Source organism: Streptomyces sp. NPDC042100 (assembly GCF_055582325.1).
The window spans coordinates 391908-445647 of record NZ_JBVJDK010000004.1; the positions used below are offsets into that span (position 1 = coordinate 391908).

Annotated in this window: 54 protein-coding genes, 1 tRNA gene and 1 pseudogene (2 of these 56 only partly in view); 25 read left to right on the forward strand and 31 right to left on the reverse strand. The window is 75.0% G+C overall.

All coding sequences use genetic code 11. From position 1 onward, the window contains the following. The 7 genes and pseudogenes from ACZ6J5_RS11680 to ACZ6J5_RS11710 all read right to left on the reverse strand — a co-directional run. Nucleotides 1-320: the 5' end (the start) of an LLM class flavin-dependent oxidoreductase gene (locus ACZ6J5_RS11680; protein ID WP_469390255.1), read on the reverse strand. 808 nt of this gene lie to the left of the window's left edge; 320 of the gene's 1128 nt are visible here — the first part of the coding sequence; its start codon is at nucleotides 318-320; its stop codon lies beyond the left edge, outside the window. After that, a complete protein-coding gene (locus tag ACZ6J5_RS11685) occupies nucleotides 317-1189 on the reverse strand; it encodes an ABC transporter substrate-binding protein (RefSeq protein ID WP_469390257.1) in 873 nt (290 codons plus the stop codon). The genes ACZ6J5_RS11680 and ACZ6J5_RS11685 overlap by 4 nt, the downstream gene beginning before the upstream one ends. Continuing rightward, nucleotides 1186-1971, reverse strand: a complete 786-nt coding sequence (locus ACZ6J5_RS11690; RefSeq protein ID WP_469390259.1) for an ABC transporter ATP-binding protein — start codon at nucleotides 1969-1971, stop codon at nucleotides 1186-1188. Before ACZ6J5_RS11690 ends, ACZ6J5_RS11685 begins: the two co-directional genes overlap by 4 nt. Then, nucleotides 1968-2822, reverse strand: coding sequence for an ABC transporter permease (locus tag ACZ6J5_RS11695; RefSeq protein WP_469390261.1), 855 nt, complete (start codon nucleotides 2820-2822; stop codon nucleotides 1968-1970). The genes ACZ6J5_RS11690 and ACZ6J5_RS11695 overlap by 4 nt, the downstream gene beginning before the upstream one ends. Further along, nucleotides 2819-3820 (reverse strand): NrtA/SsuA/CpmA family ABC transporter substrate-binding protein, encoded by a 1002-nt coding sequence (locus ACZ6J5_RS11700; RefSeq protein WP_469390263.1) that lies wholly within the window; start codon nucleotides 3818-3820, stop codon nucleotides 2819-2821. Before ACZ6J5_RS11700 ends, ACZ6J5_RS11695 begins: the two co-directional genes overlap by 4 nt. 449 nt (nucleotides 3821-4269) lie before the next feature. Next, nucleotides 4270-5250: pseudogene (locus tag ACZ6J5_RS11705) on the reverse strand (ABC transporter substrate-binding protein); the annotation flags it as partial. A gap of 263 nt (nucleotides 5251-5513) precedes the next feature. After that, nucleotides 5514-5648 carry a hypothetical protein gene (locus tag ACZ6J5_RS11710; protein WP_469390265.1) on the reverse strand — a complete coding sequence of 45 codons (135 nt, stop codon included), beginning with the start codon at nucleotides 5646-5648 and terminating at the stop codon, nucleotides 5514-5516. A 240-nt stretch (nucleotides 5649-5888) separates the two neighbouring features. Between ACZ6J5_RS11710 and ACZ6J5_RS11715 the strand changes: the two genes are divergently transcribed. Continuing rightward, a complete protein-coding gene (locus ACZ6J5_RS11715; protein ID WP_469390267.1) occupies nucleotides 5889-6674 on the forward strand; it encodes an IclR family transcriptional regulator in 786 nt (261 codons plus the stop codon). A 64-nt stretch (nucleotides 6675-6738) separates the two neighbouring features. Further along, nucleotides 6739-7395, forward strand: a complete 657-nt coding sequence (locus tag ACZ6J5_RS11720; RefSeq protein ID WP_469390269.1) for a TetR/AcrR family transcriptional regulator — start codon at nucleotides 6739-6741, stop codon at nucleotides 7393-7395. Nucleotides 7396-7433: 38 nt separating this feature from the next. On the opposite strand, the gene ACZ6J5_RS11725 is transcribed toward ACZ6J5_RS11720, so the two are convergent. Both ACZ6J5_RS11725 and ligD read right to left on the reverse strand, forming a co-directional pair. After that, a complete protein-coding gene (locus ACZ6J5_RS11725) occupies nucleotides 7434-8399 on the reverse strand; it encodes an alpha/beta hydrolase (RefSeq protein ID WP_469390271.1) in 966 nt (321 codons plus the stop codon). A 129-nt stretch (nucleotides 8400-8528) separates the two neighbouring features. Beyond that, the gene (gene ligD, locus ACZ6J5_RS11730; RefSeq protein ID WP_469390273.1) at nucleotides 8529-9575 is read right to left on the reverse strand and encodes a non-homologous end-joining DNA ligase; all 1047 of its coding nucleotides are present in this window, start codon (nucleotides 9573-9575) and stop codon (nucleotides 8529-8531) included. A gap of 98 nt (nucleotides 9576-9673) precedes the next feature. Between ligD and ACZ6J5_RS11735 the strand changes: the two genes are divergently transcribed. The 3 genes from ACZ6J5_RS11735 to ACZ6J5_RS11745 all read left to right on the forward strand — a co-directional run bounded on the left by ACZ6J5_RS11735 (nucleotide 9674) and on the right by ACZ6J5_RS11745 (nucleotide 13514). Beyond that, nucleotides 9674-10732 (forward strand): ATP-dependent DNA ligase, encoded by a 1059-nt coding sequence (locus tag ACZ6J5_RS11735; protein WP_469390533.1) that lies wholly within the window; start codon nucleotides 9674-9676, stop codon nucleotides 10730-10732. 294 nt (nucleotides 10733-11026) lie between these two features. Continuing rightward, nucleotides 11027-11281 (forward strand): hypothetical protein, encoded by a 255-nt coding sequence (locus ACZ6J5_RS11740; RefSeq protein WP_469390534.1) that lies wholly within the window; start codon nucleotides 11027-11029, stop codon nucleotides 11279-11281. A 139-nt stretch (nucleotides 11282-11420) separates the two neighbouring features. Beyond that, a complete protein-coding gene (locus tag ACZ6J5_RS11745; RefSeq protein WP_469390276.1) occupies nucleotides 11421-13514 on the forward strand; it encodes an MDR family MFS transporter in 2094 nt (697 codons plus the stop codon). A 262-nt stretch (nucleotides 13515-13776) separates the two neighbouring features. On the opposite strand, the gene ACZ6J5_RS11750 is transcribed toward ACZ6J5_RS11745, so the two are convergent. Continuing rightward, nucleotides 13777-14208: a YchJ family protein gene (locus ACZ6J5_RS11750; protein ID WP_469390278.1), complete on the reverse strand. Its 432-nt coding sequence runs from the start codon at nucleotides 14206-14208 to the stop codon at nucleotides 13777-13779. A 142-nt stretch (nucleotides 14209-14350) separates the two neighbouring features. Between ACZ6J5_RS11750 and ACZ6J5_RS11755 the strand changes: the two genes are divergently transcribed. From ACZ6J5_RS11755 to ACZ6J5_RS11765, 3 genes are all read left to right on the forward strand, one after another. Beyond that, the gene (locus tag ACZ6J5_RS11755) at nucleotides 14351-16135 is read left to right on the forward strand and encodes a hydroxysqualene dehydroxylase (protein WP_469390280.1); all 1785 of its coding nucleotides are present in this window, start codon (nucleotides 14351-14353) and stop codon (nucleotides 16133-16135) included. Nucleotides 16136-16248: 113 nt separating this feature from the next. After that, nucleotides 16249-17592 (forward strand): 6-phospho-beta-glucosidase, encoded by a 1344-nt coding sequence (locus ACZ6J5_RS11760; RefSeq protein ID WP_469390282.1) that lies wholly within the window; start codon nucleotides 16249-16251, stop codon nucleotides 17590-17592. A gap of 114 nt (nucleotides 17593-17706) precedes the next feature. Continuing rightward, nucleotides 17707-19614 (forward strand): M64 family metallopeptidase, encoded by a 1908-nt coding sequence (locus ACZ6J5_RS11765; protein ID WP_469390284.1) that lies wholly within the window; start codon nucleotides 17707-17709, stop codon nucleotides 19612-19614. A gap of 68 nt (nucleotides 19615-19682) precedes the next feature. Here the strand turns inward: ACZ6J5_RS11765 and ACZ6J5_RS11770 are convergent, their stop codons facing one another. The 3 genes from ACZ6J5_RS11770 to ACZ6J5_RS11780 form a co-directional block, all read right to left on the reverse strand. After that, on the reverse strand, nucleotides 19683-20492 hold the full coding sequence (locus ACZ6J5_RS11770; protein ID WP_469390286.1) for an SAM-dependent methyltransferase: 810 nt from the start codon (nucleotides 20490-20492) through the stop codon (nucleotides 19683-19685). 76 nt (nucleotides 20493-20568) lie between these two features. Further along, on the reverse strand, nucleotides 20569-20805 hold the full coding sequence (locus ACZ6J5_RS11775; RefSeq protein ID WP_015037566.1) for a DUF397 domain-containing protein: 237 nt from the start codon (nucleotides 20803-20805) through the stop codon (nucleotides 20569-20571). Then, the gene (locus ACZ6J5_RS11780; RefSeq protein ID WP_362474864.1) at nucleotides 20806-21669 is read right to left on the reverse strand and encodes a helix-turn-helix domain-containing protein; all 864 of its coding nucleotides are present in this window, start codon (nucleotides 21667-21669) and stop codon (nucleotides 20806-20808) included. 255 nt (nucleotides 21670-21924) lie between these two features. Here ACZ6J5_RS11780 and ACZ6J5_RS11785 point away from each other — a divergent pair, with 255 nt between their 5' ends. Genes ACZ6J5_RS11785 through ACZ6J5_RS11795 form a run of 3 tightly spaced genes read left to right on the forward strand, consistent with a single transcriptional unit; the run spans nucleotide 21925 to nucleotide 23573 of the window. Next, a complete protein-coding gene (locus tag ACZ6J5_RS11785; protein WP_469390536.1) occupies nucleotides 21925-22353 on the forward strand; it encodes an ATP-binding protein in 429 nt (142 codons plus the stop codon). Between the two features lie 5 nt (nucleotides 22354-22358). Then, nucleotides 22359-22787, forward strand: a complete 429-nt coding sequence (locus ACZ6J5_RS11790; protein ID WP_469390538.1) for a hypothetical protein — start codon at nucleotides 22359-22361, stop codon at nucleotides 22785-22787. 42 nt (nucleotides 22788-22829) lie between these two features. Next, nucleotides 22830-23573, forward strand: a complete 744-nt coding sequence (locus ACZ6J5_RS11795; protein ID WP_469390289.1) for a class I SAM-dependent methyltransferase — start codon at nucleotides 22830-22832, stop codon at nucleotides 23571-23573. A 43-nt stretch (nucleotides 23574-23616) separates the two neighbouring features. Here the strand turns inward: ACZ6J5_RS11795 and ACZ6J5_RS11800 are convergent. After that, nucleotides 23617-23701: transfer RNA gene (locus ACZ6J5_RS11800), tRNA-Leu, on the reverse strand. Between the two features lie 87 nt (nucleotides 23702-23788). Next, nucleotides 23789-24253 carry a hypothetical protein gene (locus ACZ6J5_RS11805; protein WP_469390291.1) on the reverse strand — a complete coding sequence of 155 codons (465 nt, stop codon included), beginning with the start codon at nucleotides 24251-24253 and terminating at the stop codon, nucleotides 23789-23791. Between the two features lie 165 nt (nucleotides 24254-24418). Between ACZ6J5_RS11805 and ACZ6J5_RS11810 the strand changes: the two genes are divergently transcribed. Then, a complete protein-coding gene (locus tag ACZ6J5_RS11810) occupies nucleotides 24419-25696 on the forward strand; it encodes a DUF2254 domain-containing protein (protein ID WP_469390540.1) in 1278 nt (425 codons plus the stop codon). Between the two features lie 102 nt (nucleotides 25697-25798). Here the strand turns inward: ACZ6J5_RS11810 and ACZ6J5_RS11815 are convergent, their stop codons facing one another. The 3 genes from ACZ6J5_RS11815 to ACZ6J5_RS11825 form a co-directional block, all read right to left on the reverse strand. Continuing rightward, nucleotides 25799-26455 (reverse strand): class F sortase, encoded by a 657-nt coding sequence (locus tag ACZ6J5_RS11815; protein ID WP_469390293.1) that lies wholly within the window; start codon nucleotides 26453-26455, stop codon nucleotides 25799-25801. Nucleotides 26456-26568: 113 nt separating this feature from the next. Beyond that, nucleotides 26569-27150 carry a hypothetical protein gene (locus ACZ6J5_RS11820; protein ID WP_469390295.1) on the reverse strand — a complete coding sequence of 194 codons (582 nt, stop codon included), beginning with the start codon at nucleotides 27148-27150 and terminating at the stop codon, nucleotides 26569-26571. Between the two features lie 146 nt (nucleotides 27151-27296). Next, entirely contained in the window at nucleotides 27297-28241 is a 945-nt protein-coding gene (locus tag ACZ6J5_RS11825; RefSeq protein ID WP_469390297.1) for a beta-ketoacyl-ACP synthase III, read from the reverse strand. A 183-nt stretch (nucleotides 28242-28424) separates the two neighbouring features. Here ACZ6J5_RS11825 and fdhD point away from each other — a divergent pair, with 183 nt between their 5' ends. Then, on the forward strand, nucleotides 28425-29264 hold the full coding sequence (fdhD, locus tag ACZ6J5_RS11830; RefSeq protein WP_469390299.1) for a formate dehydrogenase accessory sulfurtransferase FdhD: 840 nt from the start codon (nucleotides 28425-28427) through the stop codon (nucleotides 29262-29264). Between the two features lie 98 nt (nucleotides 29265-29362). On the opposite strand, the gene ACZ6J5_RS11835 is transcribed toward fdhD, so the two are convergent. Genes ACZ6J5_RS11835 through ACZ6J5_RS11845 form a run of 3 tightly spaced genes read right to left on the reverse strand, consistent with a single transcriptional unit; the run spans nucleotide 29363 to nucleotide 31363 of the window. Continuing rightward, entirely contained in the window at nucleotides 29363-29746 is a 384-nt protein-coding gene (locus ACZ6J5_RS11835; protein WP_469390301.1) for a (2Fe-2S) ferredoxin domain-containing protein, read from the reverse strand. Next, nucleotides 29743-30264, reverse strand: a complete 522-nt coding sequence (locus ACZ6J5_RS11840) for an isochorismatase family protein (RefSeq protein ID WP_469390303.1) — start codon at nucleotides 30262-30264, stop codon at nucleotides 29743-29745. The genes ACZ6J5_RS11835 and ACZ6J5_RS11840 overlap by 4 nt, the downstream gene beginning before the upstream one ends. Before the next feature lie 25 nt (nucleotides 30265-30289). Further along, on the reverse strand, nucleotides 30290-31363 hold the full coding sequence (locus ACZ6J5_RS11845) for a bile acid:sodium symporter family protein (protein WP_469390304.1): 1074 nt from the start codon (nucleotides 31361-31363) through the stop codon (nucleotides 30290-30292). A 115-nt stretch (nucleotides 31364-31478) separates the two neighbouring features. Between ACZ6J5_RS11845 and ACZ6J5_RS11850 the strand changes: the two genes are divergently transcribed. The 7 genes from ACZ6J5_RS11850 (at nucleotide 31479) to ACZ6J5_RS11880 (ending at nucleotide 40738) form a co-directional block, all read left to right on the forward strand. Continuing rightward, on the forward strand, nucleotides 31479-32345 hold the full coding sequence (locus ACZ6J5_RS11850; protein ID WP_469390542.1) for a LysR substrate-binding domain-containing protein: 867 nt from the start codon (nucleotides 31479-31481) through the stop codon (nucleotides 32343-32345). Nucleotides 32346-32692: 347 nt separating this feature from the next. Beyond that, nucleotides 32693-34522 (forward strand): AMP-dependent synthetase/ligase, encoded by a 1830-nt coding sequence (locus tag ACZ6J5_RS11855; RefSeq protein ID WP_469390306.1) that lies wholly within the window; start codon nucleotides 32693-32695, stop codon nucleotides 34520-34522. Between the two features lie 90 nt (nucleotides 34523-34612). Beyond that, complete coding sequence (locus ACZ6J5_RS11860) at nucleotides 34613-35881, forward strand: ABC transporter substrate-binding protein (RefSeq protein WP_469390308.1); 1269 nt, start codon at nucleotides 34613-34615, stop codon at nucleotides 35879-35881. A 12-nt stretch (nucleotides 35882-35893) separates the two neighbouring features. Next, nucleotides 35894-38572 carry an ABC transporter permease subunit gene (locus ACZ6J5_RS11865; RefSeq protein ID WP_469390310.1) on the forward strand — a complete coding sequence of 893 codons (2679 nt, stop codon included), beginning with the start codon at nucleotides 35894-35896 and terminating at the stop codon, nucleotides 38570-38572. Further along, nucleotides 38569-39318 carry an ABC transporter ATP-binding protein gene (locus ACZ6J5_RS11870; RefSeq protein ID WP_469390312.1) on the forward strand — a complete coding sequence of 250 codons (750 nt, stop codon included), beginning with the start codon at nucleotides 38569-38571 and terminating at the stop codon, nucleotides 39316-39318. The genes ACZ6J5_RS11865 and ACZ6J5_RS11870 overlap by 4 nt, the downstream gene beginning before the upstream one ends. A gap of 171 nt (nucleotides 39319-39489) precedes the next feature. Next, complete coding sequence (locus tag ACZ6J5_RS11875) at nucleotides 39490-40284, forward strand: aldo/keto reductase (RefSeq protein ID WP_469390543.1); 795 nt, start codon at nucleotides 39490-39492, stop codon at nucleotides 40282-40284. A 4-nt stretch (nucleotides 40285-40288) separates the two neighbouring features. Next, nucleotides 40289-40738 (forward strand): RICIN domain-containing protein, encoded by a 450-nt coding sequence (locus ACZ6J5_RS11880; protein WP_469390314.1) that lies wholly within the window; start codon nucleotides 40289-40291, stop codon nucleotides 40736-40738. Between the two features lie 30 nt (nucleotides 40739-40768). On the opposite strand, the gene ACZ6J5_RS11885 is transcribed toward ACZ6J5_RS11880, so the two are convergent. Then, on the reverse strand, nucleotides 40769-41758 hold the full coding sequence (locus tag ACZ6J5_RS11885; protein ID WP_469390316.1) for a class I SAM-dependent methyltransferase: 990 nt from the start codon (nucleotides 41756-41758) through the stop codon (nucleotides 40769-40771). A 65-nt stretch (nucleotides 41759-41823) separates the two neighbouring features. Continuing rightward, entirely contained in the window at nucleotides 41824-42759 is a 936-nt protein-coding gene (locus tag ACZ6J5_RS11890; protein ID WP_469390318.1) for an AraC family transcriptional regulator, read from the reverse strand. A gap of 81 nt (nucleotides 42760-42840) precedes the next feature. On the opposite strand from ACZ6J5_RS11890, the gene ACZ6J5_RS11895 reads away from it, so the two are divergent. Next, complete coding sequence (locus tag ACZ6J5_RS11895) at nucleotides 42841-43710, forward strand: Rossmann-fold NAD(P)-binding domain-containing protein (RefSeq protein ID WP_469390320.1); 870 nt, start codon at nucleotides 42841-42843, stop codon at nucleotides 43708-43710. A gap of 26 nt (nucleotides 43711-43736) precedes the next feature. Here the strand turns inward: ACZ6J5_RS11895 and ACZ6J5_RS11900 are convergent, their stop codons facing one another. Continuing rightward, nucleotides 43737-44690, reverse strand: coding sequence for a helix-turn-helix transcriptional regulator (locus ACZ6J5_RS11900; protein ID WP_469390322.1), 954 nt, complete (start codon nucleotides 44688-44690; stop codon nucleotides 43737-43739). Between the two features lie 39 nt (nucleotides 44691-44729). Here ACZ6J5_RS11900 and ACZ6J5_RS11905 point away from each other — a divergent pair, with 39 nt between their 5' ends. Then, nucleotides 44730-45248 (forward strand): hypothetical protein, encoded by a 519-nt coding sequence (locus tag ACZ6J5_RS11905; RefSeq protein ID WP_469390323.1) that lies wholly within the window; start codon nucleotides 44730-44732, stop codon nucleotides 45246-45248. Here ACZ6J5_RS11905 and ACZ6J5_RS11910 read toward each other — a convergent pair. After that, on the reverse strand, nucleotides 45170-45964 hold the full coding sequence (locus ACZ6J5_RS11910) for a class I SAM-dependent methyltransferase (protein ID WP_469390325.1): 795 nt from the start codon (nucleotides 45962-45964) through the stop codon (nucleotides 45170-45172). The two genes, ACZ6J5_RS11905 and ACZ6J5_RS11910, sit on opposite strands and share 79 nt — an antisense overlap. Before the next feature lie 35 nt (nucleotides 45965-45999). After that, complete coding sequence (locus ACZ6J5_RS11915) at nucleotides 46000-46302, reverse strand: 4a-hydroxytetrahydrobiopterin dehydratase (protein WP_469390327.1); 303 nt, start codon at nucleotides 46300-46302, stop codon at nucleotides 46000-46002. An 87-nt stretch (nucleotides 46303-46389) separates the two neighbouring features. On the opposite strand from ACZ6J5_RS11915, the gene ACZ6J5_RS11920 reads away from it, so the two are divergent. After that, a complete protein-coding gene (locus tag ACZ6J5_RS11920) occupies nucleotides 46390-47199 on the forward strand; it encodes a helix-turn-helix domain-containing protein (protein WP_469390329.1) in 810 nt (269 codons plus the stop codon). Here ACZ6J5_RS11920 and ACZ6J5_RS11925 read toward each other — a convergent pair. Beyond that, nucleotides 47189-47608 carry a hypothetical protein gene (locus ACZ6J5_RS11925; RefSeq protein WP_469390330.1) on the reverse strand — a complete coding sequence of 140 codons (420 nt, stop codon included), beginning with the start codon at nucleotides 47606-47608 and terminating at the stop codon, nucleotides 47189-47191. The two genes, ACZ6J5_RS11920 and ACZ6J5_RS11925, sit on opposite strands and share 11 nt — an antisense overlap. Before the next feature lie 252 nt (nucleotides 47609-47860). On the opposite strand from ACZ6J5_RS11925, the gene ACZ6J5_RS11930 reads away from it, so the two are divergent. Then, nucleotides 47861-49051, forward strand: coding sequence for a low temperature requirement protein A (locus tag ACZ6J5_RS11930; RefSeq protein WP_469390332.1), 1191 nt, complete (start codon nucleotides 47861-47863; stop codon nucleotides 49049-49051). Nucleotides 49052-49168: 117 nt separating this feature from the next. Further along, entirely contained in the window at nucleotides 49169-49945 is a 777-nt protein-coding gene (locus tag ACZ6J5_RS11935; protein WP_469390334.1) for an IclR family transcriptional regulator, read from the forward strand. A gap of 1 nt (nucleotide 49946) precedes the next feature. Here the strand turns inward: ACZ6J5_RS11935 and ACZ6J5_RS11940 are convergent, their stop codons facing one another. From ACZ6J5_RS11940 to ACZ6J5_RS11955, 4 genes are all read right to left on the reverse strand, one after another. Beyond that, nucleotides 49947-51689 carry an alpha/beta hydrolase gene (locus tag ACZ6J5_RS11940; protein ID WP_469390336.1) on the reverse strand — a complete coding sequence of 581 codons (1743 nt, stop codon included), beginning with the start codon at nucleotides 51687-51689 and terminating at the stop codon, nucleotides 49947-49949. A gap of 198 nt (nucleotides 51690-51887) precedes the next feature. Further along, nucleotides 51888-52052: a hypothetical protein gene (locus tag ACZ6J5_RS11945; RefSeq protein WP_469390338.1), complete on the reverse strand. Its 165-nt coding sequence runs from the start codon at nucleotides 52050-52052 to the stop codon at nucleotides 51888-51890. A 48-nt stretch (nucleotides 52053-52100) separates the two neighbouring features. Further along, entirely contained in the window at nucleotides 52101-52439 is a 339-nt protein-coding gene (locus ACZ6J5_RS11950; RefSeq protein ID WP_469390340.1) for a hypothetical protein, read from the reverse strand. A gap of 131 nt (nucleotides 52440-52570) precedes the next feature. Continuing rightward, on the reverse strand, nucleotides 52571-53740 hold the 3' portion of the coding sequence (locus ACZ6J5_RS11955) for an amino acid permease (RefSeq protein ID WP_469390342.1). The gene runs 294 nt beyond the window's last position; 1170 of the gene's 1464 nt are visible here — the last part of the coding sequence; its start codon lies beyond the right edge, outside the window — the gene reads right to left on this strand; it ends in the stop codon at nucleotides 52571-52573.

Here is a 53740-nt window from a genome sequence, read left to right on the forward strand (position 1 = left end):
ATCTTGGCCAGCAGGGTCGGCGAGATCAGCCCGGGGTGGACCGCGAGCAGCGGCCGGAAGCCGGGCCCGGTGGCCGCGGCCAGCGCGCTGCCGAGCGGCCACACGTCGTGCAGGTCGGTGGCGAGCAGCGCGCCGCTGAAGCCGAGCCGCTCGACGGAGGCCGCCAGGTGCTGGAGGTAGCCGAGGTCGACCGGGCGGCGGCCCGCGGGCTCCCAGGGGTAGGCGCCCTCGCGCGGGATCACGTACCAGAGGACCTCGGGCGGGGCGTCGGGGCCGGTGAGGCCAGTGAGGGTGGAGGGGCTGGTGGTGGTGGTGCTCATGCGGGGCGGGCCTCTCGGGGCAGGGCGTCGGCGACGGTGACGGGGCGGCCGGTGAAGCCGGTGCGGTGGAAGATGTCGGCGGCGGTCTGCTGCTCGGCGAGGAACCCCGCCGACACCTCCTCGATCTCCCAGGGCAGGGCGCGCAGCGCGGTCTCCCAGTCCTCGGCCGAGCCGCCCAGCTCGGCGGCGGCGACCTCGGCGGCCTCGCGCGGGTGGGCGGCGGCCCAGGCGTCGGCGCGGCGCAGCGCCCTCGTGAGGGCCTCGACCAGTTCGGGGCGCCGCTCGGCCAGGTCGCGGCGGGTGAAGAAGACCGAGCGGTCGGAGATGACGTCGCCGGTGGGGATCAGCACCCGCAGTCCGCCGGTGCGGCGGGCCGCGGCGAGCCGGTCGCCCTGCGCGACCCAGGCGGTGATCGCGCCGGAGCGCAGCAGCTCCTCGCTGGTGTCGTCGGCGCGGACGGCGGTGATGTCGGTGGCGTAGGACAGGCCGGCGTCGTCCAAGGCCTTGGCCACCAGGTGGGTCTGCCAGGAGCCGACGGCGAGGTGGACGGTGCCGTCCTTCAGGTCGGCGACGGTCCGCACGGGCCCGTCCGCGGCGACGAGGAGGGCGCCGTGGCCGGGGCGGGGCGCGGAGACGGCGGTGTAGACGATGTCGTGGCCCTCGGCCTGGGCGGTGACCGGCGGGGTGGAGCCGGTGCCGCCGAAGTCGATGGTGCCGGCGGCGAGATGGGCGCCGGTGCGGACCCCGTCGGTGTACGGGTGCCAGGCCACGGTCTCGCCGAGGGCGGCCAGCTCCTCCTCGGCGTAGCCGAGCCGGGAGAGGTGGAAGAGGGTGGGGTTGCTGCTGTGGACGCCGATGGTGACGGTCATGCGGAGAGCTCCGTTTCGAGCGGGGGGAGGGCGGGGGCCGGGGCGGGGGTGCCGGCGGGGTCGGGGGCCGGGGCGGGGGTGCCGGCGGCCGGGACGCCGAGGTCGGCGAGGAGGCGGCGGCGCAGGGCGGTGAAGGCGGGGTCGCCGGGGTCGCGGGGCCGGGCGACGGTGACGGGCTCGTCGGTGACGAGCCGGCCCTCGCGCAGCACGGCCACCCGGTCGGCGAGCCGGACGGCCTCGTCGACGTCGTGGGTGACCAGCAGCACGGCGGGCCGGTGGACCCGGCACAACTCGCCGACCAGGTCCTGCATCCGCAGCCGGGTCAGCGCGTCGAGAGCGGCGAACGGCTCGTCGAGCAGGAGGAGTTCGGGTTCGCGGACCAGGGCGCGGGCGAGCGCGGCCCGCTGTGCCTCGCCGCCGGAGAGGGTGGCGGGCCAGGCGTCGGCGTGGCGGTCCAGGCCGACCTCGGCGAGCGCCCGCAGCCCGGTCTCCCGGGTCCGGGCGCCGCGCGGGAGGCCGATGGTGACGTTGGCGAGGACCCGCTTGGAGGGGATGAGCCGGGGCTCCTGGAAGACGATCGTGCGGGCGGCGGGGACGAGGGCCTCTCCCCCGTCGGCGCCGTCGAGGGCGCCGAGGATGCGCAGCAGGGTGGTCTTCCCGCTGCCGCTGGCACCGAGGAGGGCGACGAACTCGCCCCGGGCGATGTTCAGTTCGAGGCCGTCCAGGACGGCCCGGCCGCCGAAGACGCGGCGCAGGCCCCGGACGCGTACGGCGTCGCTCATCGGGGACCTCCGCCGCCCGGGCCGGCCGTGCGCCAGGGCATCAGCACCCGTTCCAGGCCGCGCACGAGGACGTCGGCGGTGAGGCCGAGGAGCCCGTAGACGAGGATGCAGACGGCGAGGATGTCGGTGCGGGCGTAGCTCTGCGCCTGGGACATCAGATAGCCGATCCCTTCGGTGGCGTTGATCTCCTCGGCGGCGATGAGCGCGATGACACTGAGGGTCATCGCGAGCCGCAGCCCGGCGAGCAGCGAGGGCAGGGCGCCGGGCAGCACGACCTGCCGGACGATGGCGAGCCGGCCGAGGCCGAAGGCGCGCATGGCCTCGACGAGCCGCTGGTCGGTGGCGCGGACGCCGCCGGCGGTGGAGACGTACATGGGGAAGGTGGTGGCGACCGCGATGAGCAGGATCTTCGCGGTCTCGTTGATCCCGAACCAGACCATGAAGAGCGGGACCAGGGAGAGGAAGGGGATGGTCCGCAGGGTCTGGAGGGAGGAGTCGAGGAGTTCGTCGCCGAGCCGGGTGAAGCCGGTGACCACGCCGAGGGCGAGTCCGGCCACGAGCCCGAGGGCGAGGCCGATGCCGGAGCGGGTGAGGGAGGTGGCCAGCGCGTCGGGCAGCTGCCCGTTGCCCCACAGCTCCCCCACCGCGTCCAGCACCTGGGCGGGCGAGGCCAGCACGTCCGGGGTGAGGGCGCCGCTCGCCGAGGCGGCCCACCACAGGGCGAGCAGGGCGACCGGGCCGAGGGCGCGGACGACGAGGGTGTACGTACGGGAGCGGGCGCGGCGCGCGGGGGGCCGGGGCCGGACCAGCGGGGGCGGGGCGGCGGGCGGCGACGCCGGGGCGGCGGTCACGAGAGCTTCTCGACGTCGAGGAGGTGGGCGGCGATGTCGACGGTGCCGGGGGTGACCTTCTGCTCGGCGTAGAAGCGGGCGACCTCCTGGAAGCGCCGGACGTCCTCGGGGCCGATGGGGTCGACGGTGCCGGCCTTGGCGGTGAAGCCGATCTGGACCTCGCGGGCGCGTCCGGTGACGGCGGTGGGGCCCGCGTCGGTGAAGACGTTGAGATAGGCGGCCGGGTCCCGGCGCTCGTCGGCGCTCCTCGTGTGCAGATAGGCGTAGAGCGCCTTCACGACCTCGGGGTGGGCGTCGGCGAAGCCCTTGCGGACGGCGTTGAGGCTGTAGTTGTCGGAGCCGATGGCGGCGCCGTCGGCGATGAAGCGGGCCTTGCCGGTGCCGATCTCGGCGACGGCGTAGGTGGACCAGACGGCCCAGGCGTCGACCTGGCCCGCGTTGAGGACGGCGGCGGTCTGATCGGGCCGGAGGTAGACGCGCTCGACCCGGTCGGCCGGGACCCCGGCCTTGGCGAGGGCCTTGAGCAGCAGGTATTCGCCGGTGCCGCCCTTGTTGACGGCGACCTTCCGCCCGGCGAGGTCGGCGACCGAGTCGATGCCGGAGCCCTCGCGGACCAGGATGCCCTCGCCGACGGGGTCGGGGTCGGTCGCGGTGAAGAAGGCGAAGCCGGGGCTCTGGGAGAGGGAGGTGATGCCGGAGGTGATGGAGCCGGTGGCGATGTCGAGCCGGTCGGCGTTCATGGCCTGCGCCGCCGGGGCGAAGGGCCCGGCGCTGCCGGTCCAGGCGACCTTGGCGTGCACCTTGGCGAGGGCCTTGTCGAGGCTGCCGTCCTTCTTGCCCCGGGCCAGGACGCCGGAGTTGCCGGGGTCCGGGATGCGGATGGTGATGGTCCCCTTCCCGGCGGCGTCGGCGGCGGGGTCACCGGAGCACGCGGCGAGCACCGGCAGGGCGACGAGGGCCGCGAGGGCGGCGAGGACACGGGGCGGGCGCGGGCGCATGGCGGGGGTCCTTCGGGGCGGGGACGGAGGGGCGGACGAGACGGACAAGGCGGACGAGGCGGACGAGGCGGGGGGAACGGGCCCGGCGGGCGCGGCGGGGGCTCCGGCGGCGGGCCGGAGGGACGCGGGGGTCACGGCCGGGGCGGGGAGGGTACGGGGGCGGGGGCGGGGTGTCCGTACGCCGGGACGGACTCGGAGGCCGGAGCGGGGACCGACCCGGGAGCCGGAGCGGGGACGGACCCGGGAGCCGGAGCGGGGACGGACCCGGAAGCCGGAGCGGGGACGGACCCGGAAGCCGGAGCGGGGACCGACCCGGAAGCCGGAGCGGGGACCGACCCGGAAGCCGGAGCGGGGACCGACCCGGGAGCCGGAGCGGGGACGGACCCGGGAGCCGTACGGGACGTCTGGGCCGTCCGGTCGGCCGGACCGGCGTGCTCGGCCCGCTCCGCCAGGAGGGCGGCGCGGCGCAGGGGTTCAGGGTCGGCCCAGCCCGTGACGTCCACGGGCTCGGGCAGGAAGCCGTGGCCGTGCAGGGCCTCGGCCTGCCGGGCGAGCAGGCCGAGCCGGGTCGCGGAGAGGTCGGGGTGCAGGGTGCGGTGGGTGCCCTCGCGGTAGGCCCCGGCGACCCCTTCGGGCCCGGCCCCGGTCTCGGCGCCGAGGATGCGGGCCACCTCCCCGGGCCGGTCCGCCGCCCAGTCGGCAGCGCGGAGCAGCACGGCGAGGAAGCGGTCCACCAGCTCCGGGGCGCGGTCCAGGAGGTCCTGGTGGACGGTGAGGGGGCGGGGGGTGCCGTTGTTGACGCGGTGCGCGGGGTCGGGCAGTTCGTCGAGCTCGACGGCGACCTCGGCTCCGGCGCGGCGGGCGGCCTCCACGGCCAGGGCGCCCTTCACGTACACGGCGTCCACTTCGCCCCGCCGCAGGGCGGCGAGTTCGGCGGCCCACTGGCCGTGATGGCCCTCGGCGTCCACGTCGACGAGGACGGCGTCCGCGAGGCCGAGCCCGGCGGAGGCGAGGGCGCCCTCGAAGCCGCGCAGGGCCATCGCCCGCCAGAAGTCGATGGCGATCGGGTGGCGGGGCAGCGCGAGCCGTCGCCCGCGCAGGCCGACGGCCGAGCGCACCGGCGAACCGGGGGCGACCAGCACCGCCTGGCGCTCCTCGATCCAGGTCAGCCCGATCAGCCGGGTGCGTTCGCCGCGCGAACGGGCCCACAGGGCGGGCACGTTGCCGCCCTCGCGGAAGAGGCCGGGGAGGGCGTGAGTGTAGTGGGCGGCGCGGTCGGCGCCGGGGTCGGCGTCCTGGAGGGAGCGCACCGCGATGCCGTCGGCGGCGAAGGCCTCGGCCAGCCAGCCTCGGTCGGCGGCGATGCCGGTGGCGGTGGGCACGGGGCAGCGGGTGAACCAGAGCGTGTCGGGCACGCGGGCAGCGGTCATGTGGGTCTTCCGTGGGACGCGGAGGGCAAGGGCGAAGGGGGCCGGGCAGGACGGGCGGTCGGAGGCGCGGGGCGCCCACGGCGTCCGGGAACGGCCGCGCCGACGGGCGCCGGACCTGACGGCACGGTGAGGTGAGGCGGGGTGCGGCGAAGGGCCGGGGCGGTCGCCGCCGGGCCTCCGGCACGGCCGGTCGGCGGTGCCGGGGCGGCGGCTTCAGGCCGAGGGCCCGGGGCCCGCGAGGCGGCCGGCCGCCCGTGCCGGGGTCAGCGACAGGCGGTGGCGGTGACGCGGGCCAGGTCTATGTGACGGCGCCGGGTGAGGGCCGCGGGAGCGGGCGGGACGACGCGACGGCGTACGGTCACGGCGGTCATGGCGCCCACGGCGGTGACGACGTTCATCGCGGTCCTGCTCCCTTCCGGCCGGTGCGCCACGGGTCCGTGGCGGTCGCCGCGGTGGATCGCGGCGGTGCTGGCCGGAACCTTGCCACGGACGCTCCGCCGCCTTCAACTCCGCTCCCACGATGTGGGATCGCACATGAACGGCATGTTTCCGACCTCGTCCGGCTGCTGCTTCGGCTCCCGCCATGTGGGAGCGTGGGAGCCCGTCCAGAGCATTCGGCGAGGGGGAGCGACCCACACATGACCACCGAGGCCGGCCCGGTCCGCGCACCGGCCGGGGCCCAGGCGGTGCGCCGGGCCCTGGACGTCCTGCACTGCTTCCACGACAACGGCCCCGATCTCAGCGCCTCGGACCTGGCACGCCGGCTCGGCCTGTCCACCTCGACCGCGCACCGGCTGGCCCGGACGCTGCTGGGGGCGGATTTCCTGGAGCAGGACGCCCGCACGGCCCGCTACCGGCTCGGCCCCGCCGTCACGGAGCTCGGCCGGCTCTCGTACCACCAGCGCGGGCTGCACCTGGCCGCGCCGGAGCTGGGCGATCTGGCGGCGCGGACCGGCGCCACGGCCGATCTGGCGCTGCGCAGCGGCGGGTACGCGGTGATCGTGGCGGGCGGTTCGGTGACGCCGAAGGTGGGGCTGCGCCGCCCGCTGCACTCGACGGCGCTCGGGAAGGTGCTGCTCGCCTGGCCCCGGGCGGGCGAGGGCGGGCCGCGGGCACTCCCTCCGCTGTACGCCTTCACCGAGCGGACCATCGTCGAACCGGGGCTGCTCGCGGGCGAGTTGGCGCGGGTGCGGGAGCAGGGGTACGCGCTCAACGACGGCGAGTCGGCGCTCGGGGTGCGCACGGTCGCGGTGCCGGTCCTGGAACGGGCCGGGCACGCGCGTTTCGCGCTCGCGGTGCGCGGGACGCCGTCGCTGATCACCGACGCGCGGCTGGATTGGTTCCTGGCGCAGGCGCGCTCGTGCGCCCGCGCGCTGGAGGTGCTGCTGCTGGCGCCAGGCGAGCGGCGCCTCCCGGAGGGATGACCGGGCGTCCGGCGACCCGCGCCGAGGAGTGTCCGCACGGTCGTGCGGACAGTACGATGGGGGCATGACCGGCACCACCAGGACCGACGGGCGCGTCGAGCGCGGCAACCAGACCCGGCGGCTCGTGCTGGGCCGCACGATGGACATCGCCTCGGTCGAGGGCCTGGAGGGCCTGTCGCTGGGGCGGATCGCGACCGAGCTCAAGCTGAGCAAGAGCGGCGTCTTCGCGCTGTTCGGCTCCAAGGAGGAGCTCCAGCTGGCGACCGTACGGGCCGCCGCCGCCGTCTTCGCCCACCGGGTGGTCGCCCCGCTCGCCGAACTGCCGCCCGGTCCCGGCCGGGTGTGGGCGCTGTGCCGCAACTGGCTCGCCTACTCCGCCGAGCGCGTCTTCGCGGGCGGCTGCTTCTTCTACGCGGTCTCCGCCGAGTTCGACGCCCGCACGGGACCGGTCCACGACGCGATCGCTCAGGCGCGCGCCGACTGGAACTCCTACGTGGAGGAGCAGATCGAGGAGGCCCGGCGGGCCGGCGGGCTGCTCGCGGACGTGGACGCCCCGCAGCTCGCGTTCGAGATCATCGCCCTGATGGAGTCGGCCAACGCCCAGTCCGTGCTGCTCGCCGACCCCTCGGCGTACGAGCGGGCCGAGCGCGGCATCGCCCGCCGCCTGCGGGCCGAGGCGACGGACGGGGCGCGGGACGAGGTGGCCGCCCCCGGGGCCTGAGGAGCCGCCGGACCGGCCGGACCCGCGGGGCGACGTGCTCAGCGCGAACCGGACGCGGCCTCGGCGACCTCGGCGGCGCCCCGGATCTCCCCGGTCTCGGCGGCCTCCCCGGCGTCCGTACCGACCGGCGCCGCCACGAACTCGGCGACCTGGGCGACGGTCTGAGGATCGGTCAGGATCTTCGTGTGGCCGAGTCCCCGGGTGACGACGAGCCGGACCCGGTCGCCGTGCGCGGCCCGGATGGCGTGCGCGTGGGCGAGCGGCACCAGCGTGTCCGCCTCGTCGTGGATCAGCAGCAGGGGCGCGCCCAGGTCCTCCGGGCGCCAGGAGGCGTCGAAGTGCGCCCAGACGCCCGGCTCCTCGGGCGCGAGCACCCGCTCCACGTGGCGGCGCATCACGCGGAGCGCACGCTCGCCGAAACCGGTCATGCCCCGGAAAGAGTCGGCGAGCAGGGCGAAGGAGCCGACGCCCGAGATGCCGACCAGCCGCTTCGCCCGGACGCCGTCGCGCAGCGCGAAGAGAGCGGCCGCGACACCGAAGGAGTGCGCGACGACGGCCTCGAAGTCGCCGTACCGGGCGTGCAGCCGTCGGATGATCTCGCGGTATTCGAGGATGTTGCTCGACCGGCCGGCCGCCTCGCCGCTCCCGGGGGTGTCGAAGGCGACGGGGCTGTAGCCGCGCGCGAGCAGCGCCTCGACAAGGGCGTGGAGCCGCGAGGCGCGCGAGGTCCAGCCGTGGATCAGCAGGACCGGCCGCTCGCCGTCGCCCCAGGCGTACACGACGGTCTCCTTGCCCCGCCCGGCCCCGGCCCCGGCCCCCGAGAGCGGGACGCGCTCCACCCGGGCGGTGGCCATCAGCGGCTCCTCGGCCGACTTGAGGCGGACCCGCGCGAGGGGGCGGACGAAGAAGTGGAAGACGGCCCGCCCGGTGGGGCCGGGGGCCACGTACGCGGTGGCGTTCAGGGTGGTGATTGTGACGCGGACCAGCAGAGCCTTGACTGACATGGCGAAATCCCGTCCCCATCGATCGTTCTCGCTCGCACTGCACTCGACCCGAAAAATGCTAGCACGATCGTTCGTACAGTTTTAGAAGCACACGAACCCGCCGCTCACCCCCCTCCCCTCTCACTCCTCTCACTCCTCCCCCTTCTCCCCCTCTTCCTTCTTCTCCTTCTTCGCCCGGCTCGGCTGGACCCGCTTCGGTTCGCCCGGCATCTTCGGGTACTCCGGCGGATAGGGCAGGTCGCCCAGCCCGTGCTCGGCCTCGTCGCGGCGGGCGAGCTCCAGCAGCGGCTCCAGGCTGAACCGCTCGTCGTCCATGTCCGCGTGCACGTCGCCCAGTTCCGCGTACCGCTCCGGCATGGTGCGGATGTCGAAGTCCCGGGGCACGGCGTCGTCGATCTCCTCCCAGCGCAGCGGCGCGGAGACCGGGGCGTGCGGGCGGGGGCGGACGGAGTAGGCGGAGGCGATGGTGCGGTCGCGGGCGGTCTGGTTGTAGTCCACGAAGATCCGCTCGCCGCGCTCCTCCTTCCACCACTTGATCGTGACCCGGTCCGGCATCCGCCGCTCCAGCTCCCTTCCGCAGGCGATGGCGGCCCGCCGGACCTGCGTGAACGTCCACTCGGGCAGGATCGGCACGAAGACGTGCAGCCCCCGCCCGCCGGAGGTCTTCGGCCAGCCGCGCAGACCGTGCTCGTCGAGGACGGCCCGCAGTTCGTGGGCGGCGCGGACCGCGTCGGCGTAGTCGGTGCCGGGCTGCGGGTCGAGGTCGATGCGCAGTTCGTCGGGGTGGTCGGTGTCCTCCCGGCGCACCGGCCAGGGGTGGAAGGTGACGGCCCCGAGGTTGGCCGCCCACAGCACGGCGGCCGGCTCGGTCGGGCACATCTCGTCGGCGGAACGCCCGCTGGGGAAGGTGATGTGGGCCGTCGGGATCCAGTCCGGGAGGTACTTGGGGGCGCGCTTCTGGAAGAACGACTCCCCGGTCACCCCGTCGGGGTAGCGCTCCAGGGTGGTGGGGCGGTCGCGCAGGGCGCGGGTGATGCCGTCGCCGACCGCGAGGTAGTAGCGGACCACGTCCAGCTTGGTGTAGCCGGGCTCGGGGAAGTACACCTTGTCCGGATGGGACACCCGTACGGTCCGGTCGCCGACCGCCAGCTCCACCGCGTCCGCCTTGCCTGCCATGGCGGTCAGCCTAGGCGGTGCGGATACAAGGCGCATATCGACCGATACCACCCCACATGCCCGCGCATCACCTCGTCACCCGGCCCATAATCGGCTCCATGGACCTGCCGGTGATGCCGCCCGTGAAGCCGATGCTGGCGAAGGCGGTGAAGAAGATCCCGCCGGGGATGCAGTACGAGGCCAAGTGGGACGGCTTCCGCGCCCTGGTACACCGGGACGGGCCCGAGCTGTTCATCGGCAGCCGCACCGGCAAGCCGCTGACCCGCTACTTCCCCGAGCTCGTCGAGGCGCTGCCCGCCCTGCTGCCCGAGCGCTGCGTGGTGGACGGGGAGATCGTCGTCGCACACGGCGGACGGCTCGACTTCGACCGGCTCAGCGAGCGGATCCACCCGGCCGCGTCGCGGGTGCGGATGCTCGCGGAGACGACGCCGGCCCTGTTCGTCGCCTTCGACCTGCTCGCCCTCGGCGACGACGCGCTCCTCGACACCCCGCTCACCGAGCGCCGGGCCCTGCTCGAACGGGCCCTCGCCGGGGCCGGCGCCCCGGTCCACCTCGCCCCGGCCACCCGGGACCCGGAGCTCGCGGCGCGCTGGTTCGAGCAATACGAGGGCGCCGGTCTGGACGGCGTGATCGCCAAACCCCTCGACCTGCCCTACCGGCCCGACGCCCGCCTGATGTACAAGATCAAGCACGAGCGGACCGCCGACGTGGTGGTGGCCGGCTACCGCCTCCACAAGAGCGGCCCGGTCGTCGGCTCCCTGCTGCTCGGCCTGTACGACGCCGGGGGCACCCTCCAGCACGTGGGGGTGTGCGCCGCGTTCACCGCGCAGCGCCGCGCGGAGCTGGTGGCGGAGCTGGAGCCGCTGCGCATGGACCCGCCGGACGGGCACCCCTGGGCGGCGTGGACCGAGGAGTCGGCGCACGAGGGGGCCAGGCTGCCGGGCGCGCCGAGCCGCTGGTCCGGCAAGAAGGACCTGTCGTGGGTGGCACTGCGCCCGGAGCGGGTCTGCGAGGTCGGTTACGACCACATGGAGGGCGACCGCTTCCGGCACACCGCCCAGTTCAAGCGCTGGCGCCCGGACCGGACCCCGGAGTCCTGCGGCTACGGGCAGCTGGAGGAACCGGTCTCGTACGACCTGGGCGCGATCCTGGGATAGCCCGCGGGCTGGGCACGCTCCGGCCCCGGGGTGAGATGCCCCACATCCCGGTGATCGACAACTCCCGCTCCCCGCAAGCCCGTTCGGTGAACCCGCGCGCGAGGGAGCCGGCACACCCGGGCGCACCTGCGAGGACGCCCGGAGGCCCGGCCGGGCGGGCCCGCGCGGCCGGGCGGAGGCGGCGCGGGGGTGTCGCCCGGCGGTGACGGACCCGTCGGCGAACCGCCACCTCGATCCGGTACGTATGGAGGGGAGAAGCACGCTCACCCGCCAGACCCCCAAGGACCGACCGTGATCGCCACGCCCTCGCCGCTCGTCCCCGTCCCGATCCCCGACCGCGTCGCCGCGCTGATCGGCTCCTGCATGCCGCTGCACGTGCTCCAGGCCGAGGTGGACGCCGACTGCGCGGCGCGCGAGGTGTACCGCTTCCGGGGGCCGCTGTGCGCGGAGGACCGGGCCGACCGCGAGCACGCGCTGGCCGCGCTCGCCCGCGCCAACAAGGTGCTGGCCAAGCACCACCCGCAGCTCCCGGTCCGCCCGGGGCACTGACGGCGCGCCGCCGCCGGCACCGCGGCTCCGGTCGGCCGGTGGGCCGGTGGGCTCGGCCGATCGGGTCGGGGCACCGGCGCCGCACCGGTTCGGACGTACTCCACATGCGGGACACCGGCGTCGGTGTGAGGCTGCGAGGGTGACCACCTCCAGCGAAGCCGCGACCGCGCCCCCGGCCGTCGAGCCGCCCGTGCTCGACCGACGTCGCCGCAACATCGTCTTCGGCACGATCATGCTCGGCGTGCTGCTGGCCGCCCTGGACCAGACGATCGTGGGCACCGCGCTGCCGACGATCGTCTCGGACCTCGGCGGCGCCGCGCACATGTCGTGGGTGGTCACCGCGTATCTGCTGGCGGAGACCGTCGCGACCGTGCTGGTCGGCAAGTTCGGCGACCTCTTCGGGCGCAAGGTGATCTTCCAGATCTCCGCGATCGTCTTCATCACGGGCTCGTTCCTGTGCGGTCTCGCCACCAACATGACGCTGCTGATCGTCTGGCGCGGCGTGCAGGGCATCGGCGCCGGCGGGCTGATGGTCACCTCCATGGCCCTGATCGCCGACGTGATCCCGCTGCGCGAGCGCGGCAAGTACCAGGGCGCCATCGGCGCCGTGTTCGGCGTCTCGACCGTCATCGGGCCGCTGCTCGGCGGGCTGTTCACCGACCATCTGAGCTGGCGCTGGGCGTTCTACGTCAACGTGCCGATCGCGATCCTCGTCGTGATCGCCGCCGCCCGCACCATCCCCTCCGTACGCTCCGCGAGCCGGCCGGTCATCGACTACGCGGGCATCGCGTTCGTCGCCGCCGGATCCAGCGCCCTGATCCTGGCCACCAGTTGGGGCGGCAACGAGTACGCGTGGAGCTCCGGTGTCATCATCGGGCTGTTCGCCGGCGGGCTGCTCGCGCTCGCCCTGTTCTGCTGGGTGGAGACCCGGGCGGCCGAACCGATGCTGCCGATGCGGCTCTTCCGCAATCCGGTCTTCACCGTCTGCTCCGTGCTCAGCTTCATCGTCGGCTTCGCCATGCTCGGCGCGATGACCTTCCTGCCGACGTACCTGCAGTACGTGGACGGGGACTCGGCGACGGTCTCCGGCTTCCGCACCCTGCCCATGGTGGTCGGCCTGCTGATCGCCTCCGTCTTCAGCGGCAACGTCGTCAGCAAGACCGGGCACTACCGGACCTTCCCGATCGTCGGCTCGCTGGTGATGGGCGTGGGCCTCTACCTGCTCTCGCTGATGGGGCCGGAGAGCAGCACCTGGCTGGAGTCGCTATACATGTTCGTGCTCGGCGTCGGCATCGGCCTGTGCATGCAGGTGCTGACCATCGCCGTGCAGAACACCGTCGACTACGCGGACCTCGGCACGGCCACCTCCGGCGTCACCTTCTTCCGTACGCTCGGCAGCTCCTTCGGCACCGCCGTCTTCGGCACCATCTACGCCAACTCCCTCAGGCCCAACCTCACCGAGGGCACCGCGGAGGCGGCGGCGCGCGCGGCGGGCCTCGGCCTGGACCCGGCGACGGTCGCGAAGGCCGCGCAGAGCCCGGCGGGGGTCCACGGGCTGCCGGACCGGGTGGCGGAGCCGATCGTGCAGGCGTACGCGGACACCCTGCACACCGTCTTCCTGTGGACCGTGCCGGTCGCGGCCCTCGGCTTCGTCGTGGCGCTCTTCCTGAAGCAGGTGGAGCTGCGGGACACCGCCCGCGCCTCGGCGCCCGACATGGGCGAGGGCTTCGCCTCCCCCACCGGCAGCGGCGACTCGGCCAAGCTCCTCGAACTGTCGGTGGGGCGGATCATCCGCAAGACCGACCTCGACACCGCGCGGCGGATCGTGTCCGGCTCCGACACCCGGCTCGACACCGCCGGCGCCTGGGCGGTCATGCAGGTGGAGCTGTTCACCCGGCTGGTCGGGCACGCGAGCCTCGGGCTGATCTCGGCGGGCCGCCGGGTCCCGCCCGAGGTGCTGCTGCCGGTGTTCCAGCGGATGGTCGAGGAGGGCTTCCTCACCCGCGACGGCAGCCTGCTCTCGCACACCGCCGCCGGGAAGCGCGAGGCGGAGGTCATCACCCGGGCCTGGGGCGACTGGCTCAGCGACCGGGTCGAGCGGGAGCGCGGCCGGCCCAGCGGCCCGGAGCTGCGGGCCGCGACGGACGCCATCGCGAAGAAGCTGATCGCGGAGGACCTGGCCCAGGGCCTGCCCCGGCACGAGCGCGAACCGGCGGGCGCGACGGCCCGCTGACGGCGGGGGGCCGGGACCAGGGCCGGACCGGGACCCGGGCCGGGCCAGGACCCGGGCCGGACCAGGACCAAGGCCGGACCGGGGCCGGACCGGGACCGGGACCGGGGCCGGACCGGGACCGGGACCGGGACCGGGGCCGGACCGGGACCGGGACCGGGGCCGGACCGGGACCGGGACCGGGGCCGGACCGGGACCGGGGCCGGGCCAAGGCCGGGCCAGGGCCAAGGCCGGGCCAGGCCCGGGGCCGGCCCGGCACCGGGCCTCAGTCCAGGAAGTCCCCGTCCACGTACACCCACACACCCTCGTGCCGCTCGAAGCGGCTGCGCTCGTGGAGTTCGCCCTCCGTGCCGCCCTGGCGGAAACGGGCCCGGAAGGTGACGGTGCCGTGCTGGTGGAAGGCGGTGCCGTCGCCGGTCGCCTCGATGCCGAGGCCGGTCCAGCGCAGGGCCGGGTCGAAGTCCACCTCTGCGGGCCGGGTCCGCGGCGCCCAGGTGAGCAGCAGGTACGGCTCGTCGCGGGCGACGAAGGCGCTGTACCGGGAGCGCATCAGCAGCTCGGCGGTGGGCGCGGTGGCGGGTCCGGCGTGGAAGCGGCCGCAGCAGGCGCCGTAAGGGGCGTCGAGGCCGCAGGGGCAGGGCGAGTCGGCGGTGAGGGCGGGGCGGGCCGGCCGGGTGCGGGCGTTGCGTCGGGACATGCGGCCATTGTCCCGTGCGGGAGGCGGGGGCGGGATCGCGCCATCCGCGGGGCGGGCCCCCGCGCGGTGCTTCCGCTGTCCGGGGGCCGCCCCTATGCTCCTGCGCCGGATCACACTGTTACCGGCGGTAAAGGGGTGGGGCATGGAGCGCACGGGCACGTCGCGGCGCGGATTCGTGGCGGGCGCGGCCGCCGTCACGGGAGCCGCGGTCGCCTCGACGGTCACCGTCGGCGCCGGACCGGCGGAGGCCGCGGAGGCCGCCGCGCCGCTCTCCGTCGCCGTGCTGGGCGGCGGGGTCGCGGGGCTGACCGCGGCCCACGAACTGGCCGAGCGCGGCTACCGCGTGACCGTCTACGAGCGCCGGGCGCTCGGCGGCAAGGCGCGCTCCATGGACGTGCCGGAGAGCGGGCGGGGCGGGCGCCGCGCGCTCCCCGCCGAGCACGGCTTCCGCTTCATCCCCGGCATCTACCACAACCTCCCCGACACCCTCCGGCGCATCCCCTTCCCGGGCAACGCCCACGGCGTGTGGGACAACCTGGTGGCCCCCGCGGAGATGTCCTTCGCCCGGACCGGCCGCGAGGACCTGCGCATCCCGCTGCCCTGGCCCGGCCACCGCCCGGCCGAGCTCACCCTCGACGAGATCCGCCGGGCGCTGACCGCGCTCCTGGAGACCGCCCGCTCCATCCCGCTGCACGAGGCGGCGTACTTCGTGGACCGCTTCCTCGTCTTCCTCACCAGCTGCCAGGAGCGGCGCGACGACACCTGGGAGCGCACCCCCTGGTGGGAGTTCCTGCGGGCCGAGCGGATGAGCTACGACTACCAGCGCATCCTCGCCGTGGGGCTCACCCGCAACATCGTGGCCACCAAGGCCGAGGAGGCCAGCACCCGCACGGTCGCCACCCTGCTGGAGGCCTTCGCCTTCAACGCGCTGGGGCGGGGCGCCGACGGGCCCCTGGACCGGATCCTGAACCTGCCCACCAATGAGGCGTGGATCGACCCCTGGGTGACCCATCTGACCGGCCTCGGCGTGGAGTTCCGGGTCGGCTGGACCGTGCGGGAGCTGGACTACGACGCCGGGGCCGGGCGGATCGCGGCGGTACTGGCCGAGGACCCGCAGGGGGTCCGGCGCCGGGTGACCGCGGACCACTACGTGTCCGCGATGCCGGTCGAGCACGCCCGCCGGACCTGGAGCGCCGCGCTCCGCGCCGCCGACCCGCAGCTCGCCCGCTGCGACGCGCTGGAGACGGACTGGATGACCGGCATCCAGTTCTATCTGACGGAGAGCGCCCCGCTGCTCGCCGGGCACGCCAACTGCATCGACTCGCCCTGGTCGCTGACCGCGATCCAGCAGGCCCGGCACTGGCCGGCCCGGGACTTCGCCGCCGACTACGGCGACGGGGCGGTCGTCGACTGCCTGTCCGTGGACATCTCCGAGTGGGACCGGCCGGGCGTCCTGTACGGGAAGACCGCCAAGCAGTGCACCCGCGCGGAGGTCGCGAAGGAGGTGTGGGCCCAGCTGAAGGCCTCGTTCAACGACACGGGCCGCACGGTGCTGAAGGACAGCGCGCTGCACTCCTGGTTCCTGGACCCCGGGGTGGACGGCCTCGGCACCCCGAACCCGACCAACGAGGACCAGCTCCTCGTCCACCCCGTGGGCACCTTCCACAACCGCCCGAAGGCGGCCACCCGGGTCCCGAACCTGTACCTGGCGGGCGACTACGTGGCCGTCGACATCGACCTGGCCACCATGGAGGGCGCCAACGCCTCCGCCCGCCAGGCCGTGAACGCGCTGCTCGACCGCACGGGCTCGGCCGCCGCCCGCTGCACGGTGCGGCCGCTGTTCAGCCCGCCGGAGCTGGAGGGCCTCAAGCGGCACGACCGGCTGCGCTACCGCCTGGGCCTGGGCAACGCCCTCGACCTGGGCTGAGGCACCCGGCCCGCGCGGGCCGGCCCCGCGCGGGCGTCCACGGACTGGTCACGGAAACGGACGGGCGCGGGCGAATCCCGTGGCCGCCGTGTCCGGCCGAGTAGCGTACGGCCATGAAACTGACGATTCTCGGAGGCGGCGGATTCCGGGTGCCGCTGGTGTACGGCGCCCTGCTCGGCGACCACGCCGAGGGGCGGGTCACCCACGTCACCCTGTACGACCTGGACCCCGGGCGCCTGTCCGCGATCGCCCGGGTCCTCGCCGAGCAGGGCGCGGGCGTGCCCGACGCACCGGTGGTGACCGCGACCACGGAGCTCGACGAGGCGCTGCGCGGCGCGGACTTCGTCTTCTCGGCGATCCGCGTGGGCGGGCTCGCGGGACGGGCCGCCGACGAGCGGATCGCGCTGGCCGAGGGCGTGCTGGGCCAGGAGACGGTGGGCGCGGGCGGCATCGCGTACGGGCTGCGGACCCTGCCGGTGGTGACGCACATCGCGCGCCGGGTCGCCGAACTCGCCCCGGACGCCTGGGTCATCAACTTCACCAACCCGGCGGGCATGGTCACCGAGGCGATGTCCCGGATCCTCGGCGACCGGGTGATCGGCATCTGCGACTCCCCCGTGGGCCTGGGCCGCCGGGTCGCGCGGGTGCTCGGCGCGCGTCCCGGCGAGGCGTGGGTCGACTACGTGGGCCTCAACCACCTGGGGTGGCTGCGCGGGCTGCGGGTCGGCGGGGAGGACCTGCTGCCGCGCCTGTTCGAGGACGAGGGGCTGCTGGGCTCCTTCGAGGAGGGCAAGCTCTTCGGCACGGAGTGGCTGCGCTCGCTGGGCGCGGTGCCCAACGAGTACCTGCACTACTACTACTTCAACCGGGAGGCGGTCCGCGCCTACCGGGAGGCGGAGCGGACCCGGGGCGCCTACCTGCTGGACCAGCAGTCCGGCTTCTACGACGAGATGGGCCGGCCCGACGCGCCCGCCCTGCCCGCCTGGCACCGCACCCTCGCCGAGCGCGAGGCGACCTACATGGCGCACAACCGGGAGGCGGCCGGGGTCGGCGAGCGGGACGAGGAGGACCTGGAGTCGGGCGGCTACGAGAAGGTGGCGCTGGCGCTGATGCGGGCGATCGCGCGCAACGAGCGGGCCACCCTCATCCTCAACGTGCGCAACCGGCACACCCTGTCGGTGCTGGACGCGGACGCGGTGATCGAGGTGCCCTGCTTCGTCGACGCGGCGGGCGCCCACCCGGTGTCGGTGGACCCGCTGCCGTATCACGCGGTGGGTCTGGTGACGGCCGTGAAGGCGGTCGAGCGGGAGGTCCTCGCGGCGGCGGAGAGCGGTTCGCGGGCGACGGCGGTGAAGGCCTTCGCGCTGCACCCGCTGGTCGACTCGGTGACGGTGGCCCGGCGGCTGGTCGAGGGCTACACCGCCGAGCACGCGGGGCTGGCCTACCTGCGTCACTGAGGCGGCTCTGATACGGCACCGCGCCGGCACCGAGGCGGCACCGGCGCGTCGCCGGGGCGGACGGCCGACGAACATCTTTACGCGGTTCGGGGGCGCGGCCTAGGCTCGCGCCCCATGACTTCACAGCGACGCAGGGGTGTTCGAAGAGGAGTGGCCCGGCTCGCCGCGGGCTGTCTGCTGGCCGCGGGCCTGGTGGGCACCGGGTCCGCCGGCGGCGGCAGCCCGGCCGCCGCGCGGGCCGCGGAGGCGGGCGGCGCGGTGGTGGTGCCGGTGCAGACCACCGGTCCGGCCGACAAGCGGTTCAACCTCGTGGTGATGGGCGACGGGTACACGGCGGCCGAACTGCCCACGTTCCGGGCGGACCTGGAGCGGCACCTGAGCACGCTGTGGAGCGTCGAGCCGTTCGCCTCCTACCGCTCGTACATCAACGTGTGGGCGGTGGAGGCGGCGTCGAAGGACTCCGGCGTCGACTGCGACCCGGGGCTCGGCGCCCCGGCCCGCGACACCGTGCTCGACATGGGGTTCTGGGGCGGCTGCAACCCCGGCAGCGTGCAGCGGCTGCTGACCGTGGACAGCGCGAAGGCGGCCGGGCTCGCCGATCTGGTGCCTGGCACGAGCCGGGCCAACCGGCAGATCGTGGCGCTCGCGAACAGCTCCACCTACGGCGGCGCGGGCGGGTCCTACGCCACCGCGTCCGGCGGCAACGCGCTCTCCGCGCTCATCACCCCGCACGAGATAGGGCATTCGCTGGGCGGGCTCCAGGACGAGTACGACTACTACGCGCGCGGGGTCCCCGGCGGCGCGTACACCGACGGCGAGCCGGACTCGGTCCACCACACCCTGCTGACCGAGCGGCAGTTGCGGGAGCAGCGGGCCAAGTGGTGGCGCTGGCTGGGCGAGGAGAGCGAGTCCGGCGGGGTCATCGGGCGGTACGAGGGCGGGATGTACAGCACCTCGGGGGTGTGGCGGCCCAGCCGGCACTCCATGATGAAGACCCTCGGCTACGCCTTCGACCAGGTGGAGCGCGAGGTGATGGTGCGGGCGATCTCCGCCAAGGTGGACCTGGTCCAGGGCCACACCCCGAACGCGGCGCCGGTCGGGGCCGACCGGACGCTGTGGGTGGACACCCTGCACCCGGTCGGCGGCGAGCTGGCCGTCCAGTGGCGGGTCGACGGGCGCCCGCTGCGCACCGGCGGCGCCCGCTCGCTGGACCTGCGCGGCCTGGACCTGGCCCCGGGCCGTACGTACGCGCTGACGGCGACGGTCACCGACCCGACCCCGTTCGTGCGCGACCCGGCGGTGCGCGGCTCGGCGGCGCTGACCCGCACGGTGACGTGGACGGTGGACCCGGCGCTGCGCACGCCGAAGGACACCGCGCGCGCCGCCTTCGCCGGGCACACGGCGACCGGCCCGGCGGTGGGCGCGCGGTCGGTCGTGTACGCGGACACGACGCACCCGGCGCGCGGCGTCCCGGCCGTGCGGTGGACGCTCGACGGGCGGACGGTGCCGAACCCGGGCAACGACCGCGACCTCGACCTGGGCGCGCTGCGGCTGTCCCCGGGCACGCACACGCTGACGGCCCGGATCCCGGGCACGGCCGAGGCGCTGAGCTGGACGGTGGACGCGACGCCCGCCGCCGCCCGCTACGAGCTGTCGCCGCCGCTGCGGACGGTGAAGCGGCCGGGGCGGCCCGTCGAGTACGTCTACGACGACGCGTTCACGATGCGGCTGACCGCGGGCGACGACCGGGAGGGGGCGGTGGTGAGCCAGTTCCGGGTGGACGGGGACGGCTGGTACACGTACTACGGCTGGCCGACGGACGCCTCGGCGCCGTTCCGCTTCTCCCCCTCGGGCACCGTCATCGACGACCTGGTCTACGGCAAGCTGGGCCGCGGCCGGGTGGTGCCCTGGGACGACGCCACGCCGGACTACGGCACCCACACGGTGGAGTACCGGACGGTGGACGCGGCGGGGAACGTGGGCCCGGCCCGGAGCTTCCTGGTGACACTGGTGCGGAAGTAGCCCCGTGAAACGGGAGAAGGCCCGCCGGATGCCGGCGGGCCTTCTCCCGTTGTCGAGCGTGGGGCGGGTCAGCGCTTGCGGCCGACGGCGGCCCAGCCCGGGATGGGGTCGTCGCCCTGCACCTGGACGGGCTCGCCCAGTTCCGGGTGCCACTCGGCGGTGAGCGAGACGCCCGGCTCGACCAGGTCGAGGCCGTCGAAGAAGGCGGCGAGCTCGTCGCGCGAGCGCGGGCGCAGGGTCAGTCCGCGCGCCTTGTACATGGCGGCGGCCTTCGCGGCGCCCTCGGGGTCGAAGTCCCCGGTGACGTGCGAGAGGACGAGATAGCTGCCCGGGGCGAGCTTCTCGACCAGCTTGCCGACCAGGTCGTAGGCCCCGTCCTCGTCCCCCACGAAGTGCAGCAGGGCGAGCATCGACAGGGCGATGGGCTGGTCGAAGTCAAGGACCTTTCCGGCCCTTTCGAGGATCAGTTCGGGGTCGCGGGCGTCCGCCTGGATGTACTCGGTGGCCCCCTCGGGGGTCGAGCGCAGCAGGGCGGCCGCGTGCGCGAGCACGATCGGGTCGTTGTCGCAGTAGACGATCCGGGAGTCCGGCGCGGCCCCCTGCGCGATCTGGTGCAGGTTGGGCTCGGTGGGGATGCCGGTGCCGACGTCCAGGTACTGGCGGACGCCGGCGGCGCTGAGCCAGCGGGTGGCGCGGTGCATGAAGGCGCGGTTGACCCGGGCCATGTCGCGGCCCCGGGCGTCGACGGTGAGGAGCTGGCGGGCCATCTCCTCGTCGACGGGGTAGTTGTCCTTGCCGCCCAGGAACCAGTCGTACATCCGCGCCGGGTGCGGCTTGCTGGTGTCGATCCTCACGGATGCGGCGGGGTCCTGGGTCATCGGCTCTCTCCTCGGCGGGTCCAACGGTGGTGCTCACTGCAAGAGTTACGCGACGTGCGGGGTGTGGCGGAAGGGGTCAGGTGAGCAGAAAGTCAGCCTGACCTGATTTGGCCCCCTGGATGAAGGCGGCGATCTCCCCGTGGGTGTAGATGAGGGCGGGTCCTTCAGGGTCTGCGGACTGTCGCACGGCGACTCTGCCGTCGGCCAGCTTCATGGCCTCCACGCAGTTGCCCCCGTTCCCGCCGCTCCACGGCTTGTGCCAGCCTTCGGCACCGAGCTCAGCGGCGGGCATACCGTTGTATATGCGATCCATTCACAGCTCCTTGCGGAGGTTCCGCAGAACCTCCTTCGTGCGTTGTGCAGTCGCGGCCTGAGCCGCCATGCGGTCCATGACCTCAAGGTGGGAGGCCACCTCGGGGCGCGCGTCGAGATAGACGGCGCCGGTCAGGTACTCGCTGTAGACCATGTCCGGGAGTTCGGGCATGGCGAAGCGGAAGAGGACGAACGGCCCGTAGGTGCCCGGATGATGGCCGGAGCCGAACTCCGCGATCTGCAGGGTGACGTTCGGCAGCTCGGACGCTTCGAGCAGCCGGTCGAGCTGGGCGCGCATCACTTCGGGCCCGTCACCGACCGGTCGGCGGAAGACCGTCTCGTCCATGATCACCCAGAACTTGGGCGCGTCCTCCCTGGTGAGCAGGGACTGGCGCTCCATGCGGAGGGCTACATGGCGGTCGATCTCCTCGGCATCGCTGCCGCCGACCGCCCCGCTGCGCAGGATGGCACGGGCGTAGTCCTCGGTCTGCAGCAGGCCGGGGACGAACTGGGGCTCGTAGGCCCGGATGAGGCTGGCGGCCCCCTCCAGGCTGACGTACATGGAGAACCAGCCGGGCAGCACGTCGTGGAACCGCTGCCACCAGCCGGGGAGGTTGGCCTCCTCCGCGAGGGCGACGAAGCCCTCCGCCTCGGAGTCCGTGATGCCGTACGCCTTGAGCAGGAGCTGGACGTACGGGATCTTCAGCGCGACCTCGGCCGTCTCCATGCGCCGGATCGTGGCCGGAGCCACCCGGAGGATCTTGGCGGCCTCTTCCCTCTTCAGGCCGGCACGCTCCCGCAGATCCTGCAGACGCTTGCCGAGTACGACCTGTCCCACCGTGGGGGCGGACCGCGGCTCGCTCACTCTCAAGACCTCCCCGACGCGCTGTTTGGACGAGTGTGCCACGAAGCCCCGCCAGAGAGAACACGGCACTCTGCAATTTTCAGAGTGCCACTTGCCAAGTGTCGGAGTCAGGAGCACAGTATTCCGGTGAACCAGTACGCACTTCCGCCGTGCGCTCCACGGAGGACATGCGTACGGCATCCTGCCCACAGTTGTGAGGATCCGGTCGTGGCTTCTGGTAACGCGCACTCCTCAGGTCTCATGAGCCCCCGCGTCATGCCCCAGCGCCCGCGCCCCCACTCCGACGTCCGCAGGTTCGCCTTCGAGCTGCCCGCCCGCACCGAGTCCGTGGCCCGGGCCCGGCGGCTCGCCGAGGAGCGCCTCGTCCTGTGGGGCTGCGACCCGGAGATCCGCGACACCGTCGCCCTCGTCGTCTCCGAGCTGGTCACCAACGCCGTCGTCCACACCGCGAGCGCCCGGGTCGTGTGCGAGCTGCGCGAGGGCGAGGAGCGGCTGCGCATAGCCGTGCGCGACGAGGGTGGTCCCGCCGGGCCCCGCATACGCGAGTGCGGCGAGGACGAGCGGGGCCGCGGCCTCATCCTCGTCGACGCGCTCTGCGCGGCCTGGGGCGCCGACCGCACCGGACACGGCACCGCGCAGGTCGTCTGGGCGGAGCTCGCGCACGGCATGGCGGAGCCGTGCTGAGGACCATGGCGACGCTGCTCGTCCCGCGCGCCCGCAAGAGCCCCGAGAACACCCCCGCCCGCGCCCACGTCGGCGTGACCCGCCTCGCCGTCCCGCCGGACCTGCCGGCCACCCTCGGTTCCGACGCGATCGGCGTCCCCGCCCGCTACGGCTTCCGCATCCTGTCCCGGCTCCCCGCCAAGGGCTGCGTGTACGCGGACGCCGACTGGTGGTGGTGGCTGGTCCCGGCCGGTTCCGACCAGGACCTGACCTGGCCGCTGCCCTCCTGCTACGCCCCCGGTGCCGTGGTCCCCGACCGGCGCCCTCGGCTGATCCACCACCCGGACGGCGGCTCTCCCTACACCCCGCCGATCCCGCTCTACCTGCTGATCTGCCAGCTGACGGGGATCGCCCCGGCCTGGAGCGTCCCCCCGCAGGTACGCAGCACCCTGTGAGCGGCGGGCGACCGCGCCCGGGCACGCCCTAGGCTCGGCACCATGTTCTCCCCCGAGGGCCCCACCCTCCGTGAGCTGACCGTGCAGGCACTCTCCTCCGTCGAGCGGGGCTACGACCTGCTGGCCGCCCGTTTCGACACGACCCCGTTCCGCACCTCCGACCGGCTGCTCGGCGCGGTCGCCGAGACCCTGGAGCCGCTCGGCCCCTTCGGCCCCGGCCTCGATGTCTGCTGCGGCACCGGAGCCGGGCTGTCGGTGCTGCGCTCGGTGTGCGCGGGCCCGGTCACCGGCGTGGACTTCAGCGCCGGGATGCTCTCCGGGGCCCGGGCGGCGCACCCGGAGGCGGCCCTGGTCCGCGCCGACGCCCGCGCGCTGCCCTTCACCGCCGCCTTCGACCTCGCGGTCAGCTTCGGCGCCTTCGGCCACTTCCTCCCCGCCGAGCAGCGGACCCTGTTCCGGGAGGTCCACCGCTCGCTGCGCCCCGGCGGCACCTTCGCCTTCCCGCTGCCCGCCCCGCCCCCGGTCGGCTCGGTCCCCTACTGGACGCTGTGCGGCTTCGACGCGGCGATGCGGCTGCGCAACGCGGTGTGGCGGCCCCCGTTCGTCATGTACTACCGCACCTTCCGCCTGGCGGACGTCCGCCACCGCCTGAAGACCGCGGGCTTCCGCACGGAGCTCCTGCCGGTCCGGTCCCTCGGCTTCCGCGAGGACGGCGCCCCGCGCTGCCGGCTGGTGGTGGCGCGCAAGGGCGAGACGCACGGGGGAAGCGGGGCGGGCGGGGCGTAGAAACGCCGAAGGACCCCGGCGTGAGCCGGGGTCCTTCGTCTTGTGTCCGAGGGGGGACTTGAACCCCCACGCCCGATAAAGGGCACTAGCACCTCAAGCTAGCGCGTCTGCCATTCCGCCACCCGGACGGGTGTTTCGCCACCCCGGTGTTCCCCGCGGCGACAAAGACAACTCTACCAGGGGTTCGGGGTGGCTTTCACCAGCGTTTTCCGTGGTCAGTGGGGTGCGGACGCCTTGTTGTCCTTGATCCAGTCCTGGTTGTCCTGCCAGCCGTACAGCGTGTGTCCGTCCAGGTACGCGTAGTACAGGCCGCAGCGGGCGGTGGCCTTCGCCTTCGCGTCCTTCGGGAGCCAGTCGGGGGTCAGGACCGGGTCGGGGCGGGAGGCGTCGGCGGCGAGGGGGGCGCAGCCGGCGGGGAGCTCGGCCGACGGGAGGGCGGCCTTCAGGGCGCGGTCGCCGCCGGTGGTCTTCATGGCGTACTCGACGGAGCCCGCCTGGTCCGGCAGCCAGCGCGGGACCGAGGGGCGGTCGGACTTGGCGGCGGCACCGGTCGCGTAGGAGGAGTACTCGTCGTGGCGGCCGTCCCACCAGTCGGCGGCGGCGGGAACGGCGACGGCTCCGGCGAAGACGAGGGCGCCGAGGGCGGCGGTGGAGGCGAGGGCGATGGCGGTGCGGTTCATGTGTTCCATCGTGGGCGCCGTCCGGGCCCGTTCTCGTACGTCCGGAGGACCGTTCCGGGTACGACTCGGGGCGCACGGGGCGTCGCCGCACCCTAGGGGACGGCGGCGCCTACCCTGCCCCGGGTGGACCCTCATGCGCCCTCCGTCCCGTACCGCAGGCCCCGGATGCTCTCCCCGCTGCGCGAGCACCTGCGGGACACCTTCTGGTTCGCGCCCGTCGCCTCGATGGTGCTGGTCGCCCTGCTGTGGTGGGGCTGCTCCGCGCTGGACACGGCGATCGTCGAGACGCTCCAGGAGGCCGGGGAGTACGAGACGGTCACGGACCTCGTGGGGATCGCCGACGACGCGAAGACGATCGTGACGACGATCAGCTCGGCGATGATGACCTTCATCGGTGTGGTCTTCTCGATCTCGCTGGTCGCCGTGCAGATGGCGAGCGGGCAGTTCAGCCCCCGGATCGTGCGGATCTTCATCCGCAGCCGGATCACCAAGGCGGCGTTCTCCGTCTTCCTCGCCACCTTCCTGCTGTCGCTGCTGGTGCTCTCCTCGTACGAGAGCGAGACCGACCCTCGGCTGGTGCAGACGGTGCCGCTGGTGCAGTCGATCCTCACGCTGGTGATGGTCGGGCTGAGCCTGCTGCTCTTCGTGGCGTACGTGAACTCCACGCTGCGCCTGATGCGGGTGGGCCACGTGGTGGACCGGATCACCTGGGAGGCGTTCCGGGTACTGGAGAAGACCCCGGCGTACGCGGTGGGGGCCGGGGCGCTCGGCCCGGCGACCGACGAGCTGCTGCACCGGGGCAGGGCCGGGGTGCTGCGGGACGTGAACGTGGCCCTGCTCGTCGCGTCGGCGCGGCGGCACGGGGTGGTGCTGCGGCTGCTGCCGAGGATCGGCGACTTCGTGGTGCCGGGCACGCCGATCCTGGCCGTGCACGGCGGCACGGTGCCGCGCCGGGTGGCGGGCGCGGTGTCGGTGGGCATCGAGCGGACCTTCCACCAGGACCTGGGCTTCGGGCTGCGGCAGCTCTCCGACATCGCGCTGCGGGCCCTCTCCCCCGCCGTGAACGACCCGACGACGGCCGTGCAGTGCCTGGACCGGATCACACAGTTCCTGGCGGCCCTCGCCCACCGGCCGCTGGGCGCGGTGGAGTACCGGGACCGGCGGCGCGGCGGCGGGACGGTGCGGTTCGTGCAGGACGGGCCGGACTGGACGGATCTGGTGGACCTGGGCTTCGCCGAGATCCGCGGCTGCGCCGGGGACAGCCCGCAGGTCTCCCGGCGGATGCTCGCCGGGCTCGACGACCTGCTGGCGCGGGTCCCGCCGGAGCGGGCGGCTCCGCTGCTGCGGCACCGCACGCTCCTGGTGCAGCTGGTGGAGCGCACGGTGCCGGAGGCGGCCGACCGGTCCTTCGCGCTGGAGCCGGACCGTCAGGGCATCGGCTGAGCGGTGCGGTGACCGCGGGGGCCCGGCGCCCCCCGACGCCTGCTCCCGGACTCACCTTCCGCCACCACCCCCGGTCCCGGTCCACTCCCGGCCCGGAGTCCGTCAGGTCGGCGGGGCCGGCCGGACCTCGGCGAGCCGGGCGGAGACCACCACGTTGCCGGTGTAGCCGGTGTCCCGCGCGTACCGTCCGCCGCAGGTGATCAGGCGCAGCTCGGGGCGGCCGGTGGAGCCGTAGACCCGTGCGGCGGGGAAGCCCTCCTTGGGGACGAGCTCGACGCCGTACACGGTGAAGACGGCGGTGCGCCCGTCGGCGCGGACGATCTCGACGCGCCGGTCCCGCGCGAGCGCGCCGAGGCCGTAGAAGACCCCGCGGCCCTCCGGGGTGTCGACGTGTCCGACCAGGACGGCGGTGCCCCGTTCGCCGGGGGTGACCGCGCCGGTGAACCAGCCGGCGAGCTCGGGCCGGTCCGGGGGCGGGGCGTCGATCCAGCCCTCGGTGTCCAGGCCCACGGCCGCGAGCGGCGCGTCGACGCGGACGGAGGGCACCCGGACCCGTACGGGCCGGGCGGCGGGCAGCGGTCCGGGGGCCGCCGCCGGGGCGGCCGCGGCGGTGCCGGGCGCGGCGGCGGCCCGAGGCAGCGGGGGGCCCTCGGCGCGGAGCGCGTCGGTGCCGCCGCGCAGCAGGTGCACCCCGACGAGGAGGACGACGGCGACGACGCCCCAGGCGCCGGGCCGTCCCGGTCCGTTCGAGCCGTGCACCGTGCTGCCTCGCCCTCTCCTGGTGTCCCCGCGCGCGGGGGACTGGCGCCCCCTCGCCCCGGACCTCGTCACTCCGGGGCGAAGGGGCCGTTTCGGGTGCCCCGGGGGCCGGTTCAGGTGCCGGAGCCGCCGCGCCGGGCGAGGACCACGGCGGCGCCGAGCGCGCCGACGATGAGGACGCCGCCGGTGACCGCCTCGACGAGGCCGATGCCGCCGGAGTCCTCGGCGCCCGCGGCCGTGCCGAAGCCCGCTTTGACGCCCTTGTGGGCGCCGGTCGTGCCGCCGTCGTGGCCGCTCTCGTGGCCCCCGCCGCCGGAGACGGTGAGCGGGGCGGTGCCGCGTTCGCCCTTGCAGTCGAAGGTGATCTCGTACCGGGCGCCCGCCTTGGCGTCGACGTCGACGGTGGCGGTGCCCTCGCGGCCCTCGGTGAGGGTGACCGTGTCGAAGATCCCGGACTCGACGGTCACGGTGGGCACCTGGCAGCCGTCCGCCTTGAGGGTGACGGTGCCGCCGGGGGCGACGGTCTCGGGCGTGACGGAGAAGCCGAAGGAGGTGATGCCGTGCCCGGTGCCGTCCTGGGGGCCGCCGCCGTCCTCCGCGAGGGCGGCGGGTGCGGCGGGACCGCCGAGGACGAGGACGGCCGTGGCGAGCGGGCCGGCGAGCAGGGCTGCGGCAGCGGCGCGTATCGCACGCATGGCGGTCCTCCAGATCACGCGAGGGGCGGTCGCGGAGGTTTCCGCGGACGGGCCGTCGAAAGACCCTCGCCGCGATCGAAGCTAGGCGCGCGCCCGGTGCCCCGCCACCGGGCTCCGCCGAACGGGGCACCGGGCGCGCCCGCGCCTCAGGGGATCCGGACGACCTGTCCGGCGTAGGAGAGGTTGCCGCCGAAGCCGAAGAGCAGGACAGGGGCGCCGGAGGGCAGTTCGCCGCGCTCGACCAGCTTGGACAGGGCGAGCGGTACGGAGGCGGCGGAGGTGTTGCCGGAGTCGACGACGTCGCGGGCGACGACCGCGTTGACGGCGCCGATCTTCGCGGCGAGCGGCTCGACGATCCGCAGGTTGGCCTGGTGGAGGACCACGCCGGCCAGCTCCTCGGGGGCGACGCCGGAGCGTTCGCAGGCCTTGCGGGCGAGGGCGGGGAGCTGCTGGGTGGCCCAGCGGTAGACGGACTGGCCCTCCTGGGCGAAGCGCGGCGGGGTGCCCTCGATGCGGACGGCGTGGCCCATCTCGGGGACCGAGCCCCACAGCACGGGGCCGATGGCGCCGGTGTCGGTCTCGGTGGCCTCGACGATCGCGGCGCCGGCCCCGTCGCCGACGAGGACGCAGGTGGTGCGGTCGGTCCAGTCGGTGACGTCGGTCATCTTGTCGGCGCCGATGACCAGGGCGCGGCGGGCGGCGCCGGCGCGGACGGCGTGGTCGGCGGTGGCCAGCGCGTGGGTGAAGCCGGCGCAGACCACGTTGAGGTCCATGGTGGCGGGCGAGGCCATGCCGAGCCGGGCGGCGACCCGGGCGGCGGTGTTGGGCGAGCGGTCGATGGCGGTGGAGGTGGCGACCAGCACCAGGTCGATGTCGGCGGCGGTCAGGCCGGCGGCGGCGAGCGCCTTGCCCGCGGCGTGCGCGGCGAGTTCGTCGACCGGCTCCTCCGGTCCGGCGATGTGCCGGGTGCGGATGCCGACCCGGCTGGTGATCCAGTCGTCGCTCGTCTCCACGAGGGCGGCCAGGTCGTCGTTGGTGAGCACCTTGGCGGGCTGGTAGTGCCCGAGCGCGGCGATTCGAGTGCCCGTCATGCCCGGGACCCCCTCGGTGGTTCGTTCGTCGGCAGGACCACCCAGTCTCGTGAGCGACTGATGGGTAACAGGTGACGTAAACCACCAAGATTCACCCGAAGTGCCTGTGCGACCGTGACAAGAGGAGAATGGGGCGGTCGGGCCCCCGGGGGGTCATCGCGCGGACGGAATCGAGTGCAGCCAATGGGACGGGTCACCGAGCGACGGCGTGTCGTGCGCATCCGGGGCGGGGCGGTGAACGAGCGCCCGGACACGCTGGTGGCGGAGGAGCCGCTGGAGATCCGGCTGAACGGGCGGCCGATCGCGATCACCATGCGCACGCCGGGTGACGACTTCGCGCTGGCGGCGGGCTTCCTGGTCAGCGAGGGGGTGCTGGCGGCCGCGGCGGACGTGCGGTCCATCGTGTACTGCGCGGGGGCGAAGGACGACGGCTCGAACACGTACAACGTGGTGGACGTGCGGCTCGCGCCGGGTGTGCCGGTCCCGGACATCTCGCTGGAGCGGAACGTCTACACGACCTCGTCGTGCGGACTGTGCGGCAAGGCGAGCCTGGACGCGGTGCGGACCACGGCGCGGTTCCCGATCGCGGACGAGCCGCCGGTGCGGGTGTCGCCCGCGCTGCTGTCCGTCCTGCCGGAGCGGCTGCGGGCGGCGCAGCGGGTCTTCGACCGGACCGGGGGGCTGCACGCGGCGGCGCTGTTCTCGGAGGACGGCGAGCTGCTGGACGTGCGGGAGGACGTGGGCCGGCACAACGCGGTGGACAAGCTGGTGGGCCGGGCGCTGCGCGCGGGGCTGCTGCCGCTGTCGCGGGCGGTGCTGCTGGTGTCGGGGCGGGCCTCGTTCGAGCTGGCGCAGAAGGCGGTGATGGCGGGCCTCCCGGTCCTCGCGGCCGTGTCGGCGCCGTCGTCGCTGGCGGTCGACCTGGCCGCGGAGACGGGCCTGACGCTGGTGGGCTTCCTGCGCGGGGAGGACATGAACGTGTACGCGGGCGAGCACCGGATCGCGCTGGAGCGGGTCCCGTAGCGGCTCCGTCCGTCGCGTCGGGTCACGGCCCGCCGGGGCCGTCCCCGGCGGGCCGGGCGGGACCCTCCGGATCCGCCCGGCGGGGAGCGTCGGACACCCTAGTTCTTGGGCGGGTCGATCATCTGGAGGGCGAGGGTGGCCGGGGGCGGGGCGACGCCGGGGCCGCCGGCCGCCGTCCAGGCGAGTATCTCGTCGAGGCAGTCCCGGTCGGCGCTCCAGCCGATCCAGGCCGCCCGGCCGCCGCGGCGGCGGCCCTCGGTGGAGGGCTGGACGACGAGGACGTTGGCCTGGGCGCAGGGGCCGAGGCAGTCGCTGGTGCGGACGAGGAGCCGGCCGCCGGAGGCCGCGGCGGCCTCGCGGAGCCGGGCGAGCTGTCCGGCGTGGTCCATGCCGGGGTTCTTGCGGGCGTCGCCGCAGCAGCAGCCTCGGCAGACGACGAGCGAGCAGGGGCGGGCCCCGTACCGTATCGGCACCCGGTTCACGCGGCGCCGTCCAGGGTGATCGCCGCGACGGCGGCGACGGTGCCCAGGCGGGGGAAGTCGAGCCGGACGGAGGCATGGTGCTCGTCGGCGGTGAGGGCGGTCATGGCGTCCTCGGCGAAGACGAGTTCGTAGCCGAGGTCGGCGGCGGCGCGGGCGGTGGACTCGACGCCGAGGTTGGTGGCGATCCCGCCGAAGACGAGGGTGGAGACGCCGTGTCCGCCGAGCACCTCGTGCAGGCCGGTGCCCTGGAAGCCGCCGATGGTGCGCTTGACGACGACGGTGTCGCCGTCGTCGACGAGGGCGGGGACGAGCTCGCTGCCGGGTGGCTGGAACTCGACGCCCGGGCGTTCGACCCGGAGGTGGACCACGGGCGCGCCGGCCGCGCGGAAGCCGTGGGCCAGGCGGTCGGCGGCGGCCAGGACGTCGGTGCCGGAGCGGGGGGCGAGGGGCAGCGCGACGATGCGTTCCATCAGGTCGACGAGGACGAGCGCGCTGCGGCCGGGATCGAGTGCGGGCATGGGAGCACCGTAGCGGCCCCGATGATCACCGCGGGACGGCCGGGGATGTGATCCCGCCAACGGGGGCGGCGTCCGGGGCGGGCTCCTCCGGGGCCCCTGCGGGCTCCTCCGGGTCGCGCGAGCGGCGCTTGGCGAGGACGGCGCAGACCATGAGCTGCATCTGGTGGAAGAGCATCAGCGGCAGCACCGCAAGGGAGGCCTGGGCGCCGAACAGGACGCTCGCCATGGGGAGTCCGGCCGCCAGGCTCTTCTTGGAGCCGGCGAACTGGATCGCGATCCGGTCCGCCCGGCCGAAGCCGAGCCGCTTGGCCCCGTACCAGCTCAGCGCCAGCATCGCGGCGAGCAGCACGGCCTCCACGGCGATCAGCGCGGCGAGCCGGGCGGGGGTGACGAGCCGCCAGACACCCTGGGTCATGCCCGCGCTGAACGCCGTGTAGACGACGAGGAGGATCGAGCCCCGGTCGACATAGCCGAGCACCTTCTTGTGCCGGGTCAGGAAGCCGCCGACCCAGCGGCGCAGCAGCTGTCCGGCGAGGAAGGGCACGAGGAGCTGGAGCACGATCGCGACCAGGGAGTCCGCCGAGAACCCGCCCGCGCCGTTGCCCAGGAGGGCGGCGGCGAGCAGCGGGGTGAGCACGATCCCGGCGAGCGAGGAGAAGGAGCCCGCGCAGATCGCGGCGGGCACGTTGCCGCGCGCGATGGAGGTGAAGGCGATCGAGGACTGGATGGTGGAGGGCACCAGGCAGAGGAAGAGCAGTCCGCCGTAGAGCGAGGGGGTGAGCACGGTCGGCACCAGTCCGCGCGCGGCGAGCCCGAGCAGCGGGAAGAGGACGAAGGTGCAGGCCAGGACGGTGACGTGGAGCCGCCAGTGCCTGAGCCCGTCGAGCGCCTCGCGGGTGGACAGGCGCGCGCCGTAGAGGAAGAACAGCAGCGCGACGGCCGCCTTGGCGGTGCCGTCCGCCACCGTCGCGGCCGTCCCGGAGGCGGGCAGCAGGGCGGCCAGGCCGACCGTGCCGAGCAGCGCCAGTATGTACGGGTCGACCGGCAGCCAGGACGGCAGCAGGGGTCTGCGGGAGGTGCGGGGCGGACGGGAGCTCATCCCTCCATCCTGGGGGACGCCCCGCCGATCGGGAATCCCGTACAGCACACTGACTGTCATCACGAAACATGATGACCGGCGCCGGGCGGGGTACGGTCGGGGCGTGACCGCCACCGTGTACGAGCCGGCCCAGCTGCGCACCTTCCTCGCGGTCGCGCAGACCCTCAGCTTCACGCAGGCGGCGCGGCGGCTCGGGGTGCGCCAGTCGACCGTGAGCCAGCACGTGCGGCGCCTGGAGGAGGCGACCGGCCGGCCGCTGTTCGTCCGGGACACCCACGGCGTGGAGCTGACCGAGGACGGCGAGGCGATGCTGGGCTTCGCGCGCGCGATCCTGGAGGCGCACGAGCGCGCGGCGGCCTTCTTCACCGGGACCCGGCTGCGCGGGCGGCTGCGCTTCGGGGCCTCGGAGGACTTCGTGACGACCCGGCTGCCGGAGATCCTGGAGGCCTTCCGCCGCGAGCACCCGGAGGTGGACCTGGAGCTGACGGTGGAGCTGTCGGGGACCCTCCAGGCGCGGCTGGCGGCCGGGCGGCTCGATCTGATCCTGGCCAAGCGGCGCGGCGACGAGACCGGCGGGGAGCTGGTCTGGCAGGACACGCTGGTGTGGATCGGCTCGCCCCGGCTGCGGCTGGATCCGGAACGCCCGGTGCCGCTGATCGTCTTCCCGCCGCCGGGGATCACCCGGGCCCGGGCCCTGGAGGCGCTGCGGGAGCAGGGGCGGCCGTGGCGGATCGCGTGCACCAGCAGCAGCCTGAGCGCGAACGTGGCGGCGGCCCGCGCGGGGCTCGGGGTGATGGCCCACACCCGGGGCCTGGTCCCGCCGGGCCTGACGGAGGTCCCGGTCCGCGCGGGCCTCCCGGAGCTGGGCGCGGTGGACTTCGTGCTGCTCAAGGGGGGCCGGGGCGGCGCCACGCAGGACGCGGCGGACGCGCTGGCGGCGGCGATCCTCGCGGGCGGCGACCGGCTCCACCGGCCCCGCTGAGGCGCGGGGCGGGGCGCCGGGCGGGCGCGTGCGGCCGAGGCCAGCGGGGTGGGGCGCCGGGCGGGCGCGGCCGTCGGTGAGAACGGCCGAGTTCCCTCTTGCGCCCCCGGGCCCAGGGATGGTCGGTGAGTGCTCCGTACAGATTCCGTGGAGATTCCGGCCGCCCCGGCTTACCGCCGGTCACACAACGGGGCCCCGGCTCCCTCCAGTTGCCCGGTTCTCCGGGCCTGACCTGTGGATACGGTCAAGGTCGCGGCTTGGTGAAGGCCCTCCCGCCCGTGCGCCCGTTGGGGTACCGTCACCGGCGCCGTACGGATCGCTACATCGAGCGGGCGAGGAGCAGGTCAGTGCGCGAGTTCACCGTGCCGCCCGTCGAAGCGGCGCCTCAGGTCGGCGGTCTGGCGGACGCCGTGTTCGATCATGCCGAGCGGGAGCCGGACCGGGTCGCCCTCGGCCGCAAGGACGCGGAGGGGATCTGGCGGGATGTGACCGCCGCCGCGTTCCGGGACGAGGTGCTGGCCCTGGCGAAGGGGCTGATCGCGCACGGGGTGCGGTTCGGCGACCGGGTCGCGATCATGTCGCGGACCCGCTACGAGTGGACGCTCTTCGACTTCGCGCTGTGGACGCTGGGCGCGCAGCCGGTCCCGGTCTATCCGACCTCCTCCGCCGAGCAGGTCCTCTGGATGCTGCACGACGCCGAGGTGACCGCCTGCGTGGTGGAGCACGAGGACCACGCGATGACCGTCGGCTCGGTGATCGACCGGCTGCCCCGGCTGCAGCGCCTGTGGCAGCTCGACGCGGGCCGGGGCGCGGTCGCGGAGCTGGTCGAGGCGGGTGCCGACATCGACGAGGACGTGGTGCACCGGCACCGGCGGGCGGTGACCCCGGACTCGGTGGCGACCGTCATCTACACCTCGGGGACGACCGGCCGTCCCAAGGGCTGCGTGATCACCCACGCCAACTTCATGTTCGAGACGGACATGCTGGTCGGGCGCTGGGAGCCGGTCTTCCGCTCCCGCCCGGGGGACGCCGCGGCCACGCTGCTCTTCCTGCCGCTGGCGCATGTCTTCGGGCGGATGGTGCAGGTGGCGGCGGTGCGGGCCGGGGTGAAGCTGGGCCACCAGCCGGTGATGGGGGCGTCGGAGCTGCTGCCGGACCTGGCCGCGTTCCGGCCGAGCTTCGTGCTGGCGGTGCCGTACGTGTTCGAGAAGGTCTTCCGGGCCGCCCGGCGGCGGGCCGAGGCGGAGGGGAAGCGGGGCCCGTTCGACAAGGCGGTGGACGTCGCGGTCCGCTACGCGGAGGCGCTGGAGCACCGGGCCTTCGGCATCGGTCCGGGCCCCTCGGCGGCGCTGCGGATGCAGCACCAGTTCTTCGAGAAGACCGTGTACGGGAAGGTCCGCGAGGCGCTGGGCGGGCGGGTGCGGCACGCGATGTCGGGCGGCTCGGCCATGGACCGGCGGCTGGGGCTCTTCTTCGAGGGCGCCGGCGTCACGGTCTTCGAGGGGTACGGCCTGACGGAGTCGTCGGCGGCGGCGACGGCGAATCCGCCGGAGCGCACCAAGTACGGCACGGTGGGGCAGCCGGTGCCGGGGACGACGGTGCACATCGCGGAGGACGGCGAGGTCTGGCTGCACGGCGGGCAGGTCTTCTCCGGCTATCTCAACGACCCGCGCGCGACGGCCTCGGTCCTCAACGACGGCTGGCTGGCCACCGGCGACCTCGGCGTCCTGGACGAGGACGGCTATCTGACGATCACCGGGCGGAAGAAGGAGATCCTGGTGACCTCGGGCGGCAAGAGCGTCGCCCCCTCCGGCCTGGAGGAGCGGGTGCGCAACCATCCACTGGTCGCCCAGTGCCTCGTCGTCGGCAACGACCGCCCGTACATCGCGGCCCTGGTGACCCTGGACCAGGAGGCGGTGGACCACTGGCTCTCGATGCGGAACCTGGCGCCGCTGCCGGCGGCCGAGCTGGTGCGGGACCCGGTCCTGGAGGCGGAGATCCGGCGCGCGGTGGTGACGGCGAACACGGCGGTCTCGCAGGCGGAGTCGATCCGCACCTTCCGCATCCTGGGCCATCCCTTCAGCGAGGAGCACGGGCTGCTCACGCCCTCGCTGAAACTGAAGCGCAAGGCGATCGAGAAGGCGTACGCGGTGGAGGTCGAGGCACTCTACGGCTGAGCCGCAGCCGGTAATTGACGATGCATCAGTTATTGACGGTTCATCAGGTCACTCACAGAATGCGGTCACCCGACGGAGGGATGACCGACCGTGTCCAGAACGATCCGCACCCTCGCCACCGCGGCGGCGGCCCTGCTCCTGGCCACCGCCTGCAACTCCGCCTCCACCGGCGGCGATCCGGCGAAGCCCGGGGACGCCAAGGGGACCGTACGCGGAGTGACCGCCGACTCGATCAAGGTCGGCGGGATCGTCTCCATGACCAGCGCCAGCGGCTACTCCAAGAAGGACACCGACCTCGGCGCCCGCGCCCGCTACGCCCGCGCCAACGCCGAGGGCGGCGTGGGCGGGCGCCGGATCGAGTACCTGGGCGCCGAGGACGACGGCCAGGACCCGGCGCGCAACCTCGCCGCCGCCCGCAAACTGGTCCAGTCGGAGAAGGTGTTCGCGGTCGCGCCGATGAGCTCGGTGACCTTCGCCGGGGCCGACTTCCTCGACGACCAGGCCGTCCCCACCGTCGGCTGGGGCACCCTGCCCTCCTTCTGCGGCCCGAAGCACATCTACGGCTTCAACGGCTGCCTCGTCCCCACCCCCGGCGGCACCCTCAACCAGACCTGGCCCGAGGGCCTCGCCCAGGTCCTCGGTGGCGCGAAGGGCCGCTCGGTCGCCCTGATCGGCGGGGACAGCGACGCCGGACGCTTCGGCATCCGCACCTTCACCCAGGGCTTCAAGGCGGCCGGCTTCACCCTCGCCTACGCCAAGGCGTCGGTGCCCGCCACCTCGCTGCCGAGCGACTGGTCCGCGTACACCAAGGAGATCCTGCGCTCCGGACCCGGCGGCAAGGCGCCCGACGCCGTGGTGTCGGTGATGCAGACCCCCTACAACATCGGCCTGTTCACCGCGCTCAAGCGGGCCGGCTACCGGGGCCTGCTCACCGATCCGACCGACTACGACCCGGGGCTGCTCGCCAAGGACGCCACCCGGCAGGCCCTCGACGGGGTCCTCGTACTGCTGCAGTTCCAGCCCTTCGAGTCCGACAGCCCCGCGATGAGCCGCTTCAAGGCGGACATCCGGCAGGCGGCGGGCGGCAAGGACGTGCCGCTCAACATGCACATGCTCACCGGCTACATGAGCGCCGACCTCTTCCTCGCCATCGCCGCCAAGGCGGGCAAGGACCTCAGCGTCGAGTCCTTCCAGAAGGCGGCGGCCGGCTTCTCCGACACCGGCACCCTCGTCGGCGACCGGGCCGAGCCCAAGGGGCAGAAGGAGAGCTTCGGCTGCGGCGCGCTGGTGCGCCTGAAGGACGGACGCTACGAGGTGGCCGTGCCGTTCCGCTGCTACCCGCCGATCCCCTTCGGCTAGGGGCGCGGTCACGTGGGCGACCTCCTGGGCTTCGTGCTGAGCGGGCTGGTCTCCGGGGCGCTGTACGCGCTGCTCGCGACCGGCCTCGTGCTCTCCTCCGCCGCCTCCGGCCTCTTCAACTTCGCGCACGGCGCCACCGCCTACCTGTGCGCGCTGGCCTTCTACGAGCTCCACTCCGGCTTCGGCTGGCCCGCCGTCCCCACCGCCCTGCTGCTCGTCCTCGGTGTCGCGCCCGCGCTCGGCTGGGCGCTGGACCGGCTGATGTTCCGCAAGCTCGCCACGGTCGGCGAAACCGCGCGGATCACGGCGACCATCGGCCTGCTGGTCGCGCTCCCCGCCGCCGGACTGTGGGCGGTGGAGCTGCTGGAGCGGGCCGGGGCACCCGTCAGACCGGCCGAGAACCAGTTCGGGCTGCCCGGCGTCGGCCCCAGCCCGGCCGTCTCCTGGCAGCCCTTCGCGGGCCTCGGCGTCGACGGGGTCGGCGTCGACTCCGACCAGCTGATCACCTGGCTGGTGACGGCGGCGGTCGCGGCCGGACTGTGGGTGCTGCTGCGCCGCACCCGGCTCGGGCTGCGGCTGCGCGCCACCGTCGACAACCGCTCCCTCGCCGAGCTGCGGGGCGTGGACGCCGACCGGCTCTCCTCCGTCGCCTGGATGCTCTCCTCCGCCCTCGCCGGGCTCGCCGGGGTGCTCGCCACCCCGCTGCTCGGGCTCTCCGCGCACGACTACACCCTCTTCCTCTTCGTCTCGGCGACCGCGGCGGTCCTCGGCCGCTTCACCTCCGTACCGCTCGCGTTCGCGGGCGGGCTGGCGCTGGGCGTGGTGCAGAACCTGGTGGCCGGGTACGCGAGTTTCGCCGAGGGACTGACCGGCTTCCGCACGGCGGTGCCGTTCCTCATCCTGTTCGCCGGACTCGTGCTGCTGGCCCGCCGGGAGCGGGCCGCCGGCACCGCCGCCGCCGACCCGCCGCCCGACGACCGGCTCGCGGGGCTCGGCCCGCTGCGCCGCTGGGGGCCGTGGGCGCTCGCCGGGGCGCTGCTGTGCACGGCCTTCTACACCGTCACCACCCCGTTCTGGAGCGGGATCCTCGCCCAGGGCCTCGCCGTCGGCCTGGTCTTCCTCTCCTTCACCGTCGTCACCGGGCTCGGCGCGATGGTCTCGCTCGCCCAGGCCACGTTCGTCACCGGAGCCGCGCTCGTCGCCGGGCTGCTGATGAGCCGAGGCTGGCCGTTCGCCGCCGCCGCGCTCGCGGGCACGGCGGTCGCCGCCCTGCTCGGCGCCGTGGTGGCGCTGCCCGCGCTGCGCCTCGGCGGACGCTCGCTGGCCCTGGCCACGCTCGCCCTCGCCTTCCTCGCCGACCAGGTCCTCTTCCAGTTCGGGTGGCTGCGCAACGGCGACACCGGCTGGGAGATCCCGCGCCCGGTCCTCGGCCCGCTCGACCTGACCGACGACCGGGCGATGGGCGTCGCCCTGGTGGTGCTGAGCGCCCTCGGCGTCGCCGGGCTCACCCGGCTGCGGAACTCCCGCCGCGGCCGGGCCATGCTCGCGGTCCGCTCCGCCCCGGCCGCCGCCGCGGCCTCGGGGGTGTCGGTGGTGCGTACCAAACTGCTGGTGTTCACGGTCTCGGCGGCCCTCGCCGGCTTCGGCGGCGTGCTCTACGCCTCGTACAACACCCGGATCACCGCCACCGACTTCCCGGCCATGACGGGCCTGGTGTGGCTGGCGGTGGCGGTCGCCGCCGGGGTGCGGCGCCCGCAGTACGCGGTGCTCGCGGGCCTGGTGTACGCGGTGGCCCCGCAGTTCCTCGCCGGGTACGTGACCGAGTCGGCCCACCTCCCCGTCGTGCTGTTCGGCCTCGCCGGTCTCGCCCTCGCCAACGACCCCGACGGCTACGCGGCGGCCCTCCCCGCCCGCTGGGCCGCCCGCCGGGCGAAGGCCGCCGCGCGGGCCTCGGCCACGACCGGCCCCGCCCCGGTCCCGCCGCCCCGGCCCGCCGCCCTGGAGCTCACCGCCGTACACGCCGGCCACGGCGGCGGCGCGGACGTGCTGCACGGGGTGGACCTGCTGGTGCGCCCCGGCGAGATCGTCGCCGTGCTCGGGGCCAACGGCGCCGGGAAGTCCACCCTGTGCCGGGTCGCCGGGGGCCTCCTCGCGGCCCGGAGCGGTGCCGTCCGGATCGACGGCGCCGAGGCGGGCGGGGACGGCGCCGTCGCCCGCGCCCGGCGCGGGGTGCGGCTCGCGCCCGAGGGGCGGGGCATCTTCGCGGGCCTGTCCATCGAGGAGAACCTGGCCCTCCAGCTCCCCGAGGCGGCCGACCGCGAGGCCGTCTACACCCGCTTCCCCGGGCTGGCCGCCCGCCGCACCGTGCCCGCCGGCTCGCTCTCCGGCGGCGAGCAGCAACTGCTGGCCCTCGCCCCGCTGCTCCAGCGGCCGCCCGCCGTCCTCGTCGCCGACGAACCCTCCCTCGGGCTCGCGCCCCGGATCGTCGACGAGGTCTTCCAGCTCCTCGCCGAACTCCGCTCCCGGGGCACCGCGCTGCTCCTCGTCGAGGAGAAGGCCGCCGAGGCGCTGGGCCTCGCGGACACCGTCGCCTATCTGGCCGAGGGCCGGATCGTGTGGTGCGGGCCGCGCGCCGAGGCCGACGCCGACCGGCTCGCCGACGCCTACCTGGGAATGGGGGCCCGCGCATGAGCGGGAACGCGCTGCTCGACGCCCGGGGCATCGGGGTCCGCTTCGGCGGGGTCCGCGCGCTCGACGACGTGGCCGTCACCGTCCGCCCCGGCGAGATCTGCGGCCTCATCGGCCCCAACGGGGCGGGCAAGACCACCCTCTTCGACGTGCTGTCGGGCATCCGCCGCCCGGACCGCGGCCGGATCCTCCTCGACGGTACGGACATCTCGCGCCGCTCCCCCGTGTGGCGGGCCCGGCACGGGGTGCGGCGCACCTTCCAGCGCCAGCAGCTCTTCGGCCAGCTGACGGTGACGGACAACCTGGTGGTCGCCCAGGAGTGGCGCCGGGGCCCGCTGCCGGCCCGCCGCTCGCGCGCCGCCGAGGTGCTGCGCTCCTGCGGCCTCGACGCGCTGGCCGGGGCGTACGCGGGCGCGCTGCCGGTCGGGCAGGCCCGGATGGCCGAGCTGGCGCGGGCGCTGGCCGACCCGCCCCGGCTGCTCCTGCTGGACGAGCCCGCCTCCGGCATGTCCGCCGGGGAACGCGGCCGGCTCGCCGCCGTGGTGCGGCACATGGCCGAGGAGGAGGGGTGCGCGGTGCTGCTCGTGGAGCACCACGTCTCCTTCGTGATGGAGCTGTGCGCCCGGGTCGTGGTCCTCGACCTCGGGCGGGTCCTCGCCGAGGGTCCGGCCGAGCGGGTGCGGGCGGACCCCCGGGTGCGGGCCGCCTATCTGGGGACGGCCGGGGAGGGCCCCGGCACTGCGGAATGAGATCGGCGCGCGGATCGTTGAAGCTGACACCGGAAATGTGACGCCGGGGACGCGGCACCGGACATGCGACACCGGCGGCGCGCCACCGGCAACGGACCACAACGTAAGGATCGACCGCTCGTGAGCACGGACAGCAAGGTCCCCTTCCTCACCCTCAACAACGGCGTGCGGATGCCGCAGCTCGGCTTCGGCGTCTGGCAGGTGCCGGACGCGGAGGCCGAGCAGGCCGTCGGCACGGCCCTGGAGGCGGGCTACCGCTCCATCGACACCGCCGCCATCTACGGCAACGAGGCCGGCACCGGCAAGGCCCTCGCCGCCTCGGGGCTCCCCCGCGAGGAGCTCTTCGTCACCACCAAGCTGTGGAACAGCGAGCAGGGCTACGACTCCACCCTGCGCGCCTTCGACGACTCCCTGGCCAAGCTGGGCCTGGACCACGTCGACCTGTACCTGATCCACTGGCCGGTGCCGAACAAGGACGCGTACGTCGACACGTACCGCGCCTTCGAGAAGATCCTGGCCGACGGGCGCGCCCGCGCCATCGGCGTCTCCAACTTCCACGCCGAGCACCTGGAGCGCCTGATCGGCGAGACCTCGGTGGTGCCGGCGGTCAACCAGGTCGAGCTGCACCCGCAGCTCCAGCAGACCGCGCTGCGCGCCGTGCACGAGCGGTACGGCATCGCGACCGAGGCGTGGTCCCCGCTGGGCCAGGGCCGGGGGCTGCTCGACGTCCCGGCGATCGTGGCCATCGCCCGCAAGCACGCCCGTACGCCCGCCCAGGTGGTGCTGCGCTGGCACATCCAGGTGGGCAACGTGGTGATCCCGAAGTCGGTGACCCCGTCCCGCATCGCCGAGAACATCGACGTCTTCGGCTTCGAGCTCGACGCCGAGGACCTCGCGGGCCTCGCCGCCCTCGACGAGGGCCGCCGACTGGGCCCGGACCCGGCCGAGTTCCACGTCGGAGCCTGACCGGATGCGGGTCGCGGAGGGGGTCTACCGGGTGCGGAACGTGGCCAGCGGGCTGCTCCTGGAGGTGTTCGAGGGCTCGACGCGCGGCGGGGCGCCGGTGCGGCAGGGCCTGGACCGGGGAGGTCCGGGCCAGCACTGGCACATCGCGCCGGTCCCGAACGGCGGCGGCCTGTACCACCTGGTGAACGTGGCCGGGGGCAAGCGCCTGGACGTGAAGGGCGCCTCGACCGAGAACGGCGCGGCGATCCAGCAGTGGAAGCCGAACAACTTCGGTGCCCAGGAGTGGACCATCGAGGAGGACCTCCAGTCGCCGGGCACGGTGGCGCTGGTCAGCTTCGTCAGCGGGCTGCTCCTGGAGGTGGCGGAGGGCTCGACGGAGGACGGCGCCGCCGTCCGGCAGTGGGAGGACACCGACTCCCCGGCGCAGTGGTGGCGCCTGGAGCCGGTGTCCTGAGCGCTCCCGGGCCCGTGCGGCCCGGGACGCTCAGCCGTCCTTGCGTCCGGTGTGGACGGTACGGGCGGAGAGCAGGAACAGGTCGGCCCGGCGGTGCAGCGAGAGCGGGTCGGCCGGGTCGAGGAGCCGGTCGAGGGCCGCGCGGTCGTCGTCGGCGAGGCTCCCGGCCAGCCCCTCGCGCTGCCGCTCGTAGTGCGCGACGATCTGGCCGCGTACGGCGTCCGGCAGCGGCGCGGGGATGTCGGAGAGGAAGCTGCGGGTGCCGCTCGGGGTCAGGCCCGCGCCGGTGAGCAGCGCGTTCCAGTCGTCCCTCTCGTCCTTGGCGTCGGGCAGCGAGGCCCGCATGGCGCCGAACCAGTCGGCCGCGGCGGCGTCGATCCGGGCCTCCAGGCCCGGCCGGCCGACCCCCGCGTTCCACGGCAGGTGGCGGGCCGGCAGCCCGCCCTCGGCGAGGGCGATGAGCCCGCCGGGGTTCAGCACCTTGGCGAAGGCGGTGAGCGCGGCCTGCTGGTCGCCGATGTGGTGCAGGGAGTGGCTGGCCCAGATCAGGTCGGCGGTGCCGAGGCTGTCGAAGTCGGCGGGGAGTTCGGCGCGCAGGGTGCTGACCCGGCCGCCGAGCCCTCGGGCCTCGGCGCGCTCGGCGGCCAGGGCGAGGAGCGCGGGGGTCGCGTCGACGGCGACGACCTCCGCCTCCGGGAAGGCCTCGGCGAGCAGGGCGGTGACGACGCCGGGGCCGCTGCCGAAGTCCAGGACCCGGCGGACCCGCCCGGCGGGGGCGAGCCCGGCGAGCCAGGCGGCGGCCTCGGTGTAGAGGGGGCTCGCGGTCTCGGCCTGCACGGTGAGGAGCGGGGCGAGCTCGGCCCAGTCGAGGTCGGTGTGGTCGTGGGAGTGGGCGTGGCCGGTGCCGGTGCCGTGGGCGTGGCCGGTGCCGTGGGCGTGGGCGTCGGTCCCGCCGGGGGCCTCGCCGTGCGCCGCGCCGTGGCCGTGCCGGTGTCCGTCGTGGAGGTCGTGTGCGCTCATGGGGACAGCGTGCGCCGCCGCTGCCGGAAGCGCGAGGAAACTTGCCGTTCCGGCAAGCGCAGGTTTCAGTCCCGGGCGTTCCGGTACTCCTGCGGGCTCATGCCCCGGGCCCGTTTGAAGGCGGCGCTCAGCGCGAAGGCACCGCCGTAGCCGACCTGGCGGGCGACGGCCTCGACGGTCGCGTCGGTGCGCCGCAGCAGGTCGGCGGCGAGGTCGATGCGGCGGCCGGTGAGGTACGCCATCGGCGGCTTCCCCACCAGCTCGGTGAAGCGGCGGGCGAGCGCGGCGCGGGAGACGCCGGCCTTCTCGGCGAGCGAGGCGACGGTCCAGGGGTGGGCCGGGTCCCGCTGGAGCAGCCGCAGCGCGCGCCCGACCACCGGGTCGCCCATCGCCCGGTACCAGCCGGGCGCCTCGGCGCCGGGCCGGGCGAACCAGGCGCGGACGGCGGCGATCAGGAGCAGGTCGAGGACCCGGTCGAGGACGACGCTCTGGCCGGGTTCGTCGCGGGAGACCTCCTCCTCCAGGAAGGGCGTGAGCGGGCAGTTCCAGACCTCGGCGGGCAGGTGGAGCAGGCCCGGCAGCGCGTCGAGGAGCCGGCGGTCGACCTCGCCGGCGAGCTGGTAGGTGCCGACGAGCACGCCGGTGCCGCCGTCGCGGGCGTTGCCCCAGGTCCGGACGCCCAGGCTCATCGACTCGGCGAGCGGCTCGCCGCCGAGGGTGGCGCAGGCGCCGCCGGGGCCGATGACGGCGGTCGGCGGGGCGTCGGGGGCGTGGGCGACGGTGTACGGGACGGGGCCTCGGGCGACGGCGATGTCGCCGGGGCGCAGCAGCACGGGCGGGCCGCCGTCGGGCACGATCCACGCCTCGCCGGAGGTGACGCACATCAGGCAGAGCGGGGCCCGGTCCTCGATCCGTACGGACCAGGGCGGGTCCATCACCATGCGCAGGATGAAGGCGCCCCGGGCCCTCGGCCCGTCGAGCAGTCCGGCGAGTGCGTCCATGGCGGCCAGCGTAGACGCACGCGTATGCGGGCGAGCCGATGGAGCATGGGAACGCGGCGGCCGGGGCGCGAGGGTGGAGCCATGACGAACTCATCGAACGACACGCGGGAATCGACGCCGGCCACGACCTCCGGGGCCCCGGCCCCGACCGTCCTGGTGACGGCCGCGACCGGGAAGACCGGGAGCCGGGTGGCGCGGCGGCTGGCGGAGCACGGGGCGGCGGTGCGCGCCGGCTCGCGGGCGGGGACCACCCGCTTCGACTGGGCGGACCCGGCGACCTGGGGCCCCGCCCTGGAAGGCGCGGACGCCGCGTACGTGAACTACTACCCGGACCTCGCCGCGCCGGGCGCCGCCGAGGCGCTGCGGGAGTTCGGCGAGCTGGCGGTGGCGCGCGGGGTGCGGCGGGTGACGCTGCTGTCCGGGCGGGGCGAGCCCGAGGCGGTGGCGGCGGAGGAGGCGCTGCGGGCCTCGGGGATCGAACTGGGCGTGGTGCGCGCCGCGTTCTTCACGCAGAACTTCGACGAGGGGCTGTTCGCGGAGGGGGTCGCGGCGGGCACGCTCGCGTTCCCGGCGGGCGGTACGGCGGAGCCGTTCGTGGACGCGGACGACCTCGCGGACGTGATCGTGGCGACGCTGCTGCGGGACGAGCACGCGGGCCGGGTCCACGACGTGACCGGGCCGAGGGCGCTGACCTTCGCCGAGGTGGCGGCGGAGCTCTCCCGGGCCGCCGGGCACGAGGTGGTGTACGTGCCGGTGAGCGAGCGGGAGTACGCGGAGCTGCTGACCGGGTTCGGGCTGCCGGAGCCGGAGGCGGTGTGGCTGTCGGGCCTGTTCACGGCCCTGCTCGACGGGCGCAACACGGCGGTGACGGACGGGGTGAAGCGCGTCCTCGGGCGGGACCCGGTCGACTTCACGGCGTACGCGGAGGGGGCGTTCGGGAAGCGGGCGTGAGGGGCGGCGCGGGCGGCGGCCCCGTGTCACGTCCCGTAGCGCGCCGCCAGCGTCCGTACCGTCGCCGCGATCCGGTCCCGGAGCTCCTCAGGGCCGAGGACCTCCACCTCCTCGCCGAGGGCGAGCAGGAGGCCGAGGGCGTGGTCGGGGGACTCCACGGGCAGGGCGGCGCGGGTCCAGCCGTCGGGCTCGGGAGAGCCGGTCGCGGCGAGCGCCCGGGCGGCGGCCCCGGTGAGGCGGGCGGCACCGCGCGGGGAGATCCGCACGAGCGCCTCGCCCCGGTGCAGCCGGGCGTGGAAGTCCGCCTGGCTGGCCCGCCAGTGGGCGGCCAGGTCGAAGCCCTCGGGGACGACGGCCTCCTCGTCGGTGGCGGTGAGGGAGAGGATCTGGTCCACCCGGTAGGTGCGCGGGCCGGGCCCGGCGACCAGGTACCAGCGGCCCGCCTTCAGCACCAGGCCGTACGGGGCGAGCCGCCGGTCCACCTCGCTGGGCTCCCGCCAGCGCCGGTAGCGGACGGCGAGCACCCGTCCGGTGCGCAGGGCCTCGGCGACCTCGGGCAGGAACGGGGCCTCGGTCTCCTCCGCGTACCAGCCGGCGGCGTCGATGTGGAAGCGGGTCCGCAGCCGGTCGACGTGCTCGCGCAGCGGTGCCGGAAGGGCGGCGCGCAGCTTCAGGTGGGCGTCGGCGAAGTGCCCGCCGAGGCCCAGGCCGTCGGCGGCGACGGGCAGTCCGGCGAGGACGAGGGCCTCGGCCTCGCGGGCGAACAGGCCGGTGAGCCGGGAGCGGTGCCCTTCGAGCAGCCGGTAGCCGCCGCGGTGCCCGGCGTCCCCGTACAGCGGGACCCCGGCGGCGGCCAGGGCCTCGACGTCCCGGTAGACGGTGCGGACCGAGACCTCCAGCTCCTCGGCGAGGCGGGCGGCCGTCAGGGTGCCCCGGGTCTGGAGCAGCAGGAGGATCGACAAGAGCCGGCTGGACTTCACTGACACAAGGTGTCAGTGAAGTCCTCGTACGGTCCAGCCATGGCTTTCGAGGAGAAGTACCTGTTCGCCCTGGAGCCGGTCGAGATCGCCGGCCGGCACGTCAAGCGCTACCACGTGACGGCCGATCCGGCCGGGATCGAACCGGAGGTGGCCCGGGCGGCGTACGCGCTGCTGCCGGAGCTGCTGCCGGAGCCGGACGGCACCCCCGCGGCGGCGTTCACGGTGCTGCACCGGGGCGGCGACACGGGCGCGTACCTGAACGCGTACAGCTGGGTGTGGGACAACGTGCTGCACTTCGGCGGGGCGGCGGCGGGCCAGCCCGCGCTGGACTGCCCGGACACCGACCCGGCGCACTTCGTGCGGCTGGCGCCGGGGGCGCGGAACTGGATCGGCTGCGTGTGGGAGCTGCCGCCGATCGGGCACGAACGGGACGCCTGGGTGCGGCACATGCTGGCCCCCGACCGCCCGGACCTGGCGGGCTACCTGGCGGACGCGCTGCCTTCGGGGACGACGGGGCTCGGCCCGGCCGGGCGCTTCACGAAGGAGGCCAGCCGGTAGGAGGGTTCGGGGCGGGGGCGGTCCTGGCCGGGAAGGGCGGCGAGGGCCGCCGCGAGCAGGTCCACGGTCGCGGGGGTGCCGTGGAACCAGGAGGCGTAGTAGCCCCGCCGCAGCTTCCCGGCGGTCCCGCGCGGGGTGGCGCCCTGCCCGTGGCCGGTGAAGCGGGTGACGGGCCCGGGGGCCAGGCCGTGGGCGGCGGCGTGCCCGGTCACGGCGCCCGCCGCGTCGCGGGCCGCCTCGGGGGCGGCGCGGTGCGGGCGCAGCAGGGCGTCGACGTCGCTGCCGACGTCGTGGGCGGCGTCCTTGTCGACGGTGGTGACGAACACGCCGCCGGGGCGCAGCACCCGGGCCGCCTCGGCGATGATCTCCGCCGCGAAGGGCACCAGGTGGAGCAGCCAGACCGCGCTGACGGCGTCCACGGAGGCGTCCGGCAGCGGCAGCGCGCGGGCGTCGGCGCGCACCGCGCGGCCCGGCAGGCGTCCGGCGGCGGTGCGCAGCATGGCGTGCGCGGTGTCGGCCCCGTACACGGCGAGGCCGGGCCGGGCCAGGCGGGCGGTGACGAGGCCGGTGCCGCAGGCGACGTCGACGAGCGTGCGGGTGCCGGGCGGCAGGAGCCGCAGCACGGCGGCCGAGGCGGCCTCCGCGCGCGGCACCCCGCCGCGGGTCTCGTCGTAACGCGCGGCCTCGGCCTCGTAGTCGAGCACGGTATCCCCCATGGGCCCGATCGTACGGGCGGGTGCCGGCCCGGGGCTCAGCGGGCGCCGTGCCCCGGGGCCACCGCCTCGACGCGGTCGGCGAGGGCGAAGTCCTTCTCGGTGACGCCGCCCGCGGTGTGGGTGTGCACGGTCAGCGCGACGCTGTCGTAACCGAGCGTCAGATCGCTGTGATGGTCGAGCTCCTGCTGGATCGAGGCCACGTGGACGACGAGGGCGGTGGCGGCGAAGTGGTCGGCGAGCCGGTAGGTGCGGGTGATCCGGTCGCCGGCGAGGGACCAGCCGGGAAGCTCCCGCAGGCGGTCCTCGATCTCCTTCTGCGACAGGGGCTGTGTGGGCATGTGCTGCTCCCTCCGGTCGGGTTCCGCGGTGACCGGGCGGTCACCGGGAGAAGGTACCCGGGTCGACCTCTGGGATACCGTCTGGGCATGACGACTGTCGCGAGCGACACGGGTGTGGGACCGCTGCTGCGCGGCTGGCGCGAGCGCCGGCGGCTGAGCCAGCTGGAGCTGGCGCTGCGGGCGGATTCGTCGGCGCGGCACATCTCCTTCGTGGAGACCGGGCGTTCGCGGCCGAGCGAGGAGATGGTCCTGCGCCTCGCCGAGCACCTGGAGGTGCCGGTCCGGGACCGCAACGCCCTGCTGCTCGCGGCGGGTTACGCGCCGAGGTTCACCGAGTCGACGATGGACGCGCCGCTCCTGGACACGCTGCGCGAGGGCATCGGGGCGCTGCTGACGGGCTACGAGCCGTATCCGGCGCTGGTCGTGGACGGCTCGTACACGGTGGTGGCGGCCAACGAGGGCATCGGGATGCTGCTGGCGGGGCTGCCGGAGCACCTGCTGACGCCGCCGCTGAACGCCATGCGGATCACCCTGCACCCGGAGGGGCTGGCCCCGCGCATCCGCAATCTGCGCGAGTGGCGGGGGCACCTGCTGCACCAGATGGAGCGTCAGATCGCGCTGGTGCGCTCGGAGTCGCTGCGGGCGCTGTACGAGGAGGTGGCCGCCTATCCGGTGCCGGAGGGCACGGGCGATCCGGAGGACCGGGAGGACCCGGAGCCGTACCCGTACTTCGCGCTGCCGCTGCGGATCGAGCACGACGGGCGGGTGCTGTCGTTCGTGTCGTCGATCTCGACGTTCAACACGCCGCTGGACGTGACCGTCGCCGAGCTGGCCATCGAGACCTTCCTCCCGGCCGACCCGGAGACGGTCGCCTACCTCCGGTCGCTCAAGGGGTAGCGGTCGCCCGCAGCGCGCCCCACTGGAGGGCCGCGAAACCGGCCACGGTGCCCGCCTGCACGAGGGTCCAGACCGCGCCCGCGGTGGTGGGCTCCAGCCAGGCGAGCAGCGCGACGACACTGAGCGCGCTCCACAGCAGGTTGGCGTCGACGACGGCCTTCACGCCGGGCACCGGCGGCTGCGGGCGGCTCGCCAGCCAGGCCACCCCGCCCGCGTACGCGGTGAGGAACGCCCCGAGCCCGAGGAGCAGACCTCGGCCGACGCCGAGGAGCTCCGCCAGCGGCCCGGAGGCGGCGAGGTAGGCGATCCCGTTGGCGCCGGTGACGAGGGCGTCGAGGCCGAGGAAGCGGCGCACCATGGACCTCGGCTGGGTGGTGCGGGAGAGTCCGGCGAGCAGGGTCTGGGACATGGCGGATCACGCTCCTGGAAAGGCGTCTCGTACGGGATCGGGGCCGGCCCCCGGACGGAGTGCGCCGCCCGGGACCCGGTGCTCACGAGCATCGCGGAGGCGGCGGTGGGGGTCGATTACGCGCGAGGTAATGCCGGACGCTGTAAGGTGCCCGCCTGGACGGCCGATGGCCGAAATCATGTGCTACGCAAGGGGGATGCGGTGGCCGGCAGAGAACGGGCGCGCATGGTCGCGGCCGGGGACGATCACAAGGTGACACCAGCCGAGCTCTTCTTCGACCTGGTCTTCGTCTACGCCATCACGCAGGTGACGGCCCTGATGGCGGCCCAGCCGACGCCGGTGCGGGTGGTCGGCGCGATGGCGGTGCTGGCGCTGCTGTGGTGGTGCTGGTCGGCCTTCGCCTGGCTGGGCAATGTCGTACGGGCCGACTCCGGTGCCCTGTTCGCGGTGCTGGTCACCGTGATGACCGTGGTGTTCGTGGTCTCGCTCGCGGTCCCGGAGGTCTTCGCGGACGCCCCGGGCGGGCTGCCCGCGCCGCTGGTGTTCGTGGTCTGCTACGGCCTGGTGCGGGTGCTGCACCTGGTCTCGTACTGGGTGTCGAGCCCCGGCGACACGGCGCTGCGGGCCACCCTGCGGCGGACGGCGCTGCTGTCGGTGGCGCCGCCGTCCGTGCTGCTGCTCGCCGGCTGCGCGTACGACGGGACGCCGAGGCTGGTGCTGTGGCTGAGCGCGGTCGCCGTGGACTACGGCGGGATCTACGTCACCGGCTCCTCCGGCTGGCGGGTCAACTCCCCCGGGCACTTCGCCGAGCGGCACGGCCTGATCGTGATCATCGCGCTCGGCGAGTCGATCGTGGCGATGGGCGTCGGCATGGCCGGTTTCCCGCTGACGGTCACGGTCGTCGGGGCCTCGGCGGCGGGGCTGCTGCTCGCCGCCGCGCTGTGGGCGCTGTACTTCCGGCGCTTCGGCGAGCCCGCCGAGCACCGGCTCGGGACGCTCGACGGGGACGAGCGCACCCGCTTCGCCCGGGACGTCTACACCTTCCTGCACCTGCCGCTGGTGGCGGGCGTGGTGCTGACGGCGCTCGGCATGAAGAAGGTGCTCACCCAGATCGCCGACACCGGCCACCACGGCCTCGGCGAGCCGCTGCACGGCACCGTGGCCTGGTCGCTGACGGGCGGCGTCGGCGTCTTCCTGCTCGGCGCCTCGGCGATCACGCTGCGCTCCTCGGGCCGCCGCCCGACGGCCCTGCTCGTCGGCGGCGTCTGCTGCCTGGCGGCGGGCCCCCTGGTCGCCCTGCTCCCGGCGCTGCTGGCGCTGGCGCTGCTCACGGCCGGGGTGACGGGCCTCGCGGCGGCCGGCGGACGGCGCCCGGCGCTGTCCGGCCCGGCCCCGGAACCGGCGGGCGGAACACCCGCCGAGGGGACACCGGCGGCGGCATAGCGGCGTCGGCCGCCCGCGTGGAGGAACCGTGGCGCGGGGCGGCCGGTGGGCGGAGCGATCGCCCAAGGACCCGCGGGCCCACGGGTGGCCGGGGCCGGGCGTCGGCACACTGACCCCATGTCACCCACAGCCACCAAGACCACCAAGGCCGCCGGCACGCCCACCCTCATAGGCTCGGTCCGGCGCGCGCTCCGGCTGCTCCAGGCGGTCGCCGAGCACGGCGAGGTCACCGCCAAGCGCCTGTCCCGGATGACGGACCTGCCGCTGCCGACCACGTACCACCTGCTGCGGACCCTGGTCCACGACGGCTATCTGCACCACGAGCACGGGGCGTTCCGGCTCGGTCCGGCCGCGCCGGGGCTCTCGGGGCGGCCGGACGGCCCCGGGCCGCTGCTGCCCGAGTGGCTGCGGCTGCTCCGCGACGAGCTGGACGCGCCGGTGTACTGCGGGGCCCTGGAGGGCGGCGAGGTGCGGCTGGTGGCGTTCGCGGACAGCCCGGAGCGGCCCGCCGCCGAGGAGTGGACCGCCTTCCGGGTCAGTGCCCACGCCCACGCGCTGGGCCAGTGCCTGCTCGCCCAGCTCGACGCGCCGGCCCGCCGGGAGTACCTGGCGCGGCGGCCGGTGACCCGGCTGACCCCGCGCACGGTCCGCGACGAGGACGCGCTGATGCGGCGGCTCGCGCGGATCCGGCGGGGCGCGGCGGTGCACGAGGTGGAGGAGTACGCGCTGGGCACGGTCTGCGCGGCGGTGCCGGTCTCGGTCGGCGGGGCGGTGGCCGCGGTGGGCTTCTCGCTGCCGGTGGCCGAGGCGGAGCGGCTGCGGCCGACCGCGGCCCGGCTCCAGGAGCGGCTGGAACGGGCCCTGGCCGCCCAGTCGTTCACGGTCGGGCCGTAGCTCAGTAGGCGGCCCCGCGCTGTCCGATGTGGGCGCGCAGCCGGTCGGTGTCGGCCTCCGTCCAGCCCGGGGGCGGGACGACGGCCGCCCAGCCGTCGACCGCTCCGGTGCCGTAGCGGTGGCCGTGCGGGGCCTGTACCCCGTAGGAGACGGCCATGTCGACGGAGGTCTGCCAGAAGGCGACGAAGGGGAACCAGTCGATCTCCGGGGTGATGTCGGGGCCGAGGGGTTCGTCGAGCCAGGCGGGCCGTTCCAGGAGGAGGTCGGGCGACCACCAGACGACCGGGTCGGAGGCGTTCTGGAGGTAGACGGCGCGCGGGAACTCCCAGCGGGCCGGCGGCCGCTCCAGGTCGGTGCCGGGGAACTGGGCGAAGCGGTAGTGCGCCCCGTCCTCGTACTGGGGGCGCCAGACCGGACTGCCGGGGTCGCGGTCACGGCGGATCTCGCGGGAGACCGGGGAGAAGTTCGGCGCGCCGAGCAGCAGGGCGCCGTCGGTGCCGTCGAGCAGGGCCTCGGCGTTGCCGAAGGACGCCTCTACGGCGTAGGCGCCGAGGCTCTCGCCGGTGACGACGAGCTTGGGGCGCCGGTCGGCGGGGAGCTCGTCGATCCGGGCGCGGACGGCGTCGAGCAGGGCCCGGGTGGCCTGGCCGGCCTTCTCCTTGTCGACCAGGAAGGAGACCCAGCTGGGCAGGTAGGAGTACTGGACGGCGACGATCGCGGTGTCGCCGCCGTACATGTACTCCAGGGGTTCGGTGACGTTGGGGTTGACCCAGCCGGTGCCGGTGGTGCCGGCGACGGCGAGGACCCGGCGGCCGAAGGCGCCGGCCCGGTCGAGCTCACGGACGGCGAGGCGGGCCTGGGCGTCGAAGGGCCCGGCGTCCTGGAAGGCGGGCGGCGGCATGGAGGGGACGTAGACGCGCACGGGGTCGCGGGCGGGCCGCCCGCTCCAGGCGGCGATGCGCTCGCGGGTGGGCACCGAGCCGGTGAAGTTGCGCCCCTGGTAGCCGAGGTCCCCCCAGCGGATCAGCGAGCCGGGGCCGCCGGAGACATGGCGGGAGGCGGGGCGGTGGATGCCCTCGTGGGTGTCGCCGTTGGTGCTCGCGGCGATCCGGTCGGCGAGGTCGACGACGCCCCGGTCGAAGACGACGTCGCGGACGCCGACGAGGACGGCGAGGGCGGTGAGCAGGGCGCCGAGGGCGTACGCGACGGGCCGGGGCAGCAGTCTGCCGAGCAGCCGGATCAGCTTGCGGGCGCCGAGCCGGACGGCGCGGGCGAGCAGCAGCAGCGCCAGCCAGAGGAGGATCGCGATGAGCGCGATCACGGGGGTGTGCCAGGTCAGCGAGGGCGGGAGTTCCTGGAGCACGCGGAGCCGGCGCTGCGTCCGGGCGCTCTCGGCGACGAGCCAGAGGGTGAGGAGCGGGAGGAGCAGCCAGTACGCCTGCCAGAGCCGGGCCCGGGTCCGCTCGGCGGGGCGCCAGGGTATGAGGGCGCGGGCGAGCCAGGAGACGGCGGCGCCGAGCGCGTAGCCGATGGCGGCGGTGATGCCGCCGACGACGCCCTGGAGGTACCAGGGGCGGGGCACCAGGGAGGGGCTGAGGGAGGCCCAGAAGAAGAAGGTCGCCCAGCAGAGCGCGATGAGGTCGGGCCAGTGCCGGGCGGTGTAGGGGCGGCGGACGGCGGCACGGAGCCGGGCGGGTCCGGCGGACCGATCGGATGCGGTGGGCTGCCGGTCGGTCGAGGTCATCGGTTCAGCCTCGTACACCGTACGGCCATCCGCAAATCGGCCCGCCGGGGCGGATTCCGGGCCGGGTCCTGGGAGGGCCCGGAGGCGGCCCGGGAGCAGCCCGGGCCCGGCCCGGGGAGGGCCCTGGGAGGGCCCGGGGAGGGCCCTGGGAGGGCCCGGGGAGGGCCCGGGGAGGGCCGGAAGCGGCCCGGGGAGGGGTCAGTCCGCCTGGCGTTCCGGTTCGACGGCCGGCTCCTGGGCGGCGCGGAGCGGGCGGCCTTCCGGTTCGCGTTCCGGTTCGGGGCGGTGGCGGTCGTAGCGCTCCTGGCGGGCGGCCTCGGCGCGCAGCAGCGCGTTGAGCACGGCGAAGGGGTCGACGGGCATGACGGAGCTCCTTGCGGTGGGGTGAGGGGTGCGGAGAGGCCGGGCCTCTCAGCACCGCATCACCGCCGACCGGGGCGCGTCGTCACGGGGGTGCGGTACGGCGACGGGGGCGGGCGCGGGCGCGGCGGCGGGCACCGCCCGGCGCACGGCGCGGGGCGGGGCCGGGCGGCGTGCGCCTCGGGCGGGGGTGCTCGCCTCCTGCTCGGCGAGGTCGTGGACCTCGGCGGCGGGTTCGGCGGAGGTGCCGACCGCGCGCTGTTCCGCTCCGGCCGTCCCGGCGAGGGCTCCTCCGGTCCCGAGCAGCGCGGCGAGCACGAGCAGCACCGCGACGGCGAACCGCCGGGCCCGCCCGGCGGGAACGCCGGGGTGCGCGGGGAGGGACCTCATGGAGATCCGTCCTGCCCCGTCGGGGCGGCCCCGAGCCGTCCGGGGCGGCACGATCCCCCGGTCGGCCTACGCCCGGGAGCCGGAATTCACCGCACCGGCGGGCGCGCGCCGGGGCGCGTCGGCGCGTGCGGTCAGGATCCGGCGGGCCGGTCGGCTCCGGCGCGCGCGGCGCGGCCACGGCGCGCGGCCATCACCGCGTACACGAGGACGCCCACGAAGAGGAAGAGGACGCCCTGGTAGACGGCAGCGTAGCCGGAGCCCGCGACCAGCCAGAGGGAGAAGCCGAAGGCGGCGACGGCGAGGACGGCGTCGCGGACGAGGCGCGGTCGGGAGACCTTCTCGCCCTGCCCGGAGAGCAGGAAGTAGATCTGGGCGGCGGTGGAGAGGAGGTAGGGGACGGTGGCGGTGAAGGTGGTGACGAGCACCAGGACCTCGAAGACGCCCTGGGTGCCGGCCGTGTAGTTGTAGACGGTCAGCAGCGAGGCGAGGACGACGGCCACGAGGACGCCGACGGTGGGCACCCCGCGCCGCTTGACGGCGAAGGCCTTCGGGAAGAGACCGTCGCGGGCGGCGGCGTAGGGCGCCTGGGCGCTGAGCAGGGTCCAGCCGTTGAGCGCGCCGGCCATGGAGACCAGGGCCATGCAGGCGACGGCGGCGCCGCCCCAGGAGCCGCCGAACATGACGTCCACGGCGTCGGAGAAGGGCGCGGTGGAGGTGATCAGCTTGTCGTGGGCGACGGTGCCGAAGACGGCGACGGTGCCGAGCAGGTAGAGGGCGGCGGCGCCGAGGGTGCCGAGGACGGTGGCGCGGCCGACGTTGCGGCGCGGGTCGCGGACCTCGCCGGCGCTGACGGCGGCGGACTCGACGCCGAGGTAGCTGAAGAGCAGGATCGCGGCGGAGGCGGAGACCGCGCCGAGGGCGCTGGAGTCGCCGGCGTGGAAGGGGCCGAGCCTGGAGCTGTCGAAGAAGAAGAGTCCGCCGACGGCGACCAGCAGCAGCGGGACGAACTTGAGCACGGTCGCGACGAGCTGCACGGCGCCGACGTACCGGGTGCCGGCCAGGTTGGCCAGCGCGGGCAGCCACTGCAGGAGCAGCGCGGCGGCGATGGTGGCGGCGGTGGACTCGTGGATCGGCACGAGGTGGTCGAGGTAGCCGACGGCGGCGACGGCCAGGGCGGCGTTGGAGACCCAGGTGGTGATCCAGTACGACCAGGCGGCGAGGAAGCCGGCGAAGTCGCCGAACGCGGCGCGGGCGTAGACGTAGGGGCCGCCGGTCTGCGGGTGGCGGTGGGCGAGCCGGCC

Excerpts from the sequence above, each read along its gene's own strand:
- ACZ6J5_RS11840 (WP_469390303.1), bottom strand. The coding sequence starts at position 30,264 with ATGCCCGCACTCGATCCCGGCCGCAGCGCGCTCGTCCTCGTCGACCTG.
- fdhD (WP_469390299.1), top strand. The coding sequence starts at position 28,425 with ATGGGACGGGTCACCGAGCGACGGCGTGTCGTGCGCATCCGGGGCGGG.
- ACZ6J5_RS11700 (WP_469390263.1), bottom strand. The coding sequence starts at position 3,820 with ATGCGCCCGCGCCCGCCCCGTGTCCTCGCCGCCCTCGCGGCCCTCGTC.
- ACZ6J5_RS11805 (WP_469390291.1), bottom strand. The coding sequence starts at position 24,253 with ATGAACCGCACCGCCATCGCCCTCGCCTCCACCGCCGCCCTCGGCGCC.
- ACZ6J5_RS11715 (WP_469390267.1), top strand. The coding sequence starts at position 5,889 with ATGACCACCGAGGCCGGCCCGGTCCGCGCACCGGCCGGGGCCCAGGCG.
- ACZ6J5_RS11725 (WP_469390271.1), bottom strand. The coding sequence starts at position 8,399 with ATGTCAGTCAAGGCTCTGCTGGTCCGCGTCACAATCACCACCCTGAAC.
- ACZ6J5_RS11790 (WP_469390538.1), top strand. The coding sequence starts at position 22,359 with ATGGCGACGCTGCTCGTCCCGCGCGCCCGCAAGAGCCCCGAGAACACC.
- ACZ6J5_RS11910 (WP_469390325.1), bottom strand. The coding sequence starts at position 45,964 with ATGGGGGATACCGTGCTCGACTACGAGGCCGAGGCCGCGCGTTACGAC.
- ACZ6J5_RS11690 (WP_469390259.1), bottom strand. The coding sequence starts at position 1,971 with ATGAGCGACGCCGTACGCGTCCGGGGCCTGCGCCGCGTCTTCGGCGGC.
- ACZ6J5_RS11885 (WP_469390316.1), bottom strand. The coding sequence starts at position 41,758 with ATGAGCGCACACGACCTCCACGACGGACACCGGCACGGCCACGGCGCG.
- ACZ6J5_RS11935 (WP_469390334.1), top strand. The coding sequence starts at position 49,169 with ATGTCACCCACAGCCACCAAGACCACCAAGGCCGCCGGCACGCCCACC.
- ACZ6J5_RS11820 (WP_469390295.1), bottom strand. The coding sequence starts at position 27,150 with ATGCGTGCGATACGCGCCGCTGCCGCAGCCCTGCTCGCCGGCCCGCTC.
- ACZ6J5_RS11915 (WP_469390327.1), bottom strand. The coding sequence starts at position 46,302 with ATGCCCACACAGCCCCTGTCGCAGAAGGAGATCGAGGACCGCCTGCGG.
- ACZ6J5_RS11775 (WP_015037566.1), bottom strand. The coding sequence starts at position 20,805 with ATGGATCGCATATACAACGGTATGCCCGCCGCTGAGCTCGGTGCCGAA.
- ACZ6J5_RS11920 (WP_469390329.1), top strand. The coding sequence starts at position 46,390 with ATGACGACTGTCGCGAGCGACACGGGTGTGGGACCGCTGCTGCGCGGC.
- ACZ6J5_RS11710 (WP_469390265.1), bottom strand. The coding sequence starts at position 5,648 with ATGAACGTCGTCACCGCCGTGGGCGCCATGACCGCCGTGACCGTACGC.
- ACZ6J5_RS11720 (WP_469390269.1), top strand. The coding sequence starts at position 6,739 with ATGACCGGCACCACCAGGACCGACGGGCGCGTCGAGCGCGGCAACCAG.
- ACZ6J5_RS11825 (WP_469390297.1), bottom strand. The coding sequence starts at position 28,241 with ATGACGGGCACTCGAATCGCCGCGCTCGGGCACTACCAGCCCGCCAAG.
- ACZ6J5_RS11940 (WP_469390336.1), bottom strand. The coding sequence starts at position 51,689 with ATGACCTCGACCGACCGGCAGCCCACCGCATCCGATCGGTCCGCCGGA.
- ACZ6J5_RS11880 (WP_469390314.1), top strand. The coding sequence starts at position 40,289 with ATGCGGGTCGCGGAGGGGGTCTACCGGGTGCGGAACGTGGCCAGCGGG.
- ACZ6J5_RS11795 (WP_469390289.1), top strand. The coding sequence starts at position 22,830 with ATGTTCTCCCCCGAGGGCCCCACCCTCCGTGAGCTGACCGTGCAGGCA.
- ACZ6J5_RS11810 (WP_469390540.1), top strand. The coding sequence starts at position 24,419 with ATGCTCTCCCCGCTGCGCGAGCACCTGCGGGACACCTTCTGGTTCGCG.
- ACZ6J5_RS11770 (WP_469390286.1), bottom strand. The coding sequence starts at position 20,492 with ATGACCCAGGACCCCGCCGCATCCGTGAGGATCGACACCAGCAAGCCG.
- ACZ6J5_RS11950 (WP_469390340.1), bottom strand. The coding sequence starts at position 52,439 with ATGAGGTCCCTCCCCGCGCACCCCGGCGTTCCCGCCGGGCGGGCCCGG.
- ACZ6J5_RS11890 (WP_469390318.1), bottom strand. The coding sequence starts at position 42,759 with ATGGACGCACTCGCCGGACTGCTCGACGGGCCGAGGGCCCGGGGCGCC.
- ACZ6J5_RS11870 (WP_469390312.1), top strand. The coding sequence starts at position 38,569 with ATGAGCGGGAACGCGCTGCTCGACGCCCGGGGCATCGGGGTCCGCTTC.
- ACZ6J5_RS11785 (WP_469390536.1), top strand. The coding sequence starts at position 21,925 with ATGCCCCAGCGCCCGCGCCCCCACTCCGACGTCCGCAGGTTCGCCTTC.
- ACZ6J5_RS11750 (WP_469390278.1), bottom strand. The coding sequence starts at position 14,208 with ATGTCCCGACGCAACGCCCGCACCCGGCCGGCCCGCCCCGCCCTCACC.
- ligD (WP_469390273.1), bottom strand. The coding sequence starts at position 9,575 with ATGGCAGGCAAGGCGGACGCGGTGGAGCTGGCGGTCGGCGACCGGACC.
- ACZ6J5_RS11760 (WP_469390282.1), top strand. The coding sequence starts at position 16,249 with ATGAAACTGACGATTCTCGGAGGCGGCGGATTCCGGGTGCCGCTGGTG.
- ACZ6J5_RS11765 (WP_469390284.1), top strand. The coding sequence starts at position 17,707 with ATGACTTCACAGCGACGCAGGGGTGTTCGAAGAGGAGTGGCCCGGCTC.
- ACZ6J5_RS11925 (WP_469390330.1), bottom strand. The coding sequence starts at position 47,608 with ATGTCCCAGACCCTGCTCGCCGGACTCTCCCGCACCACCCAGCCGAGG.
- ACZ6J5_RS11685 (WP_469390257.1), bottom strand. The coding sequence starts at position 1,189 with ATGACCGTCACCATCGGCGTCCACAGCAGCAACCCCACCCTCTTCCAC.
- ACZ6J5_RS11945 (WP_469390338.1), bottom strand. The coding sequence starts at position 52,052 with ATGCCCGTCGACCCCTTCGCCGTGCTCAACGCGCTGCTGCGCGCCGAG.
- ACZ6J5_RS11895 (WP_469390320.1), top strand. The coding sequence starts at position 42,841 with ATGACGAACTCATCGAACGACACGCGGGAATCGACGCCGGCCACGACC.
- ACZ6J5_RS11735 (WP_469390533.1), top strand. The coding sequence starts at position 9,674 with ATGGACCTGCCGGTGATGCCGCCCGTGAAGCCGATGCTGGCGAAGGCG.
- ACZ6J5_RS11905 (WP_469390323.1), top strand. The coding sequence starts at position 44,730 with ATGGCTTTCGAGGAGAAGTACCTGTTCGCCCTGGAGCCGGTCGAGATC.
- ACZ6J5_RS11845 (WP_469390304.1), bottom strand. The coding sequence starts at position 31,363 with ATGAGCTCCCGTCCGCCCCGCACCTCCCGCAGACCCCTGCTGCCGTCC.
- ACZ6J5_RS11875 (WP_469390543.1), top strand. The coding sequence starts at position 39,490 with ATGCCGCAGCTCGGCTTCGGCGTCTGGCAGGTGCCGGACGCGGAGGCC.
- ACZ6J5_RS11755 (WP_469390280.1), top strand. The coding sequence starts at position 14,351 with ATGGAGCGCACGGGCACGTCGCGGCGCGGATTCGTGGCGGGCGCGGCC.